The sequence below is a fragment of the Bradyrhizobium sp. UFLA05-112 genome (assembly GCF_053572325.1).
In genome coordinates this window covers 1-57,671 of the sequence record NZ_JBANBK010000049.1, presented here as the reverse complement: position 1 = coordinate 57,671, position 57,671 = coordinate 1, and the positions used below count along the sequence as shown (strand labels likewise).

The following is a 57,671-nucleotide window of genomic DNA, read 5'->3' as shown; positions in this document are numbered from 1 at the left end:
CGCGCTCGGCTGGAGCCATCCGCTGGTGATTGCGGCCTTCGCGGCCGCGGCGTTGGTCGGACTTCTGTTCGTATGGCGCGAGGCATATGCGCAGCAGCCGATGCTGCCGCTGGCGCTGTTCCGCCATCCCATGTTCGCGCTGACCGCGCTGGTCGGGCTCCTCTTCAACATCGCCTTCTACGGTCTGATCTTCGTGCTCAGTCTCTACTTCCAGAAAGTCAACGGCTGGTCGCCGTTCGCAACAGGCCTGGCCTTCGTACCAATGATGGGCATGGTGCTGCCCGCCAACCTCGTCGCCGCGTCGGTCAGCGAGCGCCTCGGCGCGCCGCAAACCATTGCGCTGGCTTGTATGATCACCGCCGCAGGCTGCGTTGCGCTGCTCCCCATGGTCATCGGCACAAGCTACGGGGCGATCGGCGCTCAGCTCATGGTCCTCGGCGGCGGGCTCGGCCTGCTCGTGCCGCCTTTGACCTCGACATTGCTCGGCAGTGTCGAGAAGTCGCGATCCGGCATCGCCGCTGGCGTGCTGAACGCGACGCGGCAGACCGGCAGCGTGCTTGGTGTTGCCCTGTTCGGTTCGCTGGTCGGAGGGAACAACGCGTTCATTGCGGGCGCGCATGCCTCGCTGGCGATATCGGCCGCCGCGTTGCTCACAGGTGCAGTCGCGATCTGGTTTGGCCGAGCAAAGGAGGGACGATGAAGGGTAGGGTCAGGCCGATCTCGGGTGGTGCCCGGACGCCGAAGACCATGACGTCGGTCGTTTCGTACGCGGCAAAGCGCGCGCTTGTCACACTGCAAACTTGGCGCAACCGGGTTCGGCAGCGCCGCGAATTGCAGCAATGGACTGACCGCGACTTGCATGATGTCGGGCTGTCCTGGACCGACATCGCTCTGGAAATAAAAAACCTTCTGGCGGGCTTGAATAGCACTCGAGTAGGGATGCCTCTTGCGCGACGAGGCCGGCCAAAGAAGGCGGACCTTTGTCCAACTATAGCTTCCCGGGAAACGTAATCATTGGCGTCAGCATGGCACTGTGCCGGTGATTTGCCCGACGTGTCAAGCTATTTCGTAAAACTCGAAATGTGTTCCAGCCGTCCTCGGCTACTTTGCATGGGGTTGTTTTCGAGCTTTTATAGTGGGCTATCGCGCTACTCCGCCGCCTTCTCCCGTAGTCGCTGCGCATAGACGTTGATGATCAGCGCCGCCAGCAGGATCAGGCCGCGGATCAGGATTTTCAGGAAGCTGTCGATGTTGACGTGGTCGAGGCCATTGTTGAGCACGCCCAGCACGAACAGGCCGACGATGGTGTTGCCGATGCCGCCGCGGCCGCCGAACAGGCTGGTACCGCCGACCACGACGGCGGCGATGGAGTCGAGCAGGTAAGTGTCGAACTCGTTCTGCTGCGCGCTGCCGAAATGGGCGACGCCGAGCATGCCGCCGATGCCGGCGCAGACCGCCGAAATGACCATCACCACGCCGAGGATCAGCTTGACGTTGAGGCCCGAATATTCGGCTGCCTCGCGGTTTCCGCCAACCATGTAGACGTAGCGCCCGAAGCGCGTGTAGGTGAGCACGAGGTGTCCGGCGAGCAGCATCACTGCGGCAACGATGACGATCCAGGGAATGCCGCCGATCGAGCCGGAGCCGAGGGTGGCGATCAGATCAGGCACCTTGTAGGCGATCTGGCCGCGCACCAGCAGCGCGGAGATGCCTGCCGCGATCTGCATCATCGCGAGTGTCATGATGAAGGAGGGGATGCCGATCACGGTCAGTCCCAGCGCGTTGACGAACCCGAGAGCCGCACAGAGCAGCAGCGAGAGCAGGATTGCGGCGGCGCCGGGGAGGGGGACGTTGGCGATGTTGACGTAGGATTCCTGGATCGTGAAATAGGCGACCGCAATGCCCGTGACGTTGGCGATGCTGGCGATCGAGAGGTCGATCTCGGCGCAGAGGATCACGAAGGTGAGGCCGACGGCGATCACGCCGGTCACGGAGACCTGGGTGAGGATGTTGCCGAGATTGTCCAGCGTGGCGAAGGAGGGGCTTGCGAAGGCGAAGAACAGGCTGAGGAAGATCAGCGTCAGGAAAGGCGCGATGTTGCGCATCTGCGAGCGCAGGAAGGAGCCGATGCCGCGAGGCCGGCGGGCCGCTCCGGAAACTGCTTCACTGCTCGCCATTGTGCTTCTCCGTCACGCCGCCTCCAAAAGGCGGTCTTTGCTGACCGGCTCGTTCTTGAATTCGCGCACCACCGCGCCGCGCTTGAGCACGAGAATGCGGTCGGCCAGCGACAGCACCGTCTCCGGCTCCGTCGACAGCACGATGATGGCTAGGCCCCTGGCGCGAAGGTCGCGCACGATGTTGATGACGTCGTTCTTGGCGCCGACATCCATGCCGCGGGTCGGCTCGCAGAGCACCAGAAGTCGCGGCGGATAGGTCAGCCATTTGGCCAACGCCACCTTCTGCTGGTTGCCGCCCGAGAGCATGCCGAGGTCGAGGCCGACCACAGGCGGCCGGATCTGCAACTGCTCGACCTGGCGCTTGGCGATGTCGCGCTCCTGCGCCGGTTTGAGCAGCATGGCCGAAATGCGATCCAGAATGCTGATCGAGATGTTCTTGTACACCGGCTCCTGGTGGAACAGCATGGCGCGCCGGCTCTCTGGGACAAGCGCCACGCCCGCACGCCGCGCGGCCGCGGTCGAGGCAAAGGATTTTCGCGCACCGTCGATAATCAGCGCGCCGCCGTCGGGTTTGAGCTTGCCGAACAGGATGCGCGACAGCTCCTGCTGTCCGCAGCCCATGAAGCCGTAGATGCCCAGCACCTCGCCGGAACGCGCCTCGAACGAGACGTCCTGGAGGCTGCGCGCGAGCGAGAGCTGGTCGACTTTCAGGACGACCGCCCCACCGTTGGCGGCTGGCAACATGAGGTCGTCGGTGTAGCTGTGCTCGAGCGCCTCGCCGCCGCGGCCGATCATCGCTTCGATCAGGGCGCCCTTGGTGGTCGCGCTAGCCGCGGACTCGGCAACCTTCCGTCCGTTGCGGAACACGGTCACCGTATCAGAGACGCGCAAGATGTCCTCGATGAAATGCGAGATGAAAACGATGCCAGTGCCCTCGTCGCGCAGACGGCGCAGCGTCGTGAACAGGCGCTCGACCTCGGGCGGGGAGAGGGCGGAGGTCGGTTCGTCCAGGATGACGATGCGCGCCCCGGAGAACAGCACGCGGGCGATCTCGATGAGCTGCTGGAGGCCGATCGGAAGGTCGCCGAGCCGCGTCATCGGATCGACGTCGATGCCGAAACGGGCGAGCTGCTCACCGGCCTCGCGCGCCATGCGCCGCCATTGCACGAGCCCCAGCCGGTTGGTCGGCTGGTTGCCGAGAAAGACGTTCTCGGCGACCGTCAGGTCGGGCGCGACGCTGAGCTCCTGATGCACCATGGCGATGCCGGCCGCATGTGCGTCGCGAGCCGAGCGGAAGCGGGTCTCCTTGCCGTCGACCAAGAAGCGGCCGGAGAATTCCGGGTGCACGCCGGCGATGATCTTCATCAGCGTGCTTTTTCCGGCGCCGTTCTCGCCGACGAGACCATGGATCTCGCCGGCGTATAGCGCAAAGTCCACACCACGAAGTGCTTCGACGCCGCCAAAGCTCTTCGTGATGCCCTGTAGTTCCAGGATCGGCGAACGGCCTTCAGGCATGGAGGAATCAGATCAGGAAGTGATCCTCCATCCACTGCATGCCGGCGGCATTCGCCTTGGTCACGACCGGACCGTCCGTCACCACGCTTTTCGGAATGCCCTGACCGCTCTTCTCCCCGCCGACGACAGCGGCGACGCCCGCGATGATGGCGCCGCCATGGATACGGCAGGAGGGATTACGGACGGTCGCGTACATCCGGCCCTCGCTTACCGCCTGGATCGCGGGCGGCATGGCGTCGACGCCACCGATCAGGATGTTGGTACGGTTATGCGCCTTCATGATGTTGGCGGCTGCGAGCGCCATGTCGTCATTGTGGAAGAAGGCCGCATCGATCTGCGGGTATTTCGTCAGATAGGTCTCCCACAGGCGCGCGGTCTTGGAGACGTCCCAATCGGCCGGCTGGGTGTCGAGCACCTCGATGTTGGGGAATTGCTTGACGACCGAGTTGAAACCCTTCGCACGGCCTTGCGCGCCAGTGTGGCCGAGGGCTCCTTGCGTCATGATGATCTTGCCCTTGCCACCCATGGCGTTGCACAGCGCCTGCGTCACGGACGCGCCCATGAACTCGTTGTCAGGGGCGAGGAAGGAATGCACGTTGATCTGATCGAGTGGTGCAATCAGCGTGTCCATGTCGATGACGGGCGTGCCGCCGTCGATCATCTTCTGCACGGGCTGGGTAAGGGTGCCGATGCCGAAGGCCTGGATTGCGACGAAGTCCCACTTCTGCGAGGCCATGTTGTCGATGGCTGCGCGCTGCTTCACCGCGTCGAGCTGGCCATCGAACCAGGTCACATCGACGTTGAACAGCTTGCCCCAGAATTCCGCCGCCTGCTTGCCCTGCGCACACCAGGTGGCCTGCAGGCCGGCATTGGAGAATGCCGCCTTCAACGGCTTCTCCGAACGTCCCATCTCGGCTGCAAGTGCAGGGTTGATCCCCATGCCGCCGAGGATGGCCGCCGCGGCGCCGGCGGTCGTTGCCGCCTGAAGAAGATCGCGCCTGGTTGTCGAGAAATCTTTCGTCTCGGACATCGCTCGCTCCCATGATCTTATCGTTGGCAGCGTCATTGTTTGCGCTACCAAGGCGGGCAGTGTCTCACAATCGACGAGTTCACGCTACCCGTTCTGCAATCGCCACCGTGACGCTGCGCGTTGGTGCAACGCAAAGAAAGCAAGGCCGGCGAGCAGCGCACGCAGCACATCACGGATCACGCGAAAGAACTCGATGAACAACTCTTGCGGCGTACCGTGGGCGTCATGCGAGGATAATTCGAACTGGATCATGCGGAAATGTCCACGGCGCTCGCCGGCGAAATCGAAGATCGCCTCGATCGCGAGCCTCCACCCCCAGACCAGCTCGCCGCCGTCTTTTCCCAGCATCGCCCTCATTTCGAAATGCTCGGCAAACAGCTGCTGAGAGAGGAGCGGTGTCAGATCGTCGCAGCGGATCGCTGCAGGCTCGAAGCTTCTCGATCGGATCGGCTGAAGCGTTCATCCGCGTTGGAGGCCGGCACAAAAAAAGAGAGCGGGGCCCTAGCCCCGCTCAAAAATTGTGTCGACCCTATTATCCCCGATATCTGAGATTTGATCTTGATTGAACGGGGCGACGCTGCGTTTTGCGCGCCAGGGGCTCCTCCCGAGACTTGGACCACCAGACTTCGACCTCGCGGCCAGCCTGAGCAAAGAGATGCTAGATCAACTTTTCTCACTTGTCATCATTTTCGGCAACGATTGTTCAAAATTCGAGCAGTTGGCGAAATGATCGGGCTTTTTCCCTTCTAAGTATATGACAAATATAAGAAATCTGTGGATAGGAGGCTGCCCTGCATCTGCCTCAAATGCCGGATCGTCACCTTCGGCGGGGCGCGCCGAACACAGTTTTCGAGAAATTTGTGATCGCGCAAGCAGACCGGCGAAGTGACCTCGACTCGGGCTCGGCCCGGTGTTTAGTTGCTCGCCGAACGAATGGTTCGGCGAATGCGCGAGCGGCTGCGAAAATACCTGCCCCTGGTCCTGCTCGCCCTCGCGATGCAGGTGCTGGCGCCGGTTGCCGCCTGCTGGGCCGCGGGTCTTGCGGTCGCCGATCCGCTTCAGAATGCGGTGATCTGTCACAGCACAGATGCATCGGATGCAGGCGCACAAACCGGCGTGCCGGCTGCACACGCAGGAAGCTGTTCGATCTGCTGCTTGGCGCAGTCCAATGCGTCGCTCGATTCGCGGCAGGCCACGTTCGCGAATCCGTTCCGGCTCGCTGAACCTGTGCCGTGGCATGAGCAGGCTGCACCCGCAGTCACATCGGACGGCGGATCCAACGCCCGAGCACGAGCGCCTCCACTGTTGACGTGAGCCCGGCGGCTAACCGCCGCTGAATTCGCATGTCAGCATCGCGGAGATCCTCAAATGTCCATCTGTCATAAGCATGCGGGCCTTCTGGGGCTCGCCCTCGCGCTCGTCCCTCACTCGGGAAGCGTTGCCCACGAGATCGTTGGCAACCGCTTCTTTCCGGCAACGCTGGGCATCGATGATCCCGGCGTCAACGATGAGCTATCCATTCCGACGGTCGACAGTTTCAAGACCGGAGACGTGCCGCCCGTTCGGCAGCACGACATCTCCGGCGAGTTCTCCAAGCGCATCACCGAGGACTTCGCCATTTCCTTCGGCTCGACCTACACCTTTCTCAATCCGACGGACCCGACCATCCCCGGCGCCAACGGATTTCAGAACCTAGAGACCACGTTCAAGTACCGGGTCTTCAAAGATCCCACGCATGAATTCGTGATGTCGGTCGGCCTCAGCGTCGAATGGGGAGGCACCGGCGCGCAAAATGTCGGTGCCGATCCCTTCAACACCTACACACCGATGCTCTGGTTCGGCAAAGGCTTCGGCGACCTGCCTGATACGTTCTCCTGGCTTCGTCCCGTCGCCGTCACCGGCCAGGTCGGCTACGCGATCCCGGCCAGGAATTTCACAACGACGTTTGGGATCGATCCCGACACCGGCGGCCTGACCGGCGATACTGAATTTCATCCGCGCGTCCTGAATTGGGGCGGGACGCTCCAATACAGCATGCCGTACCTGAAATCCGCCGTCGTGGACCTCGGCCTGCCGGAGTTCGTCAATCACCTGATCCCGCTGGTCGAAGCCAATCTGCAAACACCGATTTCGAACACGCTCACCTCGGGCACGACAACGACAGGTACCATCAATCCTGGCGTGATCTGGGTCGGTAGCAAGTATCAGGTTGGTATTGAGGCGCTGATTCCCATCAATCGGCAAAGCGGGACGCATGTCGGCGTGATCGGACAGTTGCACTTCTATCTCGACGACATTGATCCTCGCGGCATCGGCAAGCCGCTTTTCGGTGGCCCGGTCCAATCTGCCAACCCCTTCGCAAGGAATTGACCGATGCGATCCTTATCCCTCAGTTCAATGATACTGTTCATGGTCCTCTTGCTGACTTCGCTGCCGCCTGGCGAAGCAAGCGCCCACGCCGAGCTCGACCACGCCGAGCCGCGCGTCGGCAATAAGGTGGCAAGCCCCCCGCGCGAGGTGACGCTCTGGTTCAGCCAGAAACTGGAGGCGGCATTCAGCTCGATCAGTGTCACGAGTCCCTCCGGGCAGCGCGTCGACGCAGGCAAGGCGCGCGTCAGCGGCAACCAGATGTCGATCCCGCTGAAGTCGGGAGGGGCGGGCACGTATCACGTGAACTGGCGCGTGCTGTCTGTGGACACCCACACGACGGACGGCAGCTTCACCTTCCAGGTCGGTCCATGAAGGCCTGATCATCGATGGACTGGTCAGCAGTGGACGCGCCGTTGGTTGCGACGCGCGCCGTGCACTTTGCGGCAACCGCGATCACGGTTGGAGACGTCATGTTTCGGACCGCCATCGCTGCGCCGGCCGCGCGCTCGGAGGGGGCTGCGCCTGGGTCGTTCGAGGCTCCCACCTTGTGGGTCTCGTGGCTCGGTCTTGCCTTCGCGGTGATCTCCGGTGCGATCTGGCTGATGCTTCAGGCCGCCTCGATGAGCGGGATGCCGCTCGATGAGGCATTGTCCGCGAATGTCTTATCGACGGTGATCAACGAAACGCAGTTTGGACAGGTGACGATGCTTCGAGCAGGCCTTGTGATCTGCCTGGTGGCTTGCCTGACCTACGATCGTATGGCGATCGCACGATGGGGCGGATTTGCGGTTGCGATCGCATTTGCCGCAAGCCTCGCCTGGAGCGGCCATGCCGGCTCGACCACCGGCGAGGCGGGTTACCTGCATCTTGCCGCGGATGCGCTGCATTTGGTGGCAAGCGCGGCCTGGATCGGTGGCTTGGCGTCATTAGTCCTGTTCCTCGCTGCGGCCTGCCGAAGGAAGGAGCTTCCGCTCGCCCGTGACGCCGTGGGCCGATTTTCGATCATGGGCATGGTCAGCGTGGCAACCCTGCTGCTTACAGGATTCATCAATGCCGCCATCCTGGTGGGCTCGCTTCACGCGCTGGTCGTCACCGAGTATGGACGGCTGTTGCTGCTCAAGCTTGTCCTGTTCACGCTCATGTTGGTGCTCGCCCTGGTCAACCGGCTGGTGCTGACACCGCGGCTTGTCCCGGCCGGGCGTGGCGCGTTGCGCTGGCTCAAGCGCAATAGCACCATCGAGCTTGCTCTCGGCCTTGCCATCCTCGCCGTTGTCGGGATGCTTGGCACGATGCATCCTGCGATACACTTGGTGAACTGAATGGTTGCGCTGCGTCAATCTGGTGAAAAAGCGAGCTCGACTCCATTGCGGATCATGTCTAGTTAGTAAGCGTACGAATGGTTCGGCGGATGCGGGCGCGGCTGCAAAAATACTTACCCCTGGTCCTGATCGCCCTGGCGATGCAGGTGCTGGCGCCGATCGCCGCCTGTTGGGCGGCCGGCGTTGCGGTCGCCGATCCGCTTCAGAACGGCGTCATTTGCCACGCGAATGGTGGTTCAGGCGCAGGCATTGACGACCGGACCAGTCTGCCCGACTCGCATCCTGGCGCTTGCTCGCTCTGCTGCCTGGCACAGGCGAGCGCGTCTCTCGACGCGCCACAGGCCGTCTTCGCAACACCTGTGCGACCCGCCGAATGCGTTGCGTGGCACGACGCGGCAGATCGTGTCGCAGTGCCCCACGGCGCGTCCAGCGCGCAGGCGCGCGCGCCACCTCAATTTTCCTGACGACCCTTGTGACCGCCACGGCGCGTCCGCCGGCGGTTGATGCTGTCGAATGGCCGGAGAGAAAGCCGGCGTCAGGACATTCCCATGTTGCCTCGCCATGCCCGTTGCGGCGTGAGTGTCGTTGCCGTCCAGGCCGCGCTGCTCGCGTCGATGGGGGAAGCCGCCGCCCAGAGCGGCGAAAGCGCATTGCCGCCGGTGACGGTCGATGCGCCGATTGCGGCACCACATAAGCCTCGCAAGCCGGCCGTCCAATCCACGGCAGCTCGGAATCGGAGTGCGAAACCCTCAAACTCTGCCGAAGGTGCTGCTGCGGCCGTCGCCACCGGCGGGCAGGGCGCTGGCAGCGCTCGGGCCTCGCTGGAGACCCCGCCGGCGGTAGCGCGCTATCAGCTTCCGCAAACATCGTTCAGCATCACGGCAAGGGAGATCGACGAGACAATCAACCTCAAAGACCCCGAGGATGCCGTCAAAGACATGCCGAGCCTGTTCGTGCGGAAACGGCACGACGGCGACAACCAGGCGGTGCTTGCGACGCGAAGCTGGGGCCTGAATTCCAGCGCGCGTACGCTGGTCTACTATGACGATCTCCTGATTTCGGCGCTGATCGGCAACAACAACTCGGGCGCCTCGCCGAAGTGGAATCTGATCGTGCCGGAGGCGATCGGCCGGGTCGACTATCTCAACGGTCCGTTTGCCGCGGCCTATCCCGGCAACTCGATCGGCGGCGTGCTGCTGATCACCTCGAAGATGCCGGACAAGCCGTTTGCAACGGCCAAGGAGACGATCTCGGTGATGCCTTGGAGTCAGTACGGCACCAAGAGCACCTATGTCACCAGCCAGACCAGTGCTGCCGCAGGCAACCGCGACGGTGCGCTATCGTGGCTCATCAGCGCCAACTATCGTGACAGCTATCAGCAGCCGCTGAGCTATGTGACGAATGGCTCGGTCCCGGCCAAGACGACGGGCACCTTCATCGCACCGAGCCGGACCGGCGGGGTGGCGGATGTCGTCGGCGCCGGCGCGGTGGCGCACTCGCAGCAGACGTCGGGAAACATCAGGCTTGCCTACGACCTGACCCCGCTGGTCCAGGCGACCTATTCGTTCGCGGTCTGGAACAATCACCAGACCTCGGAGCCGCAGACCTATCTGCGATCGACAGTGACGGGCCAGCCGACATTTGCAGGCCTTTCGGGGTTTGCTCCCAACAAATACACCTGGGACGAACTCCACGTGAGCAACGCCGTCTCGCTCCGGAGCGACACCAAGGGCGTCTTTGATTTTGATCTTTCGGCATCGAGCTACAATTACCTTCAGGATATTCTTCTCAACCCGTATACCGTCGTAGCGTCGCCCGGGCTCGGCTACTCGCTGAACGGCAAGGTGACGCGGATGGACGGCACCAATTGGCAGAATGCCGATGCCAAGGGCATCTGGCGTCCCGACGGGATCGACGGTCCGCACGAGATCAGCTTCGGCGTTCACGGCGACCGCTACAGGCTCGAGAATCCCGTCTACGCCTCCACGGTTTGGTATACGGCTCCCTCGGCGGGCAACGGGCAGCTCTACTCAACGGGCGTCGGCGAGACACGGACCGAGGCGTTTTGGGTTCAGGACGCCTGGAAGATCACGCCGAACGTCAAGCTGACGCTTGGTGGACGATTGGAGAGCTGGCAGGCGCTTGATGGTCTCAACGTCAACACGACGGCGACGGGCGCCGGCGCCATCACGTCAGTGACGACGACGCAACAGCCCTCGCTATCGTCGACCAATTTCTCGCCGAAGGTTTCGCTCTCATATGATCCCAACAAGGAGTGGAACATCACTGCGAATTTCGGCGAGGCGTATCGCTACCCGACGGTGACGGAGCTTTATCAGAACATTTCCGTCAGCAACATCACTTACCTTGCCAATCCTCGGCTCGCGCCCGAGCAGGATTTCACCGGCGAGCTCAATCTCGAACGACGTTGGCAGGACGGCCGGATCAGGTTCACGGTCTTCGGCGAACGCACGAACAACGCGCTGATCTCGCAGACGACAACCGTGACTGACGTGTCCGGAAACCAGTCGTTCCAGACGGCGGTCAGCAACGTCGCCGCCATCCGCATGCAAGGCGTCGAATTGTCGGCCGACAAGGACAATATCCTGATCCGCGGGCTGCAGCTCTTTGGCAGCGTAACGTATGTCGATTCCAGGATCATCTCGGATCCGAACTGGTCGGGCGCGACCACCGTCGTCGGCAAACGCGTGCCGTATGTTCCGGACTGGCGCGCGAAGGTTGGCGTCAGCTACCGTCTAAACGAGAGCTGGGTCTATACCGTTGCCGCGCGCTACACTGGCAAGCAGTATGCGACCCTCGACAATACCGACGTCGTTCCCCACGTGTACCAGGCGTTCGATCCGTTTTTCGTCGTCGACATGAAAATCCACTACAATGCGACGAAGAATTTCTCGTTCGATTTCGGCATCGATAATGTCTTCAACTACCAGTACTTCCTGTTCCATCCGTTCCCGGGACGAACCTTCGTCGTTGCCGGCAAGTACACGTTCTGACGGGTGGGATGGGCGCAACGACCCAAGAGAAAGGCTAGCCACATGAACAAGCTCTCACGCATCCTCGTGCTCGCAGCGCTTGCAGCGCTGGCGTTCGCCGCACCCGGGCGCGCCGACGACGTCAAGGCCGGCGATATCGTCATCACGCAGGCCTGGAGCAGGGCCACGCCTGGCGGAGCAAAGGTCGCCGGCGGCTATCTGACGATCGAGAACAAAGGCAGTGCGCCGGATAGGCTGATCAGCGTCTCGGCTGAGATCGCCGGCAAGATCGAGGTCCACGAGATGGCGATGGACAACGGCGTGATGAAGATGCGCCCGATCGATAAGGGTCTCGCGATCGAGCCGGGAAAGACCGTGAAGCTCGCACCGGGCGGCTATCATCTGATGATGCAGGAGCTGAAGGGACCGCTCAAGCAGGGCGACAAGGTCCCGGTCACGCTTCAGTTCGAGAAGGCCGGCAAGGTGGCCGTCACCCTCGACGTCCAGGCCGTCGGCGCGCAGGCACCGGGTGGCGGCGAGCATGGCGGACACATGGATATGAAGAAATCGCCGGATCACTCCGGGATGAAGATGTGAGGGTATGGTGTTTATCAAACCACTGAGCCTTTCGTTTCTGCTGGAGGCGGATCCATTCGATCTCGTCTCGACCGTCCTCGTTCGCTGACATTTTGTGGAGCAAGAGCATGGATCGAAGAGAGTTCAACGCGACGCTGGCGGCCGCATCCTTGCTCAACCTCGTCGCGCCGGCCGCGCTTGCGCAGCCGGCGTCGCCTGCTCGCCCGCGCGTGGGCCTGTTGATCCATTCCGACATGATCCTGCTTGATCTGGCCGGCCCGCTCACCGTGTTTAGCATCATGCAGGCGGAGGTCCACCTGATTGGCAAAACCGAGCAGCCGGTCATGACCGACGTCCGCTTGCCCGTTGCGCCGACGGTGACATTCCAGAACGCGCCGAAGCTGTTCGACGTGGTGTTCGTGCCCGGAGGCCTGAAGGGAACGGTCGCTGCGATGCAGGATCGTGAGACGGTCGAATTCGTCCGGCAGCAGGGTGAATCCGCGAGCCTCGTCACAAGCGTTTGTACCGGCTCGCTCTTGCTTGGCGCCGCGGGTCTGCTCAGGGGTTATCAGGCCACTTCGCACTGGTACGTTCGCGATCTGCTCGCGCATATGGGCGCGGTCGTGCGCAGGGACCGTGTGGTCGAGGATCGCAACCGCGTGACGGGCGGCGGCGTAACGGCCGGCATCGACTTTGCGCTCGCGATCGCAGCGCGGCTTGCGGGCGAGGAAGCTGCGCGTCGCATTCAGCTCGTGATCGAGTACGATCCTAAGCCGCCCTTCGATTCCGGATCACCTGAGCGTGCCGGTCCTGCGCTGGCCGGCGACGTCTTGAAGCGGCGGCAGGACCTCATTCGTGAAGCGGAAGCCGCGGCAAAGGCTGCCGGGGCGGCAATGAATTTATGAACGTGTGAGGCTCCAATGCGAAAAGGTTTGATCTACGTCACCACGACGGCGGCATGCGTGCTGGCAGGCTCGTCCGCAGGGGCGCACGTCTCGCTGGAGACCAAGCAGGCCACGGTCGGCGGGTCCTACAAGGCCGTGTTTGCCGTGCCGCATGGCTGCGCCGGCTCGCCGACGGTGAAGATCCGCGTGCAGATCCCCGAAGGCGTCATCGCCGTTAAGCCGATGCCAAAGGCCGGCTGGAGCGTCGACGTCGTCGAGGGCAAGTACGGCGGCGAATACGACTATCACGGCAACAAGGTCTCCTCCGGGCCTAAGGAGGTGATGTGGTCGGGCGGCAAGTTGCCGGATCACAACTATGATGAGTTCGTGATGAGCACGTTTCTCACCGACAGCCTGAAGCCGAACACGACACTGTATTTTCCGGTCGTGCAGGAATGTGAGAAGGGCGTCAGCCGCTGGATCGAGATTCCCGCGGAGGGCGCTGCCCCTTCGCATGAGGGCAAATCGCCCGCGCCGGGCGTGAAGCTGCTGCCAAAGCCCTGATGCGCATCCTTGCCGCGCCTGCGACGCTGCTGCTCGGCATCGGATTTGCGACCGGTGCTTGGGCGCACGCCGCGTTGGTCTCGGTCGAGCCGGCGAATGGAAGCATCGTCGCGAGCACGCCAAAGAGCGTCGAGCTGCGCTACAACGAGGCGGTGACACCGGGCGCGATCCGGCTGATCGACGGGACCGGAAAGGAGCGCAAGGAGGCTCTCGTCACCGCATTCGGCGAGACCATCTCGATCGCGCTGCCGCAGGATCTGCCGCAGGGCACTGCGGTCGTCAGTTATCGCGTGATCTCGCAGGACGGCCATCCCGTCGCGGGATCGGTCATCTTCTCGATCGGCTTGCCGTCCGTGACGCAAGTTCCCGTGGCTGCCGATAGCGGCGTGAACGCGCTGATCTGGCTCACGCGGATAGGGCTCTATCTCGGGCTTTTCGCGGGTGTCGGCGGCGTGTTCTTTGCGATCTGGATCGCGCGATCGACGATTGGAATGGTTTTGCCCCGTAGCGCGCTTGTCGTGGGTGTGCTGAGTGCGCTCGCCTCGATTCCCCTGTTGGGGCTCGATCTCCTCGGTCTGCCGCCTACCGCGCTTCTGACGTCAGCGCCCTGGACGGTTGCATTCACGACGAGTGCCGGCCCCGCGCTTCTGATCGCGATCGCCACGATCCTGATCGCCTGCACCGCGCTGCCTGGAGGGCAGGGCGCGCGTGTCCTCTCGGTTGTCGCGCTTGCCGGCGTCGGCCTGTCGCTCGCCAGCACCGGCCACGCCGCGACGGCACCGCCGGAGGCGTTGACCAAGCCGGCGATCTTCATCCACGGCCTCGGTATCGCGTTCTGGACCGGCGCGCTGGCACCGCTGGCCGTTCTGATGTCGAGACCGACCACCGCCACACTGCCGATCCTGAACCGGTTCTCGCGCGCTGCCCTTCCGGTCGTCGTCATCCTGACGCTGACGGGCCTGATGCTGGCCGTCATTCAGCTCTCGAGCTTTGCCGCCCTGGTCGAGACCAAATACGGCATCATCCTCTCGATCAAGCTCGTGCTCGTTGCCGCCCTACTGGCGCTTGCCGCGCTCAACCGCTTTCGCCTGACACCAGCGCTGGCCAAGAACATCAAGGGAGCGCGCACGCTCAAGCGCTCGATCCTGGCCGAATGCGTCCTGGCGCTTGCCGTCTTCGCTGTCGTCGCCGGCTGGCGCTTTACGCCGCCGTCGCGCACGATCGTCCCGGAGACGCCGCTGGCGATCCATATCCACGGTGAGAAGGCGATGTTCCAGGTTCTGGTGTTGCCGGGCAAGGCGGGCACTGACGACTTCGTGCTCCAGCTCATGACGGAGGAGGCGACGCCCCTTTCCGCCAAGGAAGCGACCCTGACGTTGAGCCTGCCGGAGCGCGGCATCGAGCCTATCGAATATGACGCCGCGCTCGGCGCTGACGGCTACTGGCACGCGCGAAAGGTCGAGCTGCCGTTCGCCGGCCGCTGGCATGTGCGCATCGACGCGCTGGTGACCGATTTCGAGAAGATCACGCTCGAGGATGACCTCGAGGTCGCACCGCACTGAAAGGCATTGCCTCGGGGTTCCGAAACGGCCGCCTGCGTCTTCAAACGGGACTTCAAGGAAACAGAAAAATGACAGGAATTTCGTCGCGTTAGCGCGTTTTCTTCATTCCCGGCCTTGTGTTTTCGCTCCCAATCCGGTTTCACTGCAACCCCTCACTGATTCTTCGAGTGTATCTATGCGGTTGTCCCGGTTCTTTCTGCCCATCCTGAAAGAAAATCCGAAAGAGGCGGAGATCGTCTCGCATCGCCTGATGCTGCGCGCAGGCATGATCCGGCAGGAGGCCGCCGGCATCTATGCCTGGCTGCCGCTCGGCTTCCGCGTGCTGAAGAAGATCGAGCAGATCGTGCGCGAGGAGCAGGATCGCTCCGGCGCGATCGAGGTGCTGATGCCGACCTTGCAGCTTGCCGATCTCTGGCGCGAGAGTGGCCGCTACGATGCCTATGGGCCAGAGATGCTGCGCATCGCCGACCGCAACAAGCGCGAGCTGCTGTACGGGCCGACTAACGAGGAAATGATCACCGAGATCTTCCGCGCCTATGTGAAGTCCTACAAGAACCTGCCGCTCAATCTCTATCATATTCAATGGAAATTCCGCGACGAGCAGCGTCCGCGTTTCGGCGTGATGCGGGGCCGCGAATTCCTGATGAAGGATGCCTATTCCTTCGATCTCAACGAGGCGGCCGCGCGCGTCGCCTACAACAAGATGTTCGTCGCCTATTTGCGCACCTTCGCGCGGATGGGGCTGAAGGCGATCCCGATGCGTGCCGAGACCGGCCCGATCGGCGGCGATCTCAGTCACGAGTTCATCGTGCTCGCCGAGACCGGCGAGTCCGGCGTCTTCATCAATAGCGACGTGCTCGATCTGCCGGTGCCGGGCGAGGACGTCGACTACGAGAGTGATCTCACGCCGATCATCAAGCAGTGGACTTCGGTCTATGCCGCCACCGAAGACGTGCACGATGCCGCGCGCTTCGAGCAGGAGGTGCCCGAAGACAAGCGGGTCAATACCCGCGGCATCGAGGTCGGCCAGATCTTCTATTTCGGCACCAAATATTCCGAGCCGATGAAGGCGACGGTGGCGGGGCCCGACGGCGTCGACGTGCCGATCCACGGCGGCTCTTACGGCGTCGGCGTCTCGCGCCTGGTCGGGGCCATCATCGAGGCCTGCCATGACGATGCCGGCATCAAATGGCCGGAAGCGGTGGCGCCGTTCCGCGCCGTCGTGCTCAATCTCAAGCAGGGCGATGCGGCCGTCGATGCGGCCTGCGAGAAGCTCTATATCGAGCTTCAGGCCAAGGGGGTCGACGTGCTCTACGACGACACCGACCAGCGCGCCGGCGCCAAGTTCGCCGCCGCCGACCTGATTGGCATCCCCTGGCAGATCATGATCGGGCCGAAGGGGCTCGCCGACGGCAAGGTCGAGATCAAGCGGCGCGCCGACGGCTCGCGCGAGACCATGTCGCCGGCCGACGCGGTCGCGCGCCTGACCGGTTGAATATTATCCACCGCGCCATTTGCGGGGCAGGCAATCCGGCCACAATTGACCCCGAATCATGGGATTATCGAGCGATGGATGAGACCATGACCGAGCCTGTGCAAACCGCGCCCTTCGCGCCGTTCGAATGGATGTTGTCGGCGCGCTACCTGCGGGCGCGCCGCAAGGAAGGATTCATCTCGGTCATCGCCGGATTCTCCTTCCTCGGCATCATGCTTGGCGTCGCCACGCTGATCATCGTCATGGCCGTCATGAACGGCTTCCGCAAGGAACTGCTCGACAAGATCCTCGGCCTCAACGGGCACATTCTGGTGCAGCCGCTGGAATCGCCGCTGACCGACTGGAAGGACGTCGCCGAGCGCATCAGCCAGGTCGACGGTGTGCGGCTCGCCGCGCCCGTGGTCGACGGCCAGGCGTTGGCCTCTTCGCCGTTCAATGCCTCGGGCGTGCTGGTGCGCGGCATCCGCGCCGACGACCTGAACAACCTCACCTCGATCGCCAAGAACATCAAGCAGGGCTCGATCGAGAACTTTGACGAAGGGCAGGGCGTGGCGATCGGCCGGCGGCTCGCCGACCAGTTGTCGCTGCATGCCGGCGACAGCGTCACCTTGGTCGCGCCGAAGGGCGCGGTCACGCCGATGGGCACGACGCCGCGGATCAAGCCGTACAAGATCGTCGCGGTGTTCGAGATCGGCATGTCCGAATATGACGCGGGCTTCGTCTTCATGCCGCTCCCCGAGGCGCAGGCCTATTTCAACCGCAACAACGACGTCACCGCGATCGAGGTGTTCACCACCAATCCCGATCGCATCGACGCGTTTCGCAAGTCGGTGACGGAGGCTGCCGGCCGGCCGGTGTTCCTGGTCGACTGGCGTCAGCGCAACTCGACGTTCTTCAACGCGCTCCAGGTCGAGCGCAACGTGATGTTCCTGATCCTCACCATGATCGTGCTGGTGGCCGCGCTCAACATCGTGTCCGGCCTGATCATGCTGGTGAAGGACAAGGGCAGCGACATCGCGATCCTGCGCACGATGGGCGCCTCGCAAGGGTCGATCATGCGCATCTTCCTGATCACGGGAGCCTCGATCGGCGTGGTCGGCACACTCGTCGGCTTCTTCGTCGGCCTCGTCATCTGCCTCAATATCGAATCGATCCGGCAGTTCCTGTCCTGGCTCACCAGCACGGAACTGTTCTCGCCGGAACTCTATTTCCTGTCCCGACTGCCTGCCGAGATCGACGTCGGCGAGACCACGGCGGTGGTCATCATGGCGCTGACGCTGTCGTTCCTTGCGACGCTCTACCCGTCCTGGCGCGCCGCGCGTCTCGATCCCGTCGAAGCGCTCCGGTACGAGTGAGGGGCTGATGGAGCAGGGGGCGGAAGATGTACCGGTCATTTATCTCCACGAGATAAAGCGGCAGTACGTGCAGGGCGAGAACGTGCTGACCATCCTGGACGGCGCCAAGCTCGCGCTGTGGGCTGGACAGTCGGTGGCGCTGGTGGCGCCGTCAGGTTCTGGCAAGTCGACGCTGCTGCACATCGCAGGGCTGCTGGAGGCGCCCGATTCCGGCGAGGTCTATGTCGGGGGCACCCCGACCTCGCAACTGCCCGACATCGAGCGCACGCAGCTTCGCCGCACCGAGATCGGCTTCGTCTACCAGTCGCACCGGCTGCTGCCGGAGTTCTCGGCATTGGAGAACGTCATGCTGCCGCAGATGATCCGCGGCCTGAAGCGATCCGAGAGCGTCAAGCGCGCCAAGGATATCTTGTCCTATCTCGGCCTCGGCGACCGTATCACCCATCGTCCCGCCGAGCTGTCGGGCGGCGAGCAGCAGCGCGTCGCGATTGCTCGCGCCGTCGCCAACGCGCCACGGGTGCTGTTTGCGGACGAGCCGACCGGCAACCTCGATCCCGGCACCGCCGAGCATGTGTTCCAGGCCTTGATGCAGCTGGTCAAGGCAACGCAGGTCTCGATGCTGATCGCGACCCACAACATGGAGCTCGCCGGCCGCATGGACCGGCGGGTGTCGCTTTCCAACGGCCAGGTGGTCGAGCTCGACTAAAATCTCGAAAACAACCCCATGCAAAGTAGCCGGCGACCGCTGGCGAGATCTTCGTATTTTACGAAATCTGTTGGCGCGTCGGGCAAATCACCGGGCAAGATGCCATCCTCGCAGCATGTGGGACGGCCTACGGCTGGATCACCGTCATCTTGAACGGACCGGCATGGGCTGCAGCGTGCGCGACGGCCTCGTTGGCGTGATCGAGATCGAACGCCGTCGTCTCATACTGATCGAGGCGCAGCAGCCCGGCGCGCACGAGCGCGATCAGGCGGACCGCCGCATCCGGCGGATACATCCAGACGCCATGGATGGTGATGCAATTGCGCATGATCCAGGGGTAGGGCAGTTCGAGCCCAGGTCCGCCGGCCATGCCGACGCCCCCCATCAGCACGACGCGGCCGTAGGCGCGCACCGCCATGATCGCAGCGCGCACCACCGTGGGGCTGACCGAGGGCGGCATGATGTCGAACACGCAATCGATCGGCCCGGCGGCGCGCTTCATCTGCTCGCGGTCGTCGCTCTCGTTGCCCGAGAGTTTTAAGGGCCTGACGCGCGGGCCGAAGCGCCGAACGAGATCGGCGAGGATCGTCTCGTTGCGCCCCGGCGCCACGACGCTGGCTGCGCCCATCGCAAGCGCCACCGCCACGGCGGCGCTGCCGAAATTGCCGGTGGCGCCGCTGACCAGTACGGTTTCGCCAGGCTGGAGCTTAGCGGCGAGGAAGCCGCCATAGGGCACGAGCATGGTGCCGATCGCGCACCATTGCGCGGCTTCAGCGGAGGTGATCGCGCCAAGCCGCTTCACGTTTTCCGTCGGCACTCGCATCTGCTCGGCGAACGAGCCATGACGGAAGTGCTTCTGCAGCTTCATGCCGCCTTCGTCGCGGGCGCTCAGCGCCTGCAATGTGATGTCGGGCGACAGTGCATCGTCGCGCGAACGCACGGTCGGATCGCAGAATACCCAGTCGTCGACGGCGAGTTTCGTCGCATCCGGCCCGATGGCGCGGACCCGGCCGATCCCGCCGGGACCGGGGATCACGGGAAGATCCAGGGCGTAGTTGCGCGCGCCGCTGAAGACCTCGTTCAGATAGGGCAGCACGCGGGTGGCGACGACGTCGACGATGACCTCGCCCGTGCCGAGCACGGGAACGGGAACATCTTCGATCGCGAGCGGTGTTCCCAGGGATTTGAGGACGGCGGCCTTCATGATGTTCACCTCTTATTCGAGCTGAAGCAGGAATATGCGTCCGCCTTGAAAGCGCATGAAGGCCTGGTATTATCCTAGTATCAAGACGACCCTCCCTGAGCCGGAAGCAAGATTATGGCCGATCCCCGACGTGTCGAATTCGGTGACTTCCTGCGCTCACGCCGCGAGAAGCTGACGCCGAAATCCGTTGGCCTCCCGATCGGCCGCCGCCGGCGCACGGCGGGGCTGCGGCGCGAGGAGGTGGCGCAGCTCGCAGGGATCGGCGTCGACTGGTACATCCGCCTCGAGCAGGGGCGCACAGTAAGCCCGTCGGTCACCACCATCGATGCGCTGGCCCGCGCGCTGCGCCTTTCCAGGACCGAGCATGCGCATCTGAAGGCGCTGGCGCGCGACGGCGCGAGGGGTGCGTTCACGCGCGAGGTCGTGCCGCCGCCGATCCTGCGGCTGATCGAGAGCCTGAACCAGCCGGCCTACATTGTTGGACGGCGCTGGGACGTGCTGGCGTGGAACGACGCCGCCGAGGAGGTCTTTGCGTTCGGGAAGCTAGCGGAGGAAGATCGCAACACGATGCTTCTCATGATGACCAACAAGCAGACGCGAAAGGCTTACGGTGCGAGCTGGGCGGAAGTGGCAAAACGCATGGTGGCGATGTTTCGCGCAACACATGACGTATGGGCGGGCGATCCCGCGTTTGTCGCGTTGCTGACGCGGCTGCGGCAGGGCAGTCCGGAATTCGTCAAATGGTGGGAAGCGCACGAGATCCGCAGCACCGCCTCGGGCCTCAAGACCATGTCTCATCCCACCCTGGGCGTGCTTCATTTCGAGCACACGAGTTTTCAGGCCAATGACGATCCGGCGTTGAAGCTCGTCATCTACACGCCGGTGTGAGCGCGTAAGCGCAAGGGCCAAGCGTCAGATTTCGAGAGCCGAACGGAAATGTTGCGATCAGCCTGAAGACAAGCTCCGGCAAGGGCTTGTTCCCGGTTCTGTGGGCCGAAGGAAGCCTATTTCGACAAGTCGTGGCAACTCGACGATATCGTGCAGGTGAGTGAGACAGTCGGGCGCCAGTGACGAGGTTGATCTAGATCAACCGCCGTCGCGCCGTCCGATTCAAGCTGCGCATTGCTACGCCTGCATCCAAGCCTTGCTTGGAGCGCGGCGTGTCTCTCGTTTCGACTTGTGTCGGCTCCTCAGGAAAACTTGAGCACCGGGAGGACAGCATGAAGACGAACGTCGCAATCAATCGTCGGAAGTTCCTGCTTGGAAGCACAGCACTCGTCACCACATCTGCAGTCGCCACGCGACCTGAGCCTTCGCAAGCGCAGGGCCCGCTGAAGGAGTACAAACCCGGGCAGGCGTTTTCCGGTGTGATCGGCCGAACCTTTGACGTATCCAAACCGGCATGGCCAGCGCCCGTCCGGGCGCGGGAGGGCGCGCCGAACGTGCTGTTCATCGTTCTCGATGACACCGGCTTCGGGCACATCGGTTGTTTCGGGAGCCCGATCAACACACCCAATCTGGATGCACTCGGCGCTGATGGGCTGCGCTACAACAATATGCATACCACCGCACTGTGTTCGCCATCGCGTTCCTGCTTCCTGACGGGGCGCAATCACCATTCGAATGGGATGGCATGCATCACTGAAGGCTCGGAGGGCTTTCCGGGAGCCAATGGACAGATCCCGTTCGAGAACGGCTTTCTGTCGGAAATCCTTCAGCAGAACGGCTACAATACCTATTGCCTCGGCAAATGGCATCTGACGCCGGCCGAACAGACTTCAGCGGCCGGCCCTTACGACCGCTGGCCTCTCGGCCGTGGATTCGAGCGCTACTATGGATTCCTCGGCGGGGATACACATCAGTACTACCCGGAGCTAGTGCGGGATAACAGCCAGACGGAGCCAGAGAAGACGCCGGAGGAGGGGTACCACCTCACGCCCGACCTCGTCAGCAAGGCGAAGGGCATGATTGCGGACTCCAAACAGGTGGCGCCCAACAAGCCGTTCTTCATGTACTTCGCCACGGGAGCCATGCACGCGCCGCATCATGTTCCGAAGGAGTGGGCCGACAAGTACAAGGGCAAGTTTGACGCAGGTTGGGATGCCTATCGCAAGCAGGTTTTCGAGAAACAGAAGGCGCTTGGGATCATACCGTCGAACACGGCTCTGTCGCGACACGATCCAGACGTGCAGGACTGGGACAAGCTGCCGTCCGATGAGCGCCGCCTCTACGCCCGAATGATGGAAGTGTTCGCAGGATATCTGGAGCACACCGACCACTACATCGGCGAGCTGATCACCTTCCTCAAGGACATGGGCGAATACGACAACACGCTCATCATGGTGGTTTCAGACAACGGCGCAAGCGCCGAGGGCGGCCCGCACGGCTCGGTGAACGAAGGCAAGTTCTTCAACAACGTGCCGGACGACCTGCAGCAGAATCTCGCGGCGATCGACGACCTGGGCGGCCCGAAATACTTCAATCATTACGCCTGGGGCTGGACACATGCCGGCAACACGCCGTTCCGGCGCTGGAAGCGGGAAACCTACCGCGGCGGCGTCTCCGACCCGTTCATGATCATCTGGCCGAAAGGCATCAAGTCCAAGAGTGAGATACGCACGCAGTATTGTCATGCCATTGATATGGTGCCGACGGTGCTGGACGCGCTCGGCATCGAGCCGCCGGTCCAAATTCGCGGCGTTACGCAGTCACCCCTGCAGGGCTTCAGCCTCACGTCGTCGTTTGACGATGCAAACGCGGCGCCGCTGCACTTCACGCAGTACTTCGAGATGTTCGGCCATCGCTCACTCTACCACGACGGCTGGCGCGCAGTCTGTCCATGGCCGGGTACGTCGTTCACCGAGTCCGGCCGGACGTTTGGCGCAGCCATCGACTACGCCAAGCTGATCGAACTCGATGCCAAGGGTTGGGAGCTTTACAATCTCAAGGAGGATTTTGCGGAAACCAACAATCTCGCTGACAAGGAGCGCGACAGACTGATCGCGATGATCGGCATGTGGTACGTCGAGGCCGGCAAATACGACGTCCTGCCGGTCGACAGTCGCGGTACGTCGCGGCTCGGCGATCCACGGCCGCAGATCGCGGCCAATCGCAAACGTTATTTGTATTATCCGGGCACCCAAATGGTGCCCAGCAACGCAGCGCCTTACCTGATCAATGTTGCACATTCGATCTCGGTGCACGCCAACGTGCCGAGGGGCGGAGCGGAAGGTGTGCTGCTCTCGATGGGCGGCTGCGATGGCGGCTTCGTCTTCTACGTCCAGAATGGCAAGCTGACCTACGGCTACAACTACGTCGCCGATCAGCGTTTCAAGGTGCAGTCGGACACAGCTATCCCCGAAGGCGATCACATCTTCAGCTTTGAGTTCACACCGACAGGCAAGGCGGACATCCCAAAGGGCAGGGGCGTACCGGCGAGCATCAAGCTGTTTGTCGACGGCAATCCCATCGGCAACGGCGATTTGCCCGTCACCATACCGTTGTCGTTGGGCTTGGCGGCTGGCGTTTGTGTCGGCGCCGATGCCGGTTCGCCGGTGATGGATACGGACTACAAGGCGCCATTCCCGTTCACCGGGACGGTGAAGAAAGCTCTCGTGGATGTAACCGGTGAATCCGTCGAGGACATGGCTGCGAAGATGAGGATGTACCTGGCCCGCCAATGAGTGGTCTCACCCTGTAGCGAGGTCCGTTCATTGCCCATCTGAGACCCTGCGGCGGTTACTAAAGGTGTCAGCTCACCGGGGCTGACCTGAAGCAATCGCGGGACGCGATTGTGGCAATGACGATTCGGCCTTGCAGCTCGTCATCTGCGCGCCGGTCTACGCCGTTGATTTAGATCAAACGAGACCGATGCGTTGCAGCGATACTTGCGACGAGCGCCGGACAAAGCAGCGGGTTTTCAGGATGTGGGAACAAATTCGCGCCGTCTGGCGGGCATCGTCCGTTTTCATTGTCGGGCTGGCCGTGATTTTCGGCGGGATCTATCTGGTCGGACACCTGTCTTCATCGACGAATACGCCATCTGCCGCAGCCCCCACCTCCGATCAAGCCGCCTCGTCGGATCAAGGTCGCAATCGGGGCCAGCCGGCCGTCGCCTCGACCGAGACCCCGCCACAAGGCGGCAGCGCGAAGCAACCTGCGCAGCAGCTCGCTCAATCAGGCAAGGCGCCTGCTCAGCCGCCGGTCGATCAGAACAATCCCGCACCGACACCAAAGCCGTCGGCGAACGCAGCCGCGACATCTCCGGCCGCTGCTGCCTCGCCGTCCGCTGATGACCACAGGGCGGCGAACATCCAGCCCCCAAGCGCAACGCCGTCGCTGCCCGCCGCCCCGTCACCATCCGCTCATGACCATATGGCACAGGGCAACACGCCGCAGGCGAGCGCAACGACCGGACAATCACCTGCGGCACCAGCCTCCAACGCTCCGCCGCCCGCGTCCAATGCTGTAACGGCCGCCTCGAATGCCGCGCCGGGCATCGGCGATGCTACGGCAGGTCGTCTGGTCTTCAGGAAGTGCCAGGCGTGTCATTCCACCGAGCCCGGCAAAAACATGCTCGGCCCGTCGCTGGCCGGCGTCATCGGCCGCAAGGCCGGTACGGAGGCTGGTTACAACTATTCGCCCGCGATGAAATCGGCTGACATCGTGTGGAGTGTGCAGACGCTCGACCAATATCTGGCCGATCCGGCGAAGGTCGTGCCGGGCAACAAGATGCCGTTCCCCGGCCTCAAGACCGATCATGACCGGGCCGACGTCATCGCATATCTCGCGGGCGGCACGCAGCCCGCGGCCACCGCCGCTCAGCAGCCTTCGCAGGCTACGCCGCCGCCCACGCCACAGCCGGCCCAGACACAGGCGGCGCAAGCCGCGCCAGGTCCCTCCGTCACCTACATTCCCGACGCGCGATACACCTTGCGTTCGGGGATCGCCGAAGGGCGAATGGTCTATATCGGTGAGGGCGGCGAGATCGACGGCAAGGTCAATCCGGTCTTGACTGCCGTCGAGGGACAGGTGGTTCAACTCACTCTGATCAATGGCGAAGGGGCGCAGCACGATATCGCCTTTCCCGACCAGAACACCACCTCGCCACGCGTCACCGGAAAGGGTGCAAGCACGACGATCGCATTCCGCGCCGATAAGTCCGGGGACTTCGTTTATTTCTGCAGCGTGCCCGGCCATCGGCAAGCCGGAATGGAAGGTCAATTCCTGGTTACCCCGCGCCCGCCGCCTCAGGCGGTGGTGGAAGCCGATATTTCACGCGAGCCCGCCGACGTGCCGCCGCCGATCGGCAAACGCGATCCGCAAACCGTGCGTGTCGACCTCTTGAGCGTCGAGCTCGAAGGCCGGCTCGCGGAAGGAACGACGTTCGGCTACTGGACCTTCAACGGCAAGGTGCCGGGCCCGATGATCCGGGTGCGCGTCGGCGACACCATCGACATTCATCTGAAGAATTCCAGCGACAGCTCGATGATCCATTCGGTCGATTTCCACGCCGCGACGGGCCCGGGCGGCGGTGCGGCCGCTCTCCAGGTCGATCCCGGCCAGGAGAAAGCAATGACATGGAAGGCGCTGGTGCCGGGCCTCTACGTCTATCACTGCGCCACCCCAATGGTCGCCGAGCATATTGCAAACGGCATGTACGGCATGATTCTCGTGGAGCCTGAAGGCGGCCTGCCGCCGGTGGATCACGAGTTCTATGTCATGCAGGGCGAAATCTATTCCGACATGCCCTTCGGCCAGCGTGGAAGCGCAGAGTTCAGCGTGGAGAAGCTTCTGAACGAACGTCCCGAATACTTCGTCTTCAACGGCTCAGTCGGAGCGCTGTCCAAGCTCCACCCACTGCACGCCAAGGTCGGCGAAACCGTGCGCATTTTCTTCGGCGTCGGCGGACCGAACTACACATCCTCATTCCATGTCATCGGGGAGATACTCGACAAGGTCTACACGTTTGGCGGACTTCAAAGCCCGCCGCATGAGGGAATCCAGACCGTCACCGTGGCGCCGGGCGGCGCGGTTGTCGTTGACTTCAAGCTGGAAGTGCCGGGCAATTACACGCTGGTCGATCATGCGCTTTCACGATTGGAGCGTGGGCTGTCGGGCATCCTGAGCGTGGAGGGTCCCCCGAACCCCGAAATCTTCAACGGCAAGGTGATGCCAGGCATGGGGCACTGACCACGCCTCCGGTGCAGAAATCGAACGATGGGATCTATACGACGTCACCCCGCTCTCGAGCACGGGATTTTTTTCAGGCCAAGGATCATCCCGCTTAGCAGCGAGCCGCATTGTGGAACAGCGCTCGCGAAATTGTGGCGACAATACGGAGACAAAAATATCGATTGTCATACTCGTGTTCACACCAAGATGTGAACACTCCTCCGCGAGCGGAGACTCAGCAGATTGACGCTGGAACCACTGCAAAAATAGAACCCAAATGAGTTCCAGGCGCGTGCGAGAAACATTCATTTACCTCGCGGGGCCTTTCGATAGGACTGTGGCGTCGCGGTTACAGCAATTCCGTCGATGGCTGATAAGAGGTGCCCATGGCCCGGGGGCCTACTGAAGAAACTGGAACGGGAATCAAATGAAGAAGAGTTTGTTGCTTGTCACTGCTAGCCTCGTTGCGCTCAGCGCGGCTGCGCCGGCGGTGGCTGCTGACCTCGCAGCACGGCCTTATACGAAGGCGCCGCCTGCGGCGATCGCCGCGGTCTACGACTGGAGCGGCTTCTACATCGGTATCAACGGCGGCGGTGGTTCGGCTCACACGACCTGGGATTTCGTCGGCACGGGCACTGAAGGTTCGCACAACGCGACCGGCGGTACCGTCGGTGGTCAGATCGGCTATCGCTGGCAGACCGGGCAGTGGGTGTTCGGCGTCGAAGGCCAGGGCAACTGGGCCGACTTCTCCGGCGACAACGTCAGCCTGCTGTTCGCGGATCGCAACCGCAGCCGTATCGATTCGTTCGGTCTGATCACCGGTCAGGTCGGCTACGCCTGGAACAACGTGCTCGTTTACGTGAAGGGCGGCGCGGCCGTGGTCGGCGACAAGTTCGACGTCTACAGCACTGCCACCGGCGCGCTGCTTGCCTCGACCAGCCAGACCCGTTGGGGTGGCACGGTCGGTGCCGGCCTCGAAGTCGGCTTCGCTCCGAACTGGTCGGTTGGCGTCGAGTACAACCACATCTTCCTGCAGGACAAGGACGTCACCTTCACGGGTCTCGTGGGTACCGACCGCATCCGTCAGGACGTCGACATGGGTCTCGTCCGCCTGAACTACAAGTTCGGCGGCCCGATCATCGCGAAGTACTGATATTAGGTACCGACAGGATCGCTCCACTGGAGCGGTCGCGAAAGCCCCGGCCTTGCGCCGGGGCTTTTTTGCTTCGAGAATTCATCGAGTTAACCATTGAGTGCAAAGCCGGGTCGCGAGCCCCGTCGCGCAGCTTGACTCTTAGAACAAAAATAGAACAATGTTCTCTCTATGTTCTGGCGAGGGAGCAAGGCCATGTTGAAGATCTTCGTGGAAGAAGCCGCTGCACTGGCATCGATCACGCTGTTCGTCGGGATGATCGCGATCTGGGCGCAAGTCATCCCTCAGCTCTGATTCCCCAGCTCTGAGCGGGGACCGGCGGCCGCTTGTTGAAAAGCGGGACGGCGCTAGGAATGTGCGCCCGCGCCATGGACTCTCCGTAGACTCTTGGCGGCCGAGGCACCACCATTGTCGGGCGAGTCGGGCCAACGGAGCGCGCATCCTGCGCCCAGGTCCGGCTGGTGTCCCCACGATGTTGAAAGGCCGTAAGCGACCATGCCGAGCGCCGGATTTGTCCATCTTCACGTTCACTCGGCCTATTCGCTGCTCAAGGGTTCGATCAAGATCGCCAAGCTCGCGGAGCTTGCGAAAAAGGACCATCAGCCGGCGCTGGCGCTGACCGACACCGACAACATGTTCGGTGCGCTGGAGTTCTCCGACAAGATGGCGGGCTCGGGCGTCCAGCCGATCGTCGGCTGCGAGCTCGCGATCGATTTCGGCGACCAGGATCCGAATGCGCGCAATGCGATTCTGCCCTCGCGGGTCGTGCTGCTGGCCGCGCAGGAGCGCGGCTATCGCAGCCTGATGCGGCTGAACTCGCGCGCGTTCCTCGAGACTCCCGACAGCCACGCGCCGTTCATCAAGTTCGATTGGCTTGACGGCGAGACCGACGGCTTGATCGCGCTCACGGGCGGTCCAGACGGGCCGATCTCGCTTGCGCTCGCGGCCGGCCACGCGGAGCTCGCGGCCACGCGCTGTGAGCGACTCGCCGGTCTGTTCGGCGACCGCCTCTACATCGAATTGCAGCGTCATGGCATCGACAAGGAACGCCGCATCGAGAGCGGGCTGATCGACATTGCCTATACGAAAGGCCTGCCGCTGGTTGCGACCAACGAGCCGTACTTCGCTTCGACCGACGATTACGAGGCTCACGATGCGCTGCTCTGCATCGCCGGCGGGCGGCTGATCGCCGAGACCGAGCGCGAGCAACTCACGCCCGATCACCGCTTCAAGACGCGCGCCGAGATGGCGGTGCTGTTCGCCGACATTCCGGAAGCGCTGGCCTCGACGATCGAGATCGCCGAACGCTGCTCGTTCCGACCGATGACGCGCAAGCCGATCCTGCCGTTCTTCACCGTCGGCGCCGCAGGCAGCTCCGATGCGGCCGCGGTCGAGGCGGGCGAATTGCAGCGGCAGGCGGAGGAGGGGCTTGCCAACCGCCTGCGCGTGCACGGCCTGTCGCAGGGCACGACCGAGGAGGACTACAACAAGCGGCTCGCCTTCGAGCTCGACGTCATCACCCGCATGAAATATGCGGGCTACTTCCTGATCGTCTCCGACTTCATCAAATGGGCGAAGTCGCAGGGCATTCCGGTCGGGCCGGGCCGCGGCTCCGGCGCAGGCTCGCTGGTCGCCTGGGCCTTGACCATCACTGATCTCGATCCGATCAAGTTCGGGCTGCTGTTCGAGCGCTTCCTCAATCCCGAGCGCGTCTCGATGCCGGACTTCGACATCGACTTCTGCCAGGACCGCCGCGGCGAGGTAATCAAGTACGTCCAGGAACGCTACGGCCGCGATCAGGTCGCCCAAATCATCACCTTCGGCACCCTGCAAGCGCGCGGCGTGCTGCGCGACGTCGGGCGCGTGCTGCAAATGCCCTATGGGCAGGTCGACAAGCTGACCAAGCTGGTTCCGCAGAATCCGGCCGCACCGGTGACGCTGGCCGCCGCGATCGAGAGCGAGCCAAAGCTCCAGGCGTTTCGCGATGAAGACCCGGTGGTGGCGCGCGCCTTCGACATTGCCCAGCGCCTCGAGGGCCTGACGCGCCACGCCTCGACGCACGCGGCCGGCATCGTGATCGGCGATCGCCCCCTGAGCGAGCTCGTGCCGATGTATCGCGATCCCAAGTCCGACATGCCGGTGACCCAGTTCAACATGAAATGGGTCGAGCCCGCGGGCCTCGTGAAGTTCGACTTCCTCGGCCTGAAGACGCTGACGGTCCTCGACGTCGCGTGCAAACTGCTCAAGCCGCGCGACATCCATGTCGATCTCGCGACGCTGCCGATCGACGATGCCGAGAGCTACCAGATGCTGGCCCGCGGCGAGGTGGTCGGCGTGTTCCAGGTTGAAAGCCAGGGCATGCGGCGCGCGCTGGTCGACATGCGCCCCGACCGCTTCGAGGACATCATCGCGCTGGTCGCGCTCTATCGTCCGGGCCCGATGGCGAACATCCCGACCTATTGCTCGCGCAAGCACGGCGACGAGGAGCCGGAATATCTCCACCCCGTCCTCGAGCCGATCCTCAAAGAGACGTTCGGCGTCATCATCTACCAGGAACAGGTGATGCAGATCGCGCAGGTGATGTCGGGCTATTCGCTCGGCGACGCCGACCTCCTGCGCCGCGCGATGGGCAAGAAGATCCGCGCCGAGATGGACAAGCAGCGCGATATCTTCGTCGCCGGCGCGGTGAAGAACGGCGTGCCGAAAGCGCAGGCCGAGACGATCTTCGAGCTGCTCGCCAAATTCGCCGACTACGGCTTCAACAAGAGCCACGCGGCAGCCTATGCGCTGGTGTCCTACCACACCGCCTACATGAAGGCGCATTATCCGGTGGAGTTCATCGCGGCGTCGATGACGCTCGACCTCAACAACACCGACAAGCTGTCCGAATTTCGCTCCGAGGCGCAGCGCCTCGGCATCAAGGTCGAGCCGCCGAACGTCAACCGCTCAGGGGCGACCTTCGAGGTCGGCGAGAAGACCATCTACTACGCGCTCGCAGCGCTCAAGGGCGTCGGCCTTCAGGCCGTCGAGCAGATCATCGAGGAGCGCACCAAGAACGGCCCGTTCACGTCACTCGCCGATTTCGCCGCGCGCGTGTTGCCGCGCGCGATCAACAAGCGCATTATCGAAAGTCTCGCCGCCGCCGGCGCCTTCGACACGCTGGAGCCGAACCGCGCCCGCGTCTTTGCCGGTGCGGATGCGATCCTCGCCGCCTGCCAGCGTGCGCATGAGGCCGCGACCATCGGGCAGAACGACATGTTCGGAGGTGCGTCGGATGCGCCTACCATCATGCTGCCGCAGATCGAGGCCTGGTTGCCGGCCGAGCGGCTGCGGCGCGAATATGATGCGATCGGTTTCTTCCTGTCGGGGCATCCGCTCGACGATTACGCGACGGTGCTCAAACGCCTGCGCGTGCAGAGCTGGGCGGAGTTTTCGCGCGCCGTCAAAACCGGCGCAACCGCCGGCAAGGTCGCCGCCACCGTGGTGTCGCGCATGGAGCGGCGCACCAAGACCGGCAACAAGATGGGCATCATGGGACTTTCTGATCCCACGGGCCACTTTGAGGCGGTGCTGTTCTCCGAAGGGCTCGCGCAATATCGCGACGTGCTTGAGCCGGGCGCCGCGGTGCTGTTGCAGCTCGGCGCTGAATTGCAGGGCGAGGACGTGCGCGCGCGTGTGCTGCACGCCGAGCCGCTCGATGACGCCGCCGCCAAGACGCAGAAGGGGCTGCGTATCTTCCTGCGCGACACCAAGCCGCTGGAATCGATCGCGCGTCGGCTTGCAGGTCCGGACGCCGCGCCATCGAATGGCGGCGCGCCGAAGGTCGGCATCGCGCAGCGCTCCAACGGCGACGGCGAGGTCTCGCTGGTGATGATGCTCGACCTCGAAACCGAGGTGGAAATGAAGCTGCCCGGCCGCTTCAAGGTCTCGCCGCAAATCGCAGGCGCGATCAAGGCGGTCGCGGGTGTCGTCGACGTGCAGCAATTGTAGCATCCGTCGCCGCCGATCGAGCCCGGCGGCGCCGGTCCATGATTTTGTCGGCGGCGAAGCGTCGCTGTCACTCGTGTCCTGTACTGTTCATGCAGGTCTGGACTGAGATGGTAGGGGGAAAGACATGTGCGACAAATGCTCTGACAAATTGCATCATCTGCTCGTGCCCTCGCGACGCTCGATGATGCTGTTCGCCGCTTCGGCATTGATGTTCGGTTCGACGGCCTTCGCCAAAGAAACGAAAACGCCGCCCAAGCCGCAGAACGTGGTGACACCCGATGCTGCGCTGAAGCGGTTGATGGAGGGTAATGCGCGCTATGTCGACGGTGTGGCGCGGCGCCATGACTTCAAGCATGAGCGAGGAGCTCTCGCCGCGGGGCAGAATCCATATGCGGCGATCCTGAGCTGCGCGGACTCGCGCATTGCGCCGGAATACGCTTTCGACACCGGTCGTGGCGATCTCTTCGTCTGTCGCGTGGCCGGCAATTTTGCCGGCAACGAGACGATCGCGAGCCTTGAATATGCCGTGGCCGTGTTGAGTACGCCGCTGATCCTGGTTCTCGGCCACGACAGTTGCGGCGCCGTCGATGCGACGCTGAAAGCGCTCAAGGACAACAAGTCGCCGCCGGGACACATTCCGTCGCTCGTCGAGGCGATCGCGCCGGCTGCCAAGGCGGCCATGCAGCAGGGCGCAGATGCGCTCGACGCGGCGATCCGGCAAAACGTGATCGACAACGTGGCCAAGCTGAAGTCAGCGGCGCCGATCCTCAATGCGGCGGCCGAGCAGGGCAAGCTCAAGGTCGTCGGCGGCATCTATCGGCTGGCCACGGGCACCGTCGACCTGATCTCCCAGGGGTAGGGGGTCAAGATCAGGATCGTGCGGCCGGAATTTTTGCGATCGCGAACCTGACATGGAGCTGACGGGCGACGGCCAGCGGCCATTCCGTCGCCTCAATCCAAGCGTTTTTCGTTCAAACGCCATTCAGCCAGCCGCGCGTCTCATGTGCGGTGGCAAGCTCAACAACAATAGCGGGCGCGAAAGCCATGCGTGGGACACGACAATCTTTCCTTGGATCTTTCCTCGGTTTGCTTCTTCCGAGCCTGCTGTTCGCGGCAGGCGGACTGTTCGATCCTGCCTACGCCCAGCAGCAGGAGAAGCGTATCGCGCTGGTGGTCGGCAATGGCGCCTATGCGAAGTCTCCGCTGGCAACGACCGCCAATGATGCCGGCCTGATCGCACAGACGCTTCAGGCCGCCGGCTTCGACGTGGTCGGCGCCCGCGACCTCGACGGCGACACGCTGCGCAAGAGCTTTCGCGATTTTCTTCAGAAGGCCCAGACATCGGGACCCGGCACCGTCGCGATGATCTATCTCGCCGGCTATGGCGTGCAGCTCGCCGGCGAGAACTACTTCATCCCGGTCGATTCCAACATCGCGCGCGATACCGACGTTCCGACCGAGGCGCTCCGCATCAGCGACTACGTCCGCCAACTCGCCGCGCTGCCGCTGAAGGCGAACATCGTCGTGCTCGATGCGGCCCGGGCGCAGCCCTTCATCGAGGGCGGGCAACCGATCGCAAGCGGGCTCGCGCTGGTCGAGCCCGACGCGAACATGCTGATCGCCTACAACGCCGCGCCCGGCACCGTGGCGCCGGAAGAGCCGGGGCCCTACGGCGTCTACGCCCAGTCGCTCGCCGAGATGATCCGCACCGGGGGCCTGTCGCTGCCTGAGGTCTTCGACCGCGTGCGCCTGCGCGTCAACGACGCCAGCAAGGGCGCTCAGGTGCCCTGGGACGATCAGAAGATCAGCGCGCAATTCTCGTTCTTCGAGCGCGGACCTGACGCACCGCCGCCGCAGGCCACGCCCGATCAGGTCGCTGCGATCCGCAACAAGCCGATCCGCGATCTCGGCGTGCAGGACGCCTACGCGGCGGCGCTCGAGCGCGACACGCTGCCGGCCTATGAGGAATTCCTCTCCGCCTATCCCGGTGATCCCATGGCCAAGCGGGTGATCGCGATTGTTGCAGCGCGCCGCGAGGCGATCACCTGGCGGCGGACCTATCGCGCCGACACGCCGGACGCTTACTGGTCCTATCTGCGCCGCTATCCGCGCGGGCCGCATGCTGGCGACGCACGGCGCAGGCTGGCGATCCTGACCGCGCCGCTCGAGCCGCCGCCGAGCTTTGCCATGATGGATTACGGCCTGCCGCCGCCGCCGCCGGAGGAGGTGGTCTATGTCGATCGCCCCGTGCTGCTGTTCAGCGATCCCGTGTTCGGCTTCGTGCCGCCGCCGCCGCCCCCGGTCTATTTCTGCCCGCCGCCGCCACCGGATTTCATCGTGCTGCCGCCGCCGCTGCCCGTGATCGGACTGTTCGTGCTACCACAGCCGATGTTCGTGCCGATCCCGGTGTTCGTGAGGCCGCCAATTTATGTCGCACCGCCGCCGAACAACATCATCTACCAGAACATCCACAACACCACGGTGATCAACACCGTCATCAACCGGCCTCCGGCAGCCGCGGCTGCGGGACTCGCGCCCGGCAGCTTGGCTCCGGCGGTCTCCGGCCGCGCATCACCCGCAGGCCCGGCGGTGCCGCAGGCCGTTGCGCAGCGCGCCGCCTTGATCCAGCAGGGCAAGCTGCCGATGCCGCAGAGCGCGACGATCACGCCCACCGCGAGACCGGGAACACCGGCTGCGACGCGGACCAATGTCGCGCCGGCCGTGGCCGCGCCGCCGAGCAGGTTGCCTGAGGCCAATACGCTTCCGGTCCCCGGCACCCATGGGGCGCCGCCGGCGCCCTCGGCTGCCCAGACGCCGAGTGGCAGGCTCGCGCCGACCGCGACGGCGCCGGCGAACGGCTCGCAAGCAGGCCATCCCAATGCGGCGACCGCAACGGCGCCGCCCACCACGACGCCTGCCGGAAATGCGGCCGTCGCGCCGGGCCAGTCGCAAAAGCCGCCGGTCGCTGGAACGCCGGCGACCACGCCTGCGGATAGCCGTGCAAAGTCGGCCATCCCTCAGCAGGGCACCACGGCTCCATCCGCGGCGGGGACAGGCGCCAAGCCTGCCGTCACAGCGGTGCATCCCACGGGTCGCGAGCCGCTGACACCGCAGAATCAGCGTGTGATCACCCCGCCGCCGCAGGCCGCCAAGCCAGCCGCGCCGCCACATCCTCAAGCCGTCGCGAAACCCGTGCCCTCGGCGGCGACGCCGCGGGCAGCCTCGGCGCCACCCCCGCGAGCCGCGCCTCCGCCCGTCGCCGCCGCCCGGCCGGCTCCGCCGCCAGCGGCTCGCCCGGCGCCGCCACCCCCGCCGCGGGTGGCCGCGGCTCCGCCGCCCCGTCCGGCCGCCTCACCGCGCCCGGCACCGGCCGCAGCGAAGAAATGCGCCCCCCACCAGCCAAAGTGCTAGGGGGCTTGGAACTACGGAAAAGGACTTGAAAAGGGCCTGAAAAAGGACTTGGGGCAGGGCGCCAAAACGCCCTCCAAAGGCCCTTATTTCCTTGCTTCTGGCCGAAATCGCGCTATATAGCGCGCCATCTCACACGGAAACATGGCTCAAAAGGCCGTCCGGTGGCAGCCGGGGCGAGAACGCTCCGTCTTGCTCACACGTTTCCGGAGGAACCAACCGGAGAATTATCACTATGGCGCTACCCGACTTCACCATGCGTCAGCTGCTCGAAGCTGGCGTGCACTTTGGTCACCAATCCCACCGCTGGAATCCGAAAATGGCGCCGTTCATTTTCGGGACCCGCAACAACATCCACATCGTCGACCTCGCGCAGACCGTGCCGATGCTGCACCAGGCCCTCCAGGCCGTCAGCGACACCGTCGCGAAGGGCGGCCGCATCCTGTTCGTCGGCACCAAGCGCCAGGCGCAGGACGGCGTTGCCGACGCGGCCAAGCGCTGCGCGCAGTACTTCGTCAATTCGCGCTGGCTCGGCGGCACGCTGACCAACTGGAAGACGATCTCGGCCTCGATCAAGCGCCTGCGTCATCTCGACGAGGTGCTGTCCGGCGGTGAAGCCAACTCCTACACCAAGAAGGAGCGCCTGACGCTCCAGCGCGAGCGCGACAAGCTCGACCGCTCGCTCGGTGGCATCAAGGACATGGGCGGCCTGCCCGACATGATCTTCGTGATCGACACCAACAAGGAAGACATCGCGATCCAGGAAGCCCAGCGGCTCAACATCCCGGTCGCGGCGATCGTCGACACCAATTCGGACCCCAAGGGCATCACCTATGTGGTGCCGGGCAATGACGACGCGGGCCGTGCGATCTCGCTCTATTGCGACCTGATTGCGCGCGCGGCGATCGACGGCATCTCGCGCGCCCAGGGCGATGCGGGCATCGATATCGGCGCTTCGGTCAAGCCGGCCGCTGAAGAGCTTCCGTCCACCAGCGGTTTCCAGGGCCTTGCAGGTCCGCGCGGCACCGCCGACGACCTCAAGAAGCTCCCGGGCGTGTCGGGTGCGATCGAGAAGAAGTTCAACGACCTCGGCATCTTCCACTACTGGCAGCTCGCCGAGCTCGATCACGCCACCGCGCACAAGATCGGCGAAGAGGTCGGTCTGCCCAGCCGTGCGGATGCCTGGGTGGCCAAGGCCAAGGCGCTCACCGCGGAAGCGGAATAACAGTCGAGGGGCGGCCGAATCGTTCCGGCCGCCATTTCAGTTGACGCGACGTCCTGTGATGGACCGCGGTGGGGCGAGACAGCGCCGCGCCGCGGGTTAACCGGCAGGCAAGAAGGATTTTTAACGATGGCAACGATCACAGCTGCGATGGTCAAGGATCTGCGCGAGTCGACCGGCGCAGGCATGATGGACTGCAAGGCCGCGCTCACCGAAAACGACGGCAACATGGAAGCGGCGCAGGATTGGCTCCGCAAGAAGGGCCTGTCGAAGGCTGCCAAGAAGTCCGGCCGCGTCGCGGCCGAGGGCCTGATCGGCGCACTCACCAAGGGCACCAAGGGCGTCGTGGTCGAGGTCAACTCCGAGACCGATTTCGTCGCGCGCAACGGCCAGTTCCAGGGCCTCGTCAAGATGATCGCCCAGGTCGCGTTCGATGCCGGCGCCGATGTCGAGAAGATCAAGGCCACCAAGGTCGGCGACGTCACGGTCGAAGCTGCGATCAATGACGCGATCGCGACCATCGGCGAGAACATGACGCTGCGCCGCGCCGCTTCGCTCGACGTGAAGCAGGGCGTGGTGTCGAGCTACGTCCATGGCGCCGTCATCGATGGCGCCGGCAAGATGGGTGTCCTCGTCGCGCTCGAATCGCCCGGCAAGGCCGATGAGCTCGCAGCGCTCGGCCGCCAGCTCGCCATGCATGTCGCGGCCGCCAATCCGCTCGCGCTCGAACCGTCCGGTCTCGATCCGGCGGTCGTGAAGCGCGAGAAGGACGTGCTCGCCGACAAGTACCGCCAGCAGGGCAAGCCGGAGAACGTGATCGAGAAGATCGTCGAGTCCGGCCTGAAGACCTACTACAAGGAAGTCTGCCTGCTCGAGCAGGCCTTCATCCACGACACCGGCAAGTCGGTGGCGCAGGCGGTGAAGGAAGCTGAGGGCAAGGTTGGGGGCCCCGTGAAGATCGCCGGCTTTGTGCGGTATGCTCTCGGTGAGGGAATCGAGAAGCAGGAAAGCGACTTCGCGGCGGAAGTCGCGGCCGCCAGCGGCAAGAAGTAAGCGCCGGGACGTTTCCTTCCGGCGTGCCGCCGGAAGCGGCGCCCGGAGAAGGAAAGTGCTCATGACTGATCCGGTCTATCGTCGCGTGGTGATCAAGCTGTCCGGCGAATATCTCGCGGGACCGCAGGGTTTTGGGATCGACCAGCAGACGGTTGACCGGGTTGCCGACGATCTGATCGCCGCGCGCCGTCTCGGTGCCGAGGTCGCGGTGGTGATCGGCGGCGGCAATATCGTTCGCGGCGTCGAGGTGTCCTCCCGCGGCGTGTCGCGCCCGACGGGCGACACGATGGGCATGCTCGCCACCGTGATGAACTGCCTCGCGGTGGAAGCGGCGATCGAACGCAAGGGCGCGCCGGCGCGCACCCTCTCGGCTTTCGTCATGCCCGAGATTTCCGAGCTATTCACCCGCGCCGCAGCGCACAAATACCTCGCCGAGGGCCGAATCGTGCTGCTCGGCGGCGGAACCGGCAATCCGTTCTTCACGACCGACACGACGGCGGTGCTGCGCGCCGCCGAGATCGGTGCCGAGGCCGTCCTCAAGGCGACCAATGTCGACGGCGTCTACTCGGCCGATCCCAAGAAGGATCCGGCCGCCGAGCGCTTCGACCGGCTGACGCACAAGCAGGCGATCGAGGGCGACTATAAGGTGATGGACGCGACTGCCTTCGCGCTTGCCCGCGAGACGTCGCTGCCTATCATCGTATTCTCGATCGCCGAGCCGGGCTCGATCGGCGCGATTCTGCGCGGCGTCGGCCACGGGACGATCGTCGCCGGCTGACGGCGCGCCGGGCGCAGCTTGTGCGCCCAGCCAGGTATCTGAAGGGAGAGCGTGATGGCCACGGGTAATTTCGACCTCAACGAATTGAAGCGCCGCATGCAGGGCGCCGTCCAGTCCCTCAAGCACGAGCTCGGGGGCCTGCGCACCGGGCGCGCCTCCGCCTCGATGCTCGATCCGGTCCAGGTCGAAGCCTACGGCAGCCACATGCCGCTGAATCAGCTCGCCACCGTCAGCGTGCCGGAGCCGCGGCTGATCTCGGTGCAGGTCTGGGACAAGTCGATGGTCAAGCCGGTGGAGAAGGCGATCGTCGATTCCAACCTCGGCCTGTCACCGGCCACCGAGGGCCAGGTGCTGCGCCTGCGCATCCCCGAGCTGAACGAAGAGCGGCGCAAGGAGCTGGTGAAGGTCGCGCACAAATACGCGGAAGCCGCCAAGGTCGCCGCGCGTCACGTCCGCCGCGACGGTCTCGACGTCCTCAAGAAGCTCGAGAAGAATCACGAGATGTCGGAGGACGACCAGAAGCGTCATGCCGACGAGGTGCAGAAGGCGACCGACGGCACGATCACCGAGATCGATCAGCTGCTGGCGGCCAAGGAAAAAGAGATTCTGACGGTCTAGAGAAGCCTTCATGTCGAACGCCGCCGCGCCCGTCACGGAAGGACCGGAAAGGTCCGAGGCGCCCGCGCATGTCGCCATCATCATGGATGGCAACGGGCGCTGGGCGGCCGCACGTGGCCTGCCGCGCGCCGAGGGCCACCGCCGCGGCGTGGAAGCGTTGCGCCGCGTCGTCCGTGCCTCGCATGAGCTCGGCATCCGCTATCTCACCATCTTCTCCTTCAGCTCAGAGAACTGGTCGCGTCCGGCGAGCGAGATTGGCGATCTCTTCGGCCTGTTGCGCCGCTTCATCCGCAACGACCTCGCGAGCCTGCACCGCGATGGCGTCAAGGTGCGCATCATCGGCGAGCGCGAGGGACTCGAAGGTGACATTTGCGCCCTGTTGAACGAGGCCGAGGAGCTGACGCGCAACAACACGCGTCTTACCCTCGTCGTCGCCTTCAACTACGGCTCACGGCAGGAGATCGCGAAAGCCGCGCAAAAGCTCGCGCGCGAAGTCGCAGAGGGCAAGCGCGATCCGGCCTCGATCGATGCCGAAGCGCTCGGGCACTATCTCGACGCACCCGAGATTCCCGATCCCGATCTCATCATCCGCACCTCCGGCGAGCAGCGTCTGTCCAATTTCCTGATGTGGCAGGCCGCCTATAGCGAGCTGGTGTTCGTGCCGATCCATTGGCCTGATTTCGACAAGGCCGCGCTCGAAGGCGCGATCGCCGAATTTGCCAGACGCGAGCGCCGTTTCGGCGGCCTGGTCGCGAAAACCGCCTCGTGACCGAAAACGACGCCGCGCCGGCAGGCTCAACGCCGGCTTCAAGCAACCTGATGATGCGTGTCCTCGCGGCCCTCGTGCTGGCGCCGCTGGCGATCGCGCTCGCCTATGCCGGCGGCTGGCTCTGGGCGTTCCTGGTTACGCTTGCGTCGATCGGGTTGTTCGTGGAGTGGCTGACTGTGGTCGGGGCAGGGCGGGTTGTCCTGACAGCGTGCGGGACGATCGTTCTCGCCATCATGGGATTCTGTGTCGCCTTCGGGGCGCTCAAGGCTGCGGTCGTGATCGGCTGCGTCGGCGGCGTCGCGATCATGCTGCTGGCGAAAGACAAGTTTGTCTGGGCGGGGGCTGGATTCGCCTATGCGGTGGCTGCGCTGCTCGCCTCGATCCTGGTGCGGCAGGATCCGGTGAACGGATTCGTCGCACTCATGTTCGTGCTGCTTGTGGTGTGGGCGACCGACATCGGTGGCTATTTTGCCGGCCGGGGCATCGGCGGTCCCAAATTGTGGCCGCGCGTGAGCCCCAAAAAGACCTGGGCCGGGGCGCTCGGCGGCTTCGTCGCGAGCCTGGCGGTCGCAGGCGGTTTTGCCGCCGGCGGCTTCGGCAAGGCGGTTCCGTTGCTAGCCCTCAGCGCCATTTTGTCGGTGGTCTCGCAAGCCGGCGACCTGTTCGAATCCGCGGTCAAGCGCCGGTTCGGCGTCAAGGATTCCAGTCACTTAATCCCGGGCCATGGGGGCCTGATGGACCGCCTGGACGGCTTCATCGCCGCCATTCTGGTGGCCTGGATTTTCGGCTACCTGCGCCATGGTGTGCATAGCGCTGGAAGCGGTCTTATGGTTTGGTGAAACAATGAGCCCAGTCCCTTTGCGTAACAACAAGCCCGCGGCGTCCGCGGTGCGCAGCGTCACCGTTCTCGGTGCCACCGGCTCGATCGGCGACAGCACGATGGATCTGTTGCGCGCTTCGCCCGAGCGCTATCGCGTCGAGGCATTGACGGCGAACGGCAATGTCGAAGCGCTGGCAAAGCTCGCAAAGGAGTTTTCCGCGCGCTTCGTCGCGATCGCGGACACCTCCAAACTTGCCGAGCTCAAGAATGCGCTCGCCGGCACCAAGACTGAATGCGGCGCGGGCGAAAGCGCTGTGATCGAGGCTGGTGCGCGGCCGGCCGACTGGGTGATGGCGGCGGTGAGCGGCGCGGCTGGACTGAAGCCCGCGCTCGCCGCGGTCGATCGCGGCGCCCATGTCGCGCTCGCCAACAAGGAATGCCTCGTCTGCGCCGGCGATTTCTTCATGCAGCGCGCCGCCAAGGCGGGTGCCTGCATTCTGCCCGCCGATTCCGAGCACAACGCACTGTTCCAGGCTTTGAGCTCGGGCAATCGCGATGAGCTCGTGCGCGTCATCATCACCGCCTCGGGCGGCCCGTTCCGCACCTGGAAGAGCACTGACATCGAGCAGGCGACGCTCGCTCAGGCGCTCAAGCATCCGAACTGGAGCATGGGCCAGAAGATCACGATCGATTCCGCCTCGATGATGAACAAGGGCCTCGAGGTGATCGAGGCGTCCTATCTGTTCGCCTTGAAGCCGGACGAGATCGACGTGCTGGTCCATCCGCAGTCGATCATCCACGGCATGGTCGAATTCTCCGACTGCTCGGTCGTTGCCCAGCTCGGCGCGCCCGACATGCGCACGCCGATCGCACACTGCCTCGGCTGGCCCGACCGCATCAAGGGACCCGCCGCCAAGCTCGACCTCGCCAAGATCGGGCAATTGACCTTCGAGGCGCCGGATTTCGAACGTTTCCCCGGACTGCGGCTTGCTTACGATTCGTTAAGGACCGGCCGCGGCGCGACTACGGTATATAATGCTGCGAACGAGGTCGCGGTGGCGGCCTTCATCGCCGGCAAGATCAGATTCGGCGCCATCGCGCGGCTGGTCGAAGCAACGCTCGAAGACTGGATCAAGGGTGGCAATCTGGCGCCCTTGTCCTCGGCGGATGATGCGATCACCGTTGACCATGTTGCGCGAAACAGAGCGGCCACCCTATTGCCTCAAATCGCCTTAAACGCATCCTAGTAGGTTCGGAACCGGGGTCGCGAGACCCCCGGGTTAAGAGGAATCGATGACTGAGTTTTTCCTCCATAGCTTCAACACCTTGAGCCATGGGCTGATCGGCTATGTGATCCCCTTTTTATTCGTCCTGACCATCGTCGTTTTCTTCCATGAGCTCGGCCATTTTCTGGTCGCGCGCTGGGCTGGCGTGAAGGTGTTGACCTTTTCGCTCGGCTTCGGCCCCGAGCTCGCCGGCTTCAACGACCGCCACGGCACGCGCTGGAAGATCTCGGCGATCCCGCTCGGTGGCTATGTCAAATTCTTCGGCGACGACACCGAGGCCTCGACGCCATCGGCCGTGACGCTGGCCGCAATGTCGGCGGAAGAACGCGCCGGCAGCTTCCATCACAAGAAGGTCGGCCCGAGGGCTGCGATCGTCGCGGCCGGACCGATCGCGAATTTCCTGCTCGCGATCGTGATCTTCACCTGTCTTTTCACCTTTTTCGGCAAGCCATCGACCACGGCGCGAGTCGACAAGATCGAGGCGGGCAGCGCTGCGGCAGCGGCCGGCTTCCAGGTCGGCGACGTCGTGACCGCCATCGACGGAACCAAGATCGGAAGCTTCTCCGACATGCAGCGGATCGTCGGCACGCATGCCGGCGACAAGCTGATCTTCACCGTGAAGCGGGGCGATTCCCAGGTCGATCTGTCCGGGACCCCGGAGCTGCGCGAGGTGAAGGATCCCTTCGGCAACGTGCATCGGCTCGGCGTGCTCGGAATCACCCGGCAGACGGCGGCCGGTGACACCGTCACCGAGCGGGTCGATCCGGCCACCGCGCTGTGGCTGGGCGTGAAGGAAACCTGGTTCGTGATCGACCGGACGCTGGCCTATATCGGCGGGGTCTTTGCCGGTCGCGAGGCGGCCGATCAGGTCGGCGGTCCGTTACGAATCGCCCAGATCTCCGGGCAGGTCGCGACCATCGGCATGGCTGCGCTGGTGCATCTGGCCGCAGTGCTGTCGATCTCGATCGGGCTGTTGAACCTGTTCCCGGTTCCGCTGCTCGATGGCGGGCACCTTTTGTTCTATGCGGTGGAAGCAGTCCGCGGCCGGCCTTTGTCGGAACGCGCGCAGGAGATGGGGTTTCGAATCGGGCTCGGCTTGGTACTGATGTTGATGGTGTTTGCGACCTATAACGACATCCTCCATCTGGCGGCATCGTGAAACGGGCTTTTTTGTGACGTTGCTCTTAGGCAACGTCCTGGACTGAAATTCAAACTACGGCGCGCTCGGCCGTTTGCGGCGTCGGTGAAATTAGCTACAAGCGGCATGAAACTTGGGGAATCTCCCAGACCGGCGTTGGGGTTGGGTCTGGCACTGGAATGATAAGGGCGTCGTTGCGCATGATGTTTGGTATGAAGGTCCGGGGGGGCCTGCTCGCCACCCTGATCATGTTCGGCGTGCCGGTGCTTGCCCCGGTTGGGGTAGCGCTTGTGTCTACGCCCGCCGCCGCCCAGACGGTGGATTCGATCTCGGTGGAGGGGAACCGCCGTGTCGAGGTCGAGACCATCCGTTCCTATTTCAAGGCAGGCCCCGGCGGGCACCTTGACCAGGCAGCCATCGACGACGGCCTCAAGGCGCTGATCGAGACCGGACTGTTCCAGGACGTGAAGATCAATCGCGTCGGCGGCCGGATCGTGGTTTCGGTGGTCGAAAACGCCGTCATCGGTCGCGTCGCCTTCGAGGGCAACAAGAAGATCAAGGACGAGCAGCTCACCGCCGAAGTCCAGTCCAAGCCGCGCGGCACGTTCTCTCGCGCCGTGGTGCAGTCGGACACGCTGCGCATCGCCGAAATCTATCGCCGCTCCGGCCGCTACGACGTGCACGTCACGCCCGAGATCATCGAGCAGCCGAACAACCGCGTCGACCTGGTCTTCACGATCGAGGAGGGCGCCAAGACCGGCGTCAAGTCGATCGAGTTCGTCGGCAACGTTGCCTATTCGAGCTATCGCCTGAGGGACGTCATCAAGACCCGCGAGACGAATCTCCTGAGCTTCCTCGGCAGTGCCGACGTCTACGATCCGGACCGGGTCGAGGCCGACCGCGACCTGATTCGCCGTTTCTACCTCAAGCACGGCTTCGCCGACGTCCAGGTGGTCGCCGCGATCACCGAATACGATCCGGAGAGGAAGGGCTTCCTCGTCACCTTCAAGATCGAGGAAGGCCAACAGTATCGCGTCGGCTCAGTCGACTTCCGCACGAGCATCCCGAACTTCGATCCCACCGTGCTGCGCAGCTATTCGCGCGTCAACGTCGGCTCGCTCTACAACGTCGAATCGGTCGAGAAGTCGGTCGAGGAGATGCAGATCGAGGCCTCGCGCCGCGGCTATGCCTTCGCCGTGGTTCGGCCGGGTGGCGACCGCAATTTCGATGCGCACACCGTGTCGGTCGTGTTCAACATCGACGAAGGTCCGCGCACCTATATCGAGCGCATCAACATTCGCGGCAACATCCGCACGCGCGACTACGTGATCCGCCGCGAATTCGACCTCTCCGAGGGCGACGCCTACAACCGTGCGCTGGTCGATCGCGCCGAGCGGCGTCTGAAGAACCTCGACTTCTTCAAGACCGTCAAGATCACCACGGAGCCGGGGTCCTCCAGCGACCGCGTGGTCCTGATCGTCGATCTCGAGGAGAAGTCCACCGGCGACTTCTCGGTGTCGGGCGGTTATTCCACGACCGACGGCGCGCTGGCCGAAGTCTCGATCTCCGAGCGCAACCTGCTCGGCCGCGGACTGTTCGCCAAGGCATCCGTCACCTACGGCCAGTATGCGCGCGGCTATTCGCTGTCGTTCGTCGAACCGTACCTGCTCGACTACCGCGTCGCGCTCGGCCTCGACCTCTACCAGCGTACGCAGCTGTCCAACAGCTTCATCTCTTACGGCACCAAGACGCTGGGCTTCAGCCCGCGCCTCGGCTTCAGCCTGCGCGAAGATCTGGCCTTGCAGCTGCGCTATTCGATCTACCGTCAGGAGATCACGCTGCCGTCCTATCTGCAGGACTGTAACAACACGCTGGGCACCGCGGCCAATACAAGCCCGGCCTTCTCCGCCGCAAACGGTGGTGTCCCTGATCTCAGCTCCACCAACGGCCTCGGGTGCTACCAGAACGGCGAAGCCTCGCTACCGGTGCGCAAGGAGTTGGCGAACGGCGCGACGCTGACCTCGGCGCTGGGCTATTCGTTGACCTACAACACGCTCGACAACAACAAGAACCCGACCGACGGCCTTCTGGTCGACTTCAAGCAGGACTTCGCCGGCGTCGGCGGCGACGTCTCCTACCTGAAGTCCGCGGTTGATGCGAAGTACTACCAGTCGCTGGTGTCCGATCTCGTCGGCCTCGTCCATCTGCAGGGCGGTATCCTCAACAAGTGGGGCAGCACCGAACTGCGCATGCTCGATCACTTCCAGATGGGTCCGAATCTCGTCCGCGGCTTTGCGCCGAACGGCATCGGTCCACGCGACCTCAATCCCTATGGCACGCAGGACGCGCTTGGGGGCACGAAGTACTGGGGCGCTTCGCTCGAATTGCAGATGCCGTTCTGGTTCCTGCCCAAGGAAGTGGGTCTGAAGGGCGCGGTCTATGCCGACGCCGGCGGTCTCTACGACTACCAGGGACCGACGACCTGGGCGCTCACCGGCGAAACGACGACGACGAAGAACTCGACCTGTACGCCGTCGACCGTCAACCCGGCCACGCCTGGAACTTGTACCGGATTGGTGTATGACGACAGCAAGGTCATCCGCTCGTCGGTGGGTATCGGTCTGATCTGGCAGTCTCCGTTTGGACCGCTGCGCTTCGACTACGCAGTGCCGCTCACCAAGGGCGCGTATGACCGCGTGCAGCAGTTCCGGTTCGGCGGCGGTACGTCGTTCTAAGCTGATCTCCGGCCGGACCTCGACGGGGTGGAATGGCGCAGCCGTCCTTCTTCAAGAAGCCGCCTGCGTCGGCGCTGGCCGATATCGCCACGCTGACGAAGGCGCAGCTGGTCGACCCGGCCCGGGCCGGCCACATGATCACGGGCCTGGCTTCGCTCGACGAAGCCGGCCCGATGCACCTGACGTTCTTCGACAACCTCAAATATGTCGACCAGCTCAAGGCGACCAAGGCCGGCGGCTGCCTCGTCAGCCCGCGCTTCGAGGCGCAGGTACCGGCGCACGTCGCCGCGCTGCGCGTGGCGCAGCCGTTCCGTGCCTTCGTCAGGATCGCCCGGGAATGGCACGGTGACGCGCTGAGGCCGCAATCCTCGGTCGGCAATGACGGCATCGCGCCGTCGGCGATCATCGATCCAACGGCGCGTCTGGAGGACGGCGTCGTGGTCGATCCACTGGCCGTCATCGGCCCTGAGGTCGAAATCGGCAGCGGCACCGTGATCGGCGTCGGCGCGGTGATCGGCCCTGGCGTCAAGATCGGCCGGGACTGCGACGTCGGCGCCCGTACGGCCATCCAGTGCGCCCTGATCGGCAACAACGTGCTGATTCACCCTGGCTGCTCGATCGGCCAGGACGGCTACGGGTTCGTCTTTTTCGGTCCCGAGGGCCACCTCAAGGTGCCGCAGACGGGACGGGTGCTGATCCAGAACGACGTTGAGGTCGGGGCTGGCACCACCATCGATCGGGGGTCCTTGCGTGACACCGTGATCGGGGAGGGCACCAAAATCGACAACCAGGTCCAGATCGGCCACAATGTGACCATCGGCCGGAACTGCCTGCTGGCGGCTCAGATCGGCCTCGCCGGCAGCCTGACGATCGGCGACAACGTGGCGCTGGGAGCGAAGGTTGGCATCAACAATCACCTCAAGATCGGCGATGGGGCTCAGGTCACCGCGATGAGCGGCGTCAAGGACGACATCCCGGCAGGCGGACGTTGGGGCGGCTTTTTTGCCAAGCCGACCAAGCAGTGGTTCAAGGAGATCATCGCGGTGGAGCGTCTCGTGCGTGACAGCAAGGCCGATGGGAAGGACGAGGGACAGGAGTAATGGAGGAAGCACCGGTCAGGTTCGAGCTCGTGGACATCAACGCGATTCTGCGCACGCTGCCGCACCGCTTCCCGATGCTGTTGATCGACCGGGTGATCAACATCCGCACCGACTATAGCGGCATCGGCATCAAGAACGTCACCTTCAACGAGCCGGCCTTCCAGGGGCATTTCCCCGAACGGCCGGTCTATCCCGGTGTGATGATGATCGAGGCGATGGCGCAGACCGCGGGCGTGATCGGCATCACATCGGTCGATGGCACGGAGAAGCCGCGGGCGGTGTATTTCCTCACCATCGACAAGTGCAAATTTCGCAAGCCCGTGCTGCCTGGTGACACCATCGAGTACCACATGCGCTCGATCGGTCGCCGCAAGGCGATGTGGTGGTTTCACGGCGATGCCAAGGTCAACGGCCAGGTCGTCGCCGAAGCCGACGTCGGCGCGATGCTGACGGACTGAGGCGAGTTTCTCGTCGCTTCAATCTACGTCGTCGTTCCGGGATGTGTGAGAAGTGCGCAGGCCCGGAATCCATAACGCCGAACGTCGTTATGGATTATAGCTCGCGACTTCGTCGCGCCCCGGAATGACGGACCATGGACGATGGCTTCCAGCGTGAAACAAGCCGAGATGATACGTCACTGGACAGATCGCGCAAAGTCGCGCTAACCACCGGAAAACCGAGCGACTTCAACGGATAGCCAGACCTTCTTAATGAGCAAGATTGATCCCACCGCGCGCGTGGAAGACGGCGCCGTGATCGGCGAGGGCACCGAGATCGGGCCCTTCTGCATCATCGGCCCGAACGTCGTGATCGGCAAAAATTGCAAGTTGATCGGGCATGTGCACATCACGGCGCAGACGACGATCGGCGACGATTGCACCATCTACCCGTTCGCCTCGCTCGGCACGCCGCCGCAGTCGCTCAGCTATCGCGGCGAGCTGACGAAGCTACGGATCGGTTCAGGCTGCACCATCCGCGAATCCGTGACCATGAATGCCGGCACCGTCGCGGGCGGCGGCATCACGGAGGTCGGCGAACGCGGCTATTTCATGAATTGCAGCCACGTCGGGCACGACTGCCATGTCGGCAACGACGTGATCTTCGCGACCTCGGCGACGCTCGGGGGGCACTGTGAGATCGGCGACTTCGTCTTCATCGGTGGCTTGTCCGCGGTGCACCAGTTCACCCGCATCGGTCCGCAGGTGATGGTCGGCGGCGTTTGTGGCGTGCGTGACGACATCATTCCGTTCGGGCTCGTCAACGGCCAGTATGCGGTGCTCGAAGGTCTCAACATCATCGGCATGAAGCGGCGCAAGTTCACCAAGCAGCGGCTCGCGAGCGTGCGCGCGTTCTATCAAAAGCTGTTCCACGGCCCCGGGATTTTCGCCGAGCGGCTCGCTGCGGTGCAGCCGCTTGCGGCTGAGGATCCCGCGATCGCCGAAATCCTCGACTTCATCGGCAAGGGCAAGCATCGCCCGCTCTGCCTTCCCGCGATCGGGCAGTAGTCACGGGGATGGCCGCGAGCATGACATCGGCGGCGCCAGAGATTTCGTCACCGGTCGGCGTCATCGCCGGCGGCGGCGCCATGCCGTTTGCGGTCGCGGAGTCGCTCGCCGCACGTGGCATCGCGCCGGTGCTGTTTCCTCTGCGCGGCGCCTGCGATCCGGTCCAGGTGGAAAAGTTCCGACATCGCTGGATCTCGGTCGGCCAGCTCGGCCGCGCCATGCGGCTGTTTCGCGAGGAGGGCTGCCGCGACCTGATCTTCATCGGCACCTTGATGCGGCCGTCCCTGTCGGAAGTGCGCTTCGATCTCAAAACGCTCCGGCTTCTCGGGCACGTCGTCCGCGCGTTTCGCGGTGGTGACGACCATCTGCTCTCCGGCGTTGGCCGCATGCTCGAGCAGGACGGCTTTCGCATGGTCGGGATCAAGGACGTCGCGCCCGATCTGTTGATGCCCGAGGGCTGCATTACCCGCGCCTGGCCGGCCGACAACGCCAGGAGCGACATCGAGCGCGGCCGCGCGGTGCTGGCTGCGCTGAGCCCGTTCGACATCGGACAGGCCGTCGTCGTGATCGACGGCCATGTGGTCGCTGTCGAGGACATCGAGGGCACCGACGGGTTGCTCCAGCGCGTGGCGCGGCTGCGCAGCGAGGGCCGCATCCGCGCGGCGCGCGGCCGCGGCGTGCTGGTCAAGGCACCGAAGAGCGGGCAGGATTTGCGCTTCGATCTGCCGACGATCGGCCCGCGAACCGTTGAAGGTGCCGCCAGCGCTGGCCTTTCCGGCATCGCCGTGATCGCGGGCAACACCATCGCCGCCGAGCCGCAGGCGATGATCGAGCGCGCCGACGCCAACTATCTCTTCGTCATCGGCCTGCACGCGTGATGCCGGGGCGCGATCCAAAGCGGAAGATCTTTCTGATCGCCACGGAGGAATCCGGCGACCGGCTTGGGTCCGCGCTGATGAAGGTGCTGCGCCAGCGGCTCGGCGATGGCGTGCAGTTCGAAGGCGTCGGCGGCCGCACCATGGCACGCGAGGGGCTAGTCTCGCTCTTTCCGATCGAGGAGCTGTCGATCGTCGGCTTTGCCGCCGTCGTGCAACAACTGCCCAAAATCCTGCGGCTGATCCGCGCGACCGCGGATGCGGTGATCGAAGCCGCGCCCGACGCGCTCGTCATCATTGACAGTCCCGACTTCACCCATCGCGTTGCCCGCCGCGTCCGCGCGCGGGGTCCGACGATCCCGATCGTCGACTACGTCTCGCCCTCGGTCTGGGCCTGGCGGCCGGGCAGGGCGCGGGCCATGCTGTCCTATGTCGATCACGTGCTCGGCCTGCTGCCGTTCGAGCCCGAGGAATACCGTAAGCTGCGCGGCCCGCCGTGCAGCTATGTCGGCCATCCCCTGATCGAGCAATTGTCGTCGCTGCGGCCGAACGCGGAGGAGCAGAAGCGCCGCGACGGCGAGCCGCCGGTCCTGCTGGTCTTGCCTGGCAGCCGCCGCAGCGAGATCAGGCATCATCTCGACGTGTTCGGCGCGGCGCTCGGCCGGTTGCGGGCTGGCGGTCAGCAATTCAAATTGGTGCTGCCGACCATGTCGCATCTCGAAGCAACGGTGCGTGAGGGCATCGCGAGCTGGCCGGTCAAGCCGCAGATCGTGGTCGGCGAAGCCGAGCGGCGCGCCGCGTTCCGGATCGCGCGCGCGGCGCTGGCGAAATCCGGCACGGTGACGCTCGAGCTTGCGCTATCGGGCATTCCCATGGTGACGGCCTACCGCGTCGGCGCGGTCGAGGCCTTCATCCTGCGCCGCGCCATCCGCGTCTCCTCGGTGATCCTCGCCAATCTCGTGATCGGCCGGGAGGTGATCCCTGAATTCTTGCAGGAGGACTGCACGCCGGAAAAGCTCGCGAAGGCGCTGACCGAGGTGCTGACGGACTCTCCGTTGCGGAAACAGCAGGTCGAGGCTTTCGCCCAGCTCGATCAGATCATGTCGACCGGCAACAAGTCACCCAGCGTACTCGCGGCCGACATTGTGCTGACGACGATGCGCGGGGGCAAGCGAGGGGGTAGCAAAACGTAGCCAACATTGCGATTTCGCGCGCACGGGGCGGGTAAAAGGGGCCCCATCCCTCGCTCTTTCGTCGTGAGGATCATTGGCGAGGGCAGCAAAGCTCAGGCGACATCTGCGGGGGCGCCGCCTGTTTCCTCTGCGGCCAGCTTATCGAGATCGATGATTTCCGGATCGTTCTGATGCGGATTCTGTTGCGTGCCCCCGCTGCCATGAACCTGGATGAGCGTCTGCACACGCCGGGCGCTCAGATAATCCACGAGCTGATGACGCAAGGCGACCGGCAACAGCGCTTTTGGCAGTCCCACGAGCGTGAACGCCGAAACCTTGCGCACCTCCTCGCCCTCGCGCCAAAGTAGCGGGGTCAGCGTGTAGATCATTTTTCTCTCTACCTCCGGCTGACCATGATCCGGTTCGCCCGGCGCGCCGAGTGCAATGTTTGCATTACCGGCTCGCGTGCGTACCGCTATCGACCGAAGCTCCCAGCAAATGAGATCGGTGGCGGAGAGAAGCTCGCGGCGCATCTCATCCACGCTGGTCGAAAACCTTGTCGCTTCGGGCGGTATTGCCACCCCTTTTGTGGCAGCCTGTGCGAGGGCAATGGCGCTCGAGTCAAATCGCGGCACGGCCTGTTCGATGGCCGCTGCCAGAGCCAGGATATGATCCGCCATTTTGTTGCGGTCGCGCTGCAATAGGGCTTCGGCCAATGCGCGTTCGGTCGAGACGATTTGCTCGTCGAGTTCTGTGAGTTCGGCACGCTGACGACTGGCCCGATCCTCGACAGAGCGCATATTGGCATCTGCTCGATCGAGCTGGCCATTCGTGGCGCCGGCGACCGCCAACCGCCGGGCTGCGGCACGCTGTTCCTCGAGCATCTTTTCAGTGATGCTCAATCGCTCAGCCAACTTCTGCCGCGTCGCTCGCTTCCGCTTCAACGCACTTTCGAAGCTCTCGACCGGACCGAGCTCACGCAAAAAAAATGCCATGACAACATCCTCGCGAGTCGCGATTAGCCGCCGAATCAGACTGCTCTATTATAACCGCAAATTCGATTTGGCATTTGCGGCTTCACTGGACCCCGGTCAGGCGCCTGTTGAAAGAGTCGGTTACGATCACCGATCGTCGAATATACCAATTGCGGGATGACGGCACCCGCGATTTCCCGTTGCGGATTGATGCCCGGATTTAAGACGAGAACAGCAGCGCGCTCGGCGCAGACCTCTTCCGTTCTTGGATTAGGGGAATGCCGACAAAAATCCCGCCCGGCTGTGATGTCCGGGCGGGATTTATCAGTCCTGCAATTGTGGACGTGACCTTACTTCCGCTGATCGATCGCCACGTAGTCGCGGCGGGTGAGGCCGGTGTAGAGCTGGCGTGGGCGGCCGATTTTCTGCTGCGGGTCCTCGATCATCTCGCTCCACTGGCTGATCCAGCCGACGGTGCGGGCGACCGCGAACAGCACGGTGAACATCGAGACCGGGAAGCCCATCGCCTTCAGTGTGATGCCCGAATAGAAGTCGACGTTCGGGTAGAGCTTGCGATCGATGAAGTACTGATCGCTGAGCGCGATCTTCTCCAGCTCCAGCGCCACCTTCAGCATCGGATCGTCACCATGGCCGGTCTCCTTGAGCACGGCGTGACACATCTTCTGCATGATCTTGGCGCGAGGATCGTAGTTCTTGTAGACGCGGTGGCCAAAGCCCATCAGGCGGACTTCGCTGTTCTTGTCCTTCACCTTGGCGATGAACTCGGGAATCTTGTCGACCGTGCCGATCTCGGCGAGCATGGCAAGCGCGGCTTCGTTGGCGCCGCCATGGGCCGGACCCCAGAGGCAGGCGATGCCCGCTGCGATGCAGGCGAACGGATTGGCGCCGGAGGAGCCGGCGATACGCACCGTGGAAGTCGAGGCGTTCTGCTCATGGTCGGCGTGCAGGATGAAGATCTTCTCCAGCGCGTCCGCGAGCACCGGATTGACCTTGTACTCCTCGCACGGCACGGCGAAGCACATGTTCAGGAAGTTCTCGGCGAACTTCAGCGAGTTCTTCGGATACACGAACGGCTGGCCGACCGAATATTTGTAGGCCATGGCGGCGAGCGTCGGGATCTTCGCGATCATCCGCATCGACGCGATCATGCGCTGCTTCGGATCGTTGATGTCCGTGGAGTCGTGATAGAACGCGGCGAGCGCGCCGACGGAGGCCACCATCACCGCCATCGGATGGGCGTCGCGGCGGAAGCCCTGGAAGAAGCGGGCCATCTGCTCGTGCACCATCGTGTGGTGCGTGACTCGGTAGTCGAAATCCTTCTTCTGGGCCGCGGTCGGCAGATCCCCGTAGAGCAGGAGGTAGCAGGTCTCCAGGAAGTCGCCGTGCTCGGCGAGTTGCTCGATCGGATAGCCGCGGTATTCCAGCACGCCGGCGTCGCCGTCGATATAGGTGATCTTGGACTGGCAGCTCGCGGTCGAGGTAAAGCCCGGATCGTACGTGAAGAGGCCCGATTGTCCGTATAGCTTGCCGATATCGACGACGTCAGGCCCGACGCTGCCGCTCAGGATCGGGAGATCGTAGTTCTTGTTTCCGACCGTCAGCGTTGCTGTTTTTGTGGATTTTGCGTCCATCGTAAGTCCCCGATGAATTGTGAAACGGGCCGGACCTGATCGTCCCCCATCAGATGGCGGGGCAAGCCGGATATTCCAGAAGGTACGGGTGAGATGGGTATATTATTGCTGTGTGCGCTGCAAGATGGGCACCGCACAGGACTTACGTCGTAGACTGATCCTTCAGGCGGCCCAGGCTTTCCTGGCGTCCCAGAACGTCCAAAACCTCGAAAATACCGGGCGAGGTGGACCGTCCCGTCAGCGCCGCCCGCAGCGGCTGGGCGACCGCGCCGAGCTTGAGACTATTTTCCTCGGCAAAAGCGCGCAGCGCGGCTTCCGCGGTGACCGCGCTCCAGCTCTCGACATTCTCCAGCGCGGAATGAAGCCGGCCGATCAGCGCCCGGTTCTCCGGCGTGAGCAGGGCTGCCGCCTTGGGATCGAGCTCCAGCGGTCGGTCCGCGAAGATGAAATAGGCGCCGTCGATCAGCTCGATCAGCGTCTTGGCGCGCTCCTTCAGGCTCGGCATGGCCTTCAGGAGCTGCGCGCGCGTGGCATCGTTCAGCTTGGCCTTGAGCTCGGCCTTCCCCGGGACGTAATCGAGTACGTCCTCGAACATCTTCACGAGCGATTGATCGTCCGCGTTACGAATGTAGTGGCCGTTGAGGTTCTCGAGCTTGGCAAAGTCGAAACGCGCGGCGGCGCGGCCGACGCTGGCGAGGTCGAACGCGGCGATCATCTCCTCGGTCGAGAAGATCTCCTGGTCGCCATGGCTCCAGCCGAGGCGAACGAGGTAATTGCGTAGCGCGGCCGGCAGATAGCCCATGGCGCGGTAGGCATCGACGCCGAGCGCACCGTGACGCTTGGAAAGTTTTGAGCCATCCGGGCCATGGATCAGCGGGATGTGTGACATGCTCGGCAACGCCCAGCCCATCGCGTCGTAGATCTGCTTCTGGCGCGCGGCGTTGATGAGGTGATCATCGCCGCGGATCACATGGGTGACGCCCATGTCGTGGTCGTCGACCACCACCGCGAGCATGTAGGTCGGCGTACCATCGCCGCGGAGCAGGACGAGGTCGTCGAGGTTCTCGTTCTGCCAGACCACGCGACCCTGCACCTGGTCCTCGATCACGGTCTCGCCGGTCTGCGGTGCGCGCAGCCGGATCGTCGGCTTGACGTTCGCGGGCGCGGTTGCCGGATCGCGGTCGCGCCACATGCCGTCATAGAGGCGGGTGCGGCCCTCCGCGCGCGCCCTCTCTCGCATCGCGGCGAGCTCGTCGGCGGTGGCGTAGCAGTGATAGGCCTTGCCGTCGGCGAGCAGCTGTTCGGCCACCTCGCGGTGGCGGGCGGCGCGGCTGAACTGGTAGATCACCTCGCCATCCCAACCGAGCTCCAGCCATTTCAGTCCGTCGAGGATGGCGCCGATCGCCGCCTCGGTTGAGCGTTCGCGGTCGGTATCCTCGATCCGGAGCAGCATCTTGCCGCCGTGCTTCTTCGCAAAGAGCCAGTTGAACAGAGCCGTGCGGGCGCCCCCGATATGGAGGAAGCCGGTCGGCGAGGGGGCGAAGCGCGTGACGACGGAATCGGTCATGTGTGGAACGGCCTATGCATTGGAGGCGGTGGTGTATAGCAGGAACGGTGCATAACTAAAGCCTGCCGGCGGACCGCATCGGACCGGGCTGAGGGCTTGGCTCGGCCTCCCGAAACTGGCAGAAGGACCGCTGATTTCCCGACAGGATTTTCGGAATGACGACAGAACCGGTGGCAACTGAGGCGGGGCGCGATTTCATTCGTGACATTGTCCAGGCCGATCTCGATGCGGCCAGGTACAAGGAGGTCGTGACCCGGTTCCCGCCGGAGCCGAACGGCTACTTGCACATCGGCCATGCCAAGTCGATTGCGCTCAATTTCGGCATCGCCGAGGAATTTCGCGGCCGCTGCCACTTGCGCTTCGACGACACCAATCCGGTCAAGGAAGAGCAGGAATATATCGACTCCATCCAGGCCGACGTGCACTGGCTCGGCTTCGACTGGGGCAACAACCTGTTCTATGCCTCGGACTATTTTGACCGCCTCTACGAATGGGCGGAGAAGCTGATCCGCGACGGGCTCGCCTATGTCGACGACCAGACCCAGGATGAGATCCGGCTTACCCGCGGCACGCTGACCGAGCCCGGCAAGAATTCGCCGTTCCGCGACCGCTCGGTGGATGAGAACCTCGATCTGTTCCGCCGCATGAAGGCCGGCGAATTCCCGAACGGAGCGCGCGTGTTGCGGGCCAAGATCGACATGGCCTCGCCGAACATCAACCTGCGCGATCCCGTGATGTACCGCATCCTGCATGCGCATCATCCGCGCACAGGTGACAAGTGGTGCATTTATCCGAGCTACGACTATGCGCACGGCCAGTCGGATGCAATCGAGAGCATCACCCATTCGATCTGCACGCTGGAGTTCGAGGACCACCGTCCGCTCTACGACTGGTTCATCGAGAAGCTGCCGGTGCCCTCCGAGCCGCACCAGTACGAGTTCGCGCGGCTGAACCTGACCTACACGGTCCTGTCGAAACGCGTGCTGACCCAGCTCGTGCGCGACGGTCATGTCGCGGGCTGGGACGATCCGCGCATGCCGACCATGGCGGGCCTGCGCCGCCGCGGCGTGCCGCCGGCTGCACTTCGCGAATTCGTCAAGCGCATCGGTGTGGCGAAAGCCAACAGCGTGGTCGACGTCGGCATGCTCGAATTCTGCATTCGCGAGGAGTTGAACCGCACGGCGCAGCGGCGCATGGCGGTGCTGCGACCGCTGAAGGTCGTGATCGAGAACTATCCGGAAGGGCAGGTCGAGGAGCTCGAGGCGATCAACCATCCGGACGATCCGTCGGCCGGCACGCGCAAGATCGCGTTCTCCCGGGAGATCTATATCGAGCGCGACGACTTCATGGAAAACCCGCCGAAGAAGTTCTTCCGCCTGTCGCCGGGCAACGAGGTGCGGCTGCGCTATGCCTATTTCATCAAGTGCACCGGCGTGATCAAGAACGATGCCGGCGAGGTGGTCGAGCTTCGCTGTACCTATGATCCGCTGACCAAGGGCGGCAACGCGCCTGACGGCCGCAAGGTCAAGGCGACCATGCACTGGCTGCCGGCGGCGCAGTCCGTGCCCGCCGAGATCCGCGTCTACAACCAGCTTTTCTCGAACCCGAGCCCGAACGCTGCCAATTTTGTCGCCGATCTCAACCCGCAGTCGCTGGAGATCCTTCCCGATGCGCGGATCGAGGTATCGGTTGCCGAGAGCAATGCGACCGAGCCGATGCAGTTCGAGCGGCAGGGCTACTTCGTGCGCGACAAGGATTCGACGCCGGGCAAGCCGGTGTTTTCGCGGACGATCGGATTGCGCGACACCTTTGGATGTGTATAAGAGACAGACTCCAAGAGTGCCTTCTTTCTGGGCTCGAATCCAACCCTCTATCGCGGCAGAGAGGGCGTGGCGGCCTATTTCGACGGCCTGCCGCGGTGGCGGGCGCCGCGTGTCACGTTTTCGGACATTGCGTCGGCCCATGTCGCGCCTGACGTGATCAACATGGCCGGCATTGCCTCGTTCGATTTGGGCGAGGAAATTCCGTCGTTGTCGGTCAAGATCACGTGGGTTCTCGTCCGCGAGGACGGCGACTGGAAAATCGCGAGCCACCATGTGTCGTCGCGAACGCCGCTGATCCAGCAATAGCGCCGTCACATTTGGTCGTCATTTCGGGCTCGCGACTTCGTCGCGCCCCGGAATGACGGGGGAAGTGAACGGAAAGGTTGCCCACGCGTTGTGTGGGATCAACAAGGATTCCCCACCATGCAAAACATCGCAGAGCACATGGAAGTGATCGGCGCCGACGGCGTTCATATCGGCACCGTCGACCGCGTCGAGGGCAACCGCATCAAGCTGACCAGGAAGGATAGCGGCGAGGGCAGCCACAAGGGCCATCATCATTTCATCGACAAGGGCCTGGTTGCCGATGTCGAGGGCAACAAGGTGCGGCTCTCCGCCAAGGCGGCGGTGGCCGTAACGATGGAAGAGGAAAAGTAGCCGCCCTTCGGCTGGTTCCCTTTCCGTTCCGCTATTCGCGTCCCCGCACCTTCCGGTAGCCTCCGCACCCGTCGCGTATCGTAAGGTGCAGGAATGGCGGAGCCTTCCCGGCCACACCGCTCTCAGGGGATCGCCGGGACATGGCCAGCGGGCCGTGCCGCTTCGGCCGGCGGGCTTGTGCCGGCAGGCTTTGGCGCGTGGTCGTCGTTGGCCGAGACGTTGCGCGGATGGGCCAAGGCGGAAGCTGGCGCCGGTCGGCTGCTGCCGTGGGTGCCCGTGGCCTTCGGTGCCGGGATTGCCCTCTATTTTGCCGCCGACCACGAACCCGTGCTCGCGGTCGCCGCGATCATGGCGCTGGTGCTCATGGCGGGTGCCGTGCTGCTGCGGCGGAGCCGGTTGTTCGCACCCGCCATCATGATCGCCGCGATCGCCGCAGGGTTTGCTACGGCGACCTGGAAGACCGCGCGCATCGCGCACACCGTGCTGGCCAAGCCACTCTATTCGGTGGCGCTGTCCGTCTTCGTCGAGACGCGCGATATCCGCGAGCGCACCGATCGCTTCGTGCTGCGGGTGACTGCGATGGAGGCGCCGCGCGGCGACATCCAGCTCGAGCGTGTGCGGCTGTCGGTGCGCAAGGGCACAGCGATCCGCGTTTTCGGAATCGCAGCGATTCATTTTTGCCGTGTGAGTGCGATGGTGAGGTATCTCCGGCGCTCGCGCTTCGCTGCGCAGATATACGGCAGCGCTCGAAGACCCACTGAGCCGCTGGAGCGCGCGTTGCGGGACATCAGCGCAGACGTATCGATGGATGTCCAGACCGTCACCCGCTGCGCCTAATGGCTCTGGCTGCCCTCGCGGCGGACGCTATCGCTGAAGGGGGTGGGGAGGACCCGGGGCGGTCAGCCGGGATTGAAGCGACCGAGGTACCGGTACCGGTTACTGTGGCATGTCTTCTACATCATTTTCGGCGAGGCACTTGAGTACTGGGGCGTGTACTCACTAAGCGGCTCGGCCGACTGATGTCCGCTCAACCCGCAACAACGGCGGAAGAGCGGACATTGCCCGAGGTCGCAGATGGGCCGATTCCGTTGAAAAAGGGCGGCAGTAATCCGATGTATTGGCGTCAGCGGCGATGCGGCCGAGCGGCTGTGTCGGCCTTTATGCGGGCTTAAGGGTTTGCATCGGGATCAGCTTGGCCATCTTGCGAAGGTTCTGAGCGGTGGCTGCGAGAGTGAACTCGTCGCGCGCGCCGTTTGGGCCTCGTAACCGCAAACGGTCGAGTTTGAGAATGCGCTTGAGGTGCGCGAACAGCATCTCGATCTTCTTGCGAAGCCGACGCGAAGTGCGGCCTTCCCAAGATCGTGCTATCTCGCGCGCCATGTCGCGAGCGCCCTCGTAGATCGAGCGCGGCACCCTTCTTGAGGGCTGCTTGGGACAGCACCGGGACTTCAA

At 63.8% G+C, this 57,671-nt stretch carries 49 protein-coding genes and 1 pseudogene (1 of these 50 running past the window's edge); 40 read left to right on the top strand and 10 right to left on the bottom strand.

Annotated features, from left to right (window positions below; genetic code table 11):
• A protein-coding gene (locus tag SO180_RS25925; protein WP_449381664.1) for an MFS transporter crosses the window boundary here: on the top strand, positions 1-700 show its 3' end. 716 nt of this gene lie to the left of the window's left edge; only the last 700 of its 1,416 coding nucleotides appear in the window; its start codon lies off the left edge, out of view; the stop codon is at positions 698-700.
• Positions 697-1,011, top strand: a complete 315-nt coding sequence (locus SO180_RS25920; RefSeq protein ID WP_449381663.1) for a DUF1127 domain-containing protein — start codon at positions 697-699, stop codon at positions 1,009-1,011. Before SO180_RS25925 ends, SO180_RS25920 begins: the two co-directional genes overlap by 4 nt.
• 137 nt (positions 1,012-1,148) lie before the next feature.
• On the opposite strand, the gene SO180_RS25915 is transcribed toward SO180_RS25920, so the two are convergent.
• The 5 genes from SO180_RS25915 to SO180_RS25895 form a co-directional block, all read right to left on the bottom strand.
• Positions 1,149-2,177, bottom strand: coding sequence for an ABC transporter permease (locus SO180_RS25915; RefSeq protein WP_449381662.1), 1,029 nt, complete (start codon positions 2,175-2,177; stop codon positions 1,149-1,151).
• A 12-nt stretch (positions 2,178-2,189) separates the two neighbouring features.
• Positions 2,190-3,692 carry a sugar ABC transporter ATP-binding protein gene (locus SO180_RS25910; protein WP_449381661.1) on the bottom strand — a complete coding sequence of 501 codons (1,503 nt, stop codon included), beginning with the start codon at positions 3,690-3,692 and terminating at the stop codon, positions 2,190-2,192.
• Between the two features lie 7 nt (positions 3,693-3,699).
• Complete coding sequence (locus SO180_RS25905) at positions 3,700-4,722, bottom strand: sugar ABC transporter substrate-binding protein (RefSeq protein WP_449381660.1); 1,023 nt, start codon at positions 4,720-4,722, stop codon at positions 3,700-3,702.
• A gap of 84 nt (positions 4,723-4,806) precedes the next feature.
• Positions 4,807-5,070: a hypothetical protein gene (locus tag SO180_RS25900; protein WP_449381659.1), complete on the bottom strand. Its 264-nt coding sequence runs from the start codon at positions 5,068-5,070 to the stop codon at positions 4,807-4,809.
• A 315-nt stretch (positions 5,071-5,385) separates the two neighbouring features.
• The gene (locus tag SO180_RS25895) at positions 5,386-5,802 is read right to left on the bottom strand and encodes a hypothetical protein (protein ID WP_449381675.1); all 417 of its coding nucleotides are present in this window, start codon (positions 5,800-5,802) and stop codon (positions 5,386-5,388) included.
• On the opposite strand from SO180_RS25895, the gene SO180_RS25890 reads away from it, so the two are divergent.
• The 13 genes from SO180_RS25890 (at position 5,719) to SO180_RS25830 (ending at position 18,546) form a co-directional block, all read left to right on the top strand.
• A complete protein-coding gene (locus SO180_RS25890; RefSeq protein WP_449381674.1) occupies positions 5,719-6,036 on the top strand; it encodes a DUF2946 family protein in 318 nt (105 codons plus the stop codon). The genes SO180_RS25895 and SO180_RS25890 overlap by 84 nt on opposite strands.
• Positions 6,037-6,090: 54 nt before the next feature.
• Positions 6,091-7,092, top strand: a complete 1,002-nt coding sequence (locus SO180_RS25885) for a hypothetical protein (RefSeq protein ID WP_449381658.1) — start codon at positions 6,091-6,093, stop codon at positions 7,090-7,092.
• A gap of 39 nt (positions 7,093-7,131) precedes the next feature.
• Complete coding sequence (locus tag SO180_RS25880) at positions 7,132-7,464, top strand: copper resistance CopC family protein (protein ID WP_449381657.1); 333 nt, start codon at positions 7,132-7,134, stop codon at positions 7,462-7,464.
• 14 nt (positions 7,465-7,478) lie between these two features.
• Positions 7,479-8,411 carry a copper homeostasis membrane protein CopD gene (gene copD, locus SO180_RS25875; RefSeq protein ID WP_449381656.1) on the top strand — a complete coding sequence of 311 codons (933 nt, stop codon included), beginning with the start codon at positions 7,479-7,481 and terminating at the stop codon, positions 8,409-8,411.
• 89 nt (positions 8,412-8,500) lie between these two features.
• Positions 8,501-8,875: a DUF2946 family protein gene (locus SO180_RS25870; protein ID WP_449381655.1), complete on the top strand. Its 375-nt coding sequence runs from the start codon at positions 8,501-8,503 to the stop codon at positions 8,873-8,875.
• 84 nt (positions 8,876-8,959) lie between these two features.
• Positions 8,960-11,425 (top strand): TonB-dependent receptor, encoded by a 2,466-nt coding sequence (locus tag SO180_RS25865; protein ID WP_449381654.1) that lies wholly within the window; start codon positions 8,960-8,962, stop codon positions 11,423-11,425.
• Between the two features lie 42 nt (positions 11,426-11,467).
• Positions 11,468-12,001, top strand: coding sequence for a copper chaperone PCu(A)C (locus SO180_RS25860; RefSeq protein WP_449381653.1), 534 nt, complete (start codon positions 11,468-11,470; stop codon positions 11,999-12,001).
• Positions 12,002-12,108: 107 nt separating this feature from the next.
• On the top strand, positions 12,109-12,885 hold the full coding sequence (locus tag SO180_RS25855; protein ID WP_449381652.1) for a DJ-1/PfpI family protein: 777 nt from the start codon (positions 12,109-12,111) through the stop codon (positions 12,883-12,885).
• Positions 12,886-12,900: 15 nt separating this feature from the next.
• A complete protein-coding gene (locus SO180_RS25850) occupies positions 12,901-13,428 on the top strand; it encodes a YcnI family copper-binding membrane protein (RefSeq protein WP_449381651.1) in 528 nt (175 codons plus the stop codon).
• Positions 13,428-14,990 (top strand): copper resistance CopC/CopD family protein, encoded by a 1,563-nt coding sequence (locus SO180_RS25845; protein WP_449381650.1) that lies wholly within the window; start codon positions 13,428-13,430, stop codon positions 14,988-14,990. The genes SO180_RS25850 and SO180_RS25845 overlap by 1 nt, the downstream gene beginning before the upstream one ends.
• Positions 14,991-15,165: 175 nt before the next feature.
• Positions 15,166-16,485 carry a proline--tRNA ligase gene (gene proS / locus SO180_RS25840; protein WP_449381649.1) on the top strand — a complete coding sequence of 440 codons (1,320 nt, stop codon included), beginning with the start codon at positions 15,166-15,168 and terminating at the stop codon, positions 16,483-16,485.
• A 74-nt stretch (positions 16,486-16,559) separates the two neighbouring features.
• Positions 16,560-17,840 (top strand): lipoprotein-releasing ABC transporter permease subunit, encoded by a 1,281-nt coding sequence (locus tag SO180_RS25835; RefSeq protein WP_027523839.1) that lies wholly within the window; start codon positions 16,560-16,562, stop codon positions 17,838-17,840.
• A gap of 4 nt (positions 17,841-17,844) precedes the next feature.
• Positions 17,845-18,546, top strand: coding sequence for an ABC transporter ATP-binding protein (locus SO180_RS25830; protein ID WP_449381673.1), 702 nt, complete (start codon positions 17,845-17,847; stop codon positions 18,544-18,546).
• A gap of 127 nt (positions 18,547-18,673) precedes the next feature.
• On the opposite strand, the gene SO180_RS25825 is transcribed toward SO180_RS25830, so the two are convergent.
• Positions 18,674-19,750, bottom strand: coding sequence for a zinc-binding dehydrogenase (locus SO180_RS25825; RefSeq protein ID WP_449381648.1), 1,077 nt, complete (start codon positions 19,748-19,750; stop codon positions 18,674-18,676).
• A gap of 114 nt (positions 19,751-19,864) precedes the next feature.
• On the opposite strand from SO180_RS25825, the gene SO180_RS25820 reads away from it, so the two are divergent.
• The 21 genes from SO180_RS25820 (at position 19,865) to lpxB (ending at position 49,567) form a co-directional block, all read left to right on the top strand.
• A complete protein-coding gene (locus tag SO180_RS25820) occupies positions 19,865-20,638 on the top strand; it encodes a helix-turn-helix transcriptional regulator (protein ID WP_449381647.1) in 774 nt (257 codons plus the stop codon).
• Between the two features lie 332 nt (positions 20,639-20,970).
• On the top strand, positions 20,971-23,433 hold the full coding sequence (locus SO180_RS25815; protein WP_449381646.1) for an arylsulfatase: 2,463 nt from the start codon (positions 20,971-20,973) through the stop codon (positions 23,431-23,433).
• A 241-nt stretch (positions 23,434-23,674) separates the two neighbouring features.
• A complete protein-coding gene (gene nirK, locus SO180_RS25810; RefSeq protein WP_449381645.1) occupies positions 23,675-25,942 on the top strand; it encodes a copper-containing nitrite reductase in 2,268 nt (755 codons plus the stop codon).
• 409 nt (positions 25,943-26,351) lie between these two features.
• Positions 26,352-27,077, top strand: coding sequence for an outer membrane protein (locus SO180_RS25805; RefSeq protein WP_449381644.1), 726 nt, complete (start codon positions 26,352-26,354; stop codon positions 27,075-27,077).
• Between the two features lie 495 nt (positions 27,078-27,572).
• On the top strand, positions 27,573-31,067 hold the full coding sequence (gene dnaE, locus SO180_RS25800; RefSeq protein ID WP_449381643.1) for a DNA polymerase III subunit alpha: 3,495 nt from the start codon (positions 27,573-27,575) through the stop codon (positions 31,065-31,067).
• Positions 31,068-31,191: 124 nt separating this feature from the next.
• On the top strand, positions 31,192-31,926 hold the full coding sequence (locus SO180_RS25795; protein WP_449381642.1) for a carbonic anhydrase: 735 nt from the start codon (positions 31,192-31,194) through the stop codon (positions 31,924-31,926).
• Positions 31,927-32,111: 185 nt separating this feature from the next.
• On the top strand, positions 32,112-34,478 hold the full coding sequence (locus SO180_RS25790) for a caspase family protein (protein ID WP_449381641.1): 2,367 nt from the start codon (positions 32,112-32,114) through the stop codon (positions 34,476-34,478).
• Positions 34,479-34,710: 232 nt separating this feature from the next.
• Positions 34,711-35,700 (top strand): 30S ribosomal protein S2, encoded by a 990-nt coding sequence (locus SO180_RS25785; RefSeq protein WP_027523852.1) that lies wholly within the window; start codon positions 34,711-34,713, stop codon positions 35,698-35,700.
• 126 nt (positions 35,701-35,826) lie between these two features.
• Positions 35,827-36,750, top strand: a complete 924-nt coding sequence (tsf, locus tag SO180_RS25780; RefSeq protein WP_449381640.1) for a translation elongation factor Ts — start codon at positions 35,827-35,829, stop codon at positions 36,748-36,750.
• Positions 36,751-36,811: 61 nt separating this feature from the next.
• On the top strand, positions 36,812-37,528 hold the full coding sequence (gene pyrH, locus SO180_RS25775) for a UMP kinase (RefSeq protein WP_449381639.1): 717 nt from the start codon (positions 36,812-36,814) through the stop codon (positions 37,526-37,528).
• A 54-nt stretch (positions 37,529-37,582) separates the two neighbouring features.
• Complete coding sequence (gene frr, locus SO180_RS25770) at positions 37,583-38,146, top strand: ribosome recycling factor (RefSeq protein ID WP_254095528.1); 564 nt, start codon at positions 37,583-37,585, stop codon at positions 38,144-38,146.
• Positions 38,147-38,156: 10 nt separating this feature from the next.
• Entirely contained in the window at positions 38,157-38,915 is a 759-nt protein-coding gene (locus tag SO180_RS25765) for an isoprenyl transferase (protein WP_449381638.1), read from the top strand.
• Positions 38,912-39,754: a phosphatidate cytidylyltransferase gene (locus SO180_RS25760; RefSeq protein ID WP_449381637.1), complete on the top strand. Its 843-nt coding sequence runs from the start codon at positions 38,912-38,914 to the stop codon at positions 39,752-39,754. The genes SO180_RS25765 and SO180_RS25760 overlap by 4 nt, the downstream gene beginning before the upstream one ends.
• Before the next feature lie 4 nt (positions 39,755-39,758).
• Positions 39,759-40,982: a 1-deoxy-D-xylulose-5-phosphate reductoisomerase gene (gene dxr / locus SO180_RS25755; protein ID WP_449381636.1), complete on the top strand. Its 1,224-nt coding sequence runs from the start codon at positions 39,759-39,761 to the stop codon at positions 40,980-40,982.
• Positions 40,983-41,028: 46 nt separating this feature from the next.
• Positions 41,029-42,180, top strand: a complete 1,152-nt coding sequence (locus SO180_RS25750; protein ID WP_449381635.1) for a M50 family metallopeptidase — start codon at positions 41,029-41,031, stop codon at positions 42,178-42,180.
• Positions 42,181-42,359: 179 nt separating this feature from the next.
• The gene (gene bamA, locus SO180_RS25745) at positions 42,360-44,894 is read left to right on the top strand and encodes an outer membrane protein assembly factor BamA (protein WP_449381634.1); all 2,535 of its coding nucleotides are present in this window, start codon (positions 42,360-42,362) and stop codon (positions 44,892-44,894) included.
• Positions 44,895-44,926: 32 nt separating this feature from the next.
• On the top strand, positions 44,927-45,994 hold the full coding sequence (lpxD, locus tag SO180_RS25740) for a UDP-3-O-(3-hydroxymyristoyl)glucosamine N-acyltransferase (protein ID WP_449381633.1): 1,068 nt from the start codon (positions 44,927-44,929) through the stop codon (positions 45,992-45,994).
• Positions 45,994-46,452, top strand: a complete 459-nt coding sequence (fabZ, locus tag SO180_RS25735) for a 3-hydroxyacyl-ACP dehydratase FabZ (RefSeq protein WP_027523862.1) — start codon at positions 45,994-45,996, stop codon at positions 46,450-46,452. The genes lpxD and fabZ overlap by 1 nt, the downstream gene beginning before the upstream one ends.
• Before the next feature lie 252 nt (positions 46,453-46,704).
• Complete coding sequence (gene lpxA, locus SO180_RS25730) at positions 46,705-47,499, top strand: acyl-ACP--UDP-N-acetylglucosamine O-acyltransferase (RefSeq protein ID WP_449381632.1); 795 nt, start codon at positions 46,705-46,707, stop codon at positions 47,497-47,499.
• A gap of 20 nt (positions 47,500-47,519) precedes the next feature.
• Positions 47,520-48,377 carry an LpxI family protein gene (locus SO180_RS25725; protein ID WP_449381631.1) on the top strand — a complete coding sequence of 286 codons (858 nt, stop codon included), beginning with the start codon at positions 47,520-47,522 and terminating at the stop codon, positions 48,375-48,377.
• Entirely contained in the window at positions 48,374-49,567 is a 1,194-nt protein-coding gene (gene lpxB, locus SO180_RS25720) for a lipid-A-disaccharide synthase (RefSeq protein WP_449381630.1), read from the top strand. The genes SO180_RS25725 and lpxB overlap by 4 nt, the downstream gene beginning before the upstream one ends.
• Before the next feature lie 92 nt (positions 49,568-49,659).
• Here the strand turns inward: lpxB and SO180_RS25715 are convergent, their stop codons facing one another.
• The 3 genes from SO180_RS25715 to gltX all read right to left on the bottom strand — a co-directional run bounded on the left by SO180_RS25715 (position 49,660) and on the right by gltX (position 53,739).
• Positions 49,660-50,541 carry a hypothetical protein gene (locus SO180_RS25715; protein ID WP_449381629.1) on the bottom strand — a complete coding sequence of 294 codons (882 nt, stop codon included), beginning with the start codon at positions 50,539-50,541 and terminating at the stop codon, positions 49,660-49,662.
• A gap of 329 nt (positions 50,542-50,870) precedes the next feature.
• Positions 50,871-52,172: a citrate synthase gene (gene gltA, locus SO180_RS25710; protein ID WP_449381628.1), complete on the bottom strand. Its 1,302-nt coding sequence runs from the start codon at positions 52,170-52,172 to the stop codon at positions 50,871-50,873.
• 142 nt (positions 52,173-52,314) lie between these two features.
• Positions 52,315-53,739, bottom strand: coding sequence for a glutamate--tRNA ligase (gltX, locus tag SO180_RS25705; protein ID WP_449381627.1), 1,425 nt, complete (start codon positions 53,737-53,739; stop codon positions 52,315-52,317).
• Between the two features lie 155 nt (positions 53,740-53,894).
• Between gltX and SO180_RS25700 the strand changes: the two genes are divergently transcribed.
• From SO180_RS25700 to SO180_RS25685, 4 genes and pseudogenes are all read left to right on the top strand, one after another.
• Positions 53,895-55,562: a glutamine--tRNA ligase/YqeY domain fusion protein gene (locus SO180_RS25700; protein WP_449381626.1), complete on the top strand. Its 1,668-nt coding sequence runs from the start codon at positions 53,895-53,897 to the stop codon at positions 55,560-55,562.
• Positions 55,563-55,589: 27 nt separating this feature from the next.
• A complete protein-coding gene (locus SO180_RS25695) occupies positions 55,590-55,868 on the top strand; it encodes a nuclear transport factor 2 family protein (protein WP_449381672.1) in 279 nt (92 codons plus the stop codon).
• Positions 55,869-55,985: 117 nt separating this feature from the next.
• Positions 55,986-56,219, top strand: coding sequence for a DUF2171 domain-containing protein (locus tag SO180_RS25690; RefSeq protein WP_027550707.1), 234 nt, complete (start codon positions 55,986-55,988; stop codon positions 56,217-56,219).
• A gap of 93 nt (positions 56,220-56,312) precedes the next feature.
• Positions 56,313-56,873: pseudogene (locus SO180_RS25685) on the top strand (DUF4131 domain-containing protein); the annotation flags it as partial.
• A 504-nt stretch (positions 56,874-57,377) separates the two neighbouring features.
• On the opposite strand, the gene SO180_RS25680 reads toward SO180_RS25685, so the two are convergent.
• Positions 57,378-57,671 (bottom strand): transposase (locus SO180_RS25680; protein WP_449381625.1); only part of this gene is annotated, 294 nt, incomplete at its 5' end.

What these genes read in the sequence shown, in the direction of transcription:
- SO180_RS25920 (WP_449381663.1), top strand. Translation starts at nt 697, where the DNA reads ATGAAGGGTAGGGTCAGGCCGATCTCGGGTGGTGCCCGGACGCCGAAG.
- SO180_RS25915 (WP_449381662.1), bottom strand. Translation starts at nt 2,177, where the DNA reads ATGGCGAGCAGTGAAGCAGTTTCCGGAGCGGCCCGCCGGCCTCGCGGC.
- SO180_RS25910 (WP_449381661.1), bottom strand. Translation starts at nt 3,692, where the DNA reads ATGCCTGAAGGCCGTTCGCCGATCCTGGAACTACAGGGCATCACGAAG.
- SO180_RS25905 (WP_449381660.1), bottom strand. Translation starts at nt 4,722, where the DNA reads ATGTCCGAGACGAAAGATTTCTCGACAACCAGGCGCGATCTTCTTCAG.
- SO180_RS25900 (WP_449381659.1), bottom strand. Translation starts at nt 5,070, where the DNA reads ATGCTGGGAAAAGACGGCGGCGAGCTGGTCTGGGGGTGGAGGCTCGCG.
- SO180_RS25890 (WP_449381674.1), top strand. Translation starts at nt 5,719, where the DNA reads ATGCAGGTGCTGGCGCCGGTTGCCGCCTGCTGGGCCGCGGGTCTTGCG.
- SO180_RS25885 (WP_449381658.1), top strand. Translation starts at nt 6,091, where the DNA reads ATGTCCATCTGTCATAAGCATGCGGGCCTTCTGGGGCTCGCCCTCGCG.
- SO180_RS25880 (WP_449381657.1), top strand. Translation starts at nt 7,132, where the DNA reads ATGGTCCTCTTGCTGACTTCGCTGCCGCCTGGCGAAGCAAGCGCCCAC.
- copD (WP_449381656.1), top strand. Translation starts at nt 7,479, where the DNA reads ATGGACTGGTCAGCAGTGGACGCGCCGTTGGTTGCGACGCGCGCCGTG.
- SO180_RS25870 (WP_449381655.1), top strand. Translation starts at nt 8,501, where the DNA reads ATGCGGGCGCGGCTGCAAAAATACTTACCCCTGGTCCTGATCGCCCTG.
- SO180_RS25865 (WP_449381654.1), top strand. Translation starts at nt 8,960, where the DNA reads ATGTTGCCTCGCCATGCCCGTTGCGGCGTGAGTGTCGTTGCCGTCCAG.
- SO180_RS25860 (WP_449381653.1), top strand. Translation starts at nt 11,468, where the DNA reads ATGAACAAGCTCTCACGCATCCTCGTGCTCGCAGCGCTTGCAGCGCTG.
- SO180_RS25855 (WP_449381652.1), top strand. Translation starts at nt 12,109, where the DNA reads ATGGATCGAAGAGAGTTCAACGCGACGCTGGCGGCCGCATCCTTGCTC.
- SO180_RS25850 (WP_449381651.1), top strand. Translation starts at nt 12,901, where the DNA reads ATGCGAAAAGGTTTGATCTACGTCACCACGACGGCGGCATGCGTGCTG.
- SO180_RS25845 (WP_449381650.1), top strand. Translation starts at nt 13,428, where the DNA reads ATGCGCATCCTTGCCGCGCCTGCGACGCTGCTGCTCGGCATCGGATTT.
- proS (WP_449381649.1), top strand. Translation starts at nt 15,166, where the DNA reads ATGCGGTTGTCCCGGTTCTTTCTGCCCATCCTGAAAGAAAATCCGAAA.
- SO180_RS25835 (WP_027523839.1), top strand. Translation starts at nt 16,560, where the DNA reads ATGGATGAGACCATGACCGAGCCTGTGCAAACCGCGCCCTTCGCGCCG.
- SO180_RS25825 (WP_449381648.1), bottom strand. Translation starts at nt 19,750, where the DNA reads ATGAAGGCCGCCGTCCTCAAATCCCTGGGAACACCGCTCGCGATCGAA.
- SO180_RS25820 (WP_449381647.1), top strand. Translation starts at nt 19,865, where the DNA reads ATGGCCGATCCCCGACGTGTCGAATTCGGTGACTTCCTGCGCTCACGC.
- SO180_RS25815 (WP_449381646.1), top strand. Translation starts at nt 20,971, where the DNA reads ATGAAGACGAACGTCGCAATCAATCGTCGGAAGTTCCTGCTTGGAAGC.
- nirK (WP_449381645.1), top strand. Translation starts at nt 23,675, where the DNA reads ATGTGGGAACAAATTCGCGCCGTCTGGCGGGCATCGTCCGTTTTCATT.
- SO180_RS25805 (WP_449381644.1), top strand. Translation starts at nt 26,352, where the DNA reads ATGAAGAAGAGTTTGTTGCTTGTCACTGCTAGCCTCGTTGCGCTCAGC.
- dnaE (WP_449381643.1), top strand. Translation starts at nt 27,573, where the DNA reads ATGCCGAGCGCCGGATTTGTCCATCTTCACGTTCACTCGGCCTATTCG.
- SO180_RS25795 (WP_449381642.1), top strand. Translation starts at nt 31,192, where the DNA reads ATGTGCGACAAATGCTCTGACAAATTGCATCATCTGCTCGTGCCCTCG.
- SO180_RS25790 (WP_449381641.1), top strand. Translation starts at nt 32,112, where the DNA reads ATGCGTGGGACACGACAATCTTTCCTTGGATCTTTCCTCGGTTTGCTT.
- SO180_RS25785 (WP_027523852.1), top strand. Translation starts at nt 34,711, where the DNA reads ATGGCGCTACCCGACTTCACCATGCGTCAGCTGCTCGAAGCTGGCGTG.
- tsf (WP_449381640.1), top strand. Translation starts at nt 35,827, where the DNA reads ATGGCAACGATCACAGCTGCGATGGTCAAGGATCTGCGCGAGTCGACC.
- pyrH (WP_449381639.1), top strand. Translation starts at nt 36,812, where the DNA reads ATGACTGATCCGGTCTATCGTCGCGTGGTGATCAAGCTGTCCGGCGAA.
- frr (WP_254095528.1), top strand. Translation starts at nt 37,583, where the DNA reads ATGGCCACGGGTAATTTCGACCTCAACGAATTGAAGCGCCGCATGCAG.
- SO180_RS25765 (WP_449381638.1), top strand. Translation starts at nt 38,157, where the DNA reads ATGTCGAACGCCGCCGCGCCCGTCACGGAAGGACCGGAAAGGTCCGAG.
- dxr (WP_449381636.1), top strand. Translation starts at nt 39,759, where the DNA reads ATGAGCCCAGTCCCTTTGCGTAACAACAAGCCCGCGGCGTCCGCGGTG.
- SO180_RS25750 (WP_449381635.1), top strand. Translation starts at nt 41,029, where the DNA reads ATGACTGAGTTTTTCCTCCATAGCTTCAACACCTTGAGCCATGGGCTG.
- bamA (WP_449381634.1), top strand. Translation starts at nt 42,360, where the DNA reads ATGATGTTTGGTATGAAGGTCCGGGGGGGCCTGCTCGCCACCCTGATC.
- lpxD (WP_449381633.1), top strand. Translation starts at nt 44,927, where the DNA reads ATGGCGCAGCCGTCCTTCTTCAAGAAGCCGCCTGCGTCGGCGCTGGCC.
- fabZ (WP_027523862.1), top strand. Translation starts at nt 45,994, where the DNA reads ATGGAGGAAGCACCGGTCAGGTTCGAGCTCGTGGACATCAACGCGATT.
- lpxA (WP_449381632.1), top strand. Translation starts at nt 46,705, where the DNA reads ATGAGCAAGATTGATCCCACCGCGCGCGTGGAAGACGGCGCCGTGATC.
- SO180_RS25725 (WP_449381631.1), top strand. Translation starts at nt 47,520, where the DNA reads ATGACATCGGCGGCGCCAGAGATTTCGTCACCGGTCGGCGTCATCGCC.
- SO180_RS25715 (WP_449381629.1), bottom strand. Translation starts at nt 50,541, where the DNA reads ATGGCATTTTTTTTGCGTGAGCTCGGTCCGGTCGAGAGCTTCGAAAGT.
- gltA (WP_449381628.1), bottom strand. Translation starts at nt 52,172, where the DNA reads ATGGACGCAAAATCCACAAAAACAGCAACGCTGACGGTCGGAAACAAG.
- gltX (WP_449381627.1), bottom strand. Translation starts at nt 53,739, where the DNA reads ATGACCGATTCCGTCGTCACGCGCTTCGCCCCCTCGCCGACCGGCTTC.
- SO180_RS25700 (WP_449381626.1), top strand. Translation starts at nt 53,895, where the DNA reads ATGACGACAGAACCGGTGGCAACTGAGGCGGGGCGCGATTTCATTCGT.
- SO180_RS25690 (WP_027550707.1), top strand. Translation starts at nt 55,986, where the DNA reads ATGCAAAACATCGCAGAGCACATGGAAGTGATCGGCGCCGACGGCGTT.